Raw genomic sequence first — 57,671 nt, 5'->3', positions numbered from 1 at the left:
GGCTCTGTCATTTCGACTTCTAAGGTCATGATCACGGTGTCGTCACTTTCTGGTTCAATATCAAAGCTTGGGTCGCTTAAGTTATAACGGTCTCTGTATTCATCATGGTCATAGAGCCACGCCATGGTATTGGCCATGACCACCGCAGGGTTTTGCTTTTTAAATGGAAACTGCTCAAAGCTAAATACGGCGGTGTATTCCATCCAACCAATATCACGCCCGAGCCCTTGGTCTTTGGGTGCAAACTTGAGCTGAATATCTTCCATCCAACATTCAAAGTGTTGATGTAAACGCGCATCAATGGTGCTGCTTAAATGCTGATTTAGCCCTTGCAGCATAAAGCCTGCTTGGTATTGATTAATGGGTTCAGTCATAACAGCGCTACTCCACAACGACTACTACCATTCATGGCTCTGATATGCTGCTGACTTTCGGCCAGTAAGCGCTCGGTAATACTGCGCTCGCTTTCAGCAATGCGATCGCCCGCCTCTTTGGTCTGTACGCTTGCAAACTCAGAGACCATGTCGGCTTTCGCTCTGGCAAACACCGCTTTTTCATACAAAATAACGATGCTATTTTTGCCAAGCACCTTGGGTAAACCTGTAAGGCTTTCCGCTTTGTCGATGCCTTCGGCTTGATAGCCCGCTTTCACTAGCTGTAATGCAATATTGATTTGACTGATTGCGGCCGCTAAAGAAAGTGCCACCGCTTCTGCATCCATATCTGCAGGAATGCCACGACGCTTTTCAAAATCACCGGCGTTCAAGTTGGGCCAAAAACCGTCGTTCTCAATTTCAGTGTCTTGGTAGCTATCACTGATTGGATTGCCGTCAAACATTGAATATCCTTAATCGAGGCGCCTCTAGCCACTGAGTCGACGGAATAAACAGGGTGATAAATCACTTGTTCTTCCTCGTCAGTCGAGGCGCGGTGGCATAGGAGTCGTTTTTCTAGCTAGAGATTATCGCCACTCTCTAGCGCTCTCAGTCGTTGGTCGATTTTGTCGATCATCGTTTTAACGCCAATCGCTGGGTGTTCATCTTGAGCTTTGAGCAAGTAGGCTTTGGCTTTCTCCAATCTTTCGCTGTCAGCGACTGAGCCTGCATGTACCTCCCCTTTTTCATTACGAAGAAGGTAAAGCCCTGCGAACTTGAACCACTTAGCGCTGAGTTTTTCAGTGATGGTCCACTTAGGTTTTTCACCATCTGCACTAGGTATTAAATTGGCAAACACATGATTAAAGTACGGTTCAATAGCATGACCGTATGACGCCATTCGCTCAGACCACTTCAGTACTTCATCGGCACAGAACGTGGCAAAGTCGCGCTTGAATCGCTCTGGCGTATCAAACCCGCGTTCGATAGCGATATCACACCACTCAATAGCCGTTTCAAGATCATCAATATCAAAAAGCCAAATCACCATTTGAGCAAATATCGGATTATCGAATTGCTCGTCACCCGCTAAGTACTCTTCAATCGCTTCACGGTATTTCGGTACCAGCACTTCACGTTTATGGCTGACCTTTTCATCTAAGCGGTTGAAGCTCTTTAGCACCTTCAAGTCAGTTTCCAGCTCAGCTAATAACAAGTGAAGACTGTTGGGTTTGGCGACGACATTACTCGATGGCTTATTGCTTTCAGACACCAATCGTTGTCGCGCTCTCGCTAATGGACTTGCCATGCGCTACTCCTAAGCAGGGTCAACAATGGCCACAGCTTCTATAGCCGCGAACTTGTCAAGATTACCAATCGCATAACCCTCAAAACGCCACCACGTAGTTTCGTGTTGAGAACGATCTTCTTCATCACGAGACTTACGGTGCTGAGTGCCTTTTTGCTGAAGGATTTGTAAGTTCTTCAAGTTAGTCACCCATAACCCATCAGCAGGGAAGTACGGCGCGGTGTACGCTTTTTTGCCTGCAATGGTTTTCGCAAGAGACTGAGCCGCTTTGTGCTCGGTTGGCGTATTCGCTGATTCAAGTAAGCGATGTTGCTCAGCCGCCACTAGGTTACGGCCCACGATCACCACCAAATCAGGGTCTTCTTGGTGCGCCTCATGGATCACGTTATTGATTAAGTCGTTCGCTAACGAATCAAGATTCTTATAGGAATCTTCCGCCGCGCCTGTTGGATCAAGTTTCGCAGAAGGTAAGACTTGCGCAGCCGCTTTCTCTTTGGCAATCGTCAGCCAGCCTTTATTCACATCCTGCCCTAACGGGTTATTGTCAGGGTCGGTGGTTTCGGCAATGCTTGTACCGTTAAACCCAATCTTCAGCATATCCAAGCCAAAGTTTTGCGTAATGGCGTTGTTCATTAATTTAATGAACTGACCTTTATCACCCGCATTAGCCCATTGAACGATCAGTTCCCAAGGAATAGCGGCGCCAGAATCGGTTTTCACCAGTTCATAGGTGTTGCCATCAAGACCAACTTGGCCACGGAAACGGCCACCCTTTACACGGCCTGTTAACAATGAACCGGTGCCCACATCGACCACTTGGCCTTTGATTTGTTCGACAGGCGATACGGTAAGCAGTGATAGAAAACCCACTCCAAGCATGATCGCTTGGCGCAGTTTGGTTTCCATTGGAGGCTGAATAGAAAACTTCTTAGAAGAATCACTAACACCTGCCGATTTCGCCACGGCTTCGCTGTAATGTTCTAGGTACTGTTCAGCTAATTTGGTTAAGGACATTAAATGGCCTCCACAGTTTGAGAGCCATTACCTTCTTCACCTGGCTTCTGGCCTGGTATTTCTTGCTCTAGCTTATTGAACTTGGTTGCTAACTCATCTTGTTTAGTAGCAATACCCTGAACCGCAGTTATCAGCTTTGAAAAGTTTTCGCTGTTACCTTCAATGGCTGATCCTTCATCGCCTTCCGGTTCATTAACTTCATTCTCTTCAGGCTTATTTTGATTTTGCTCAAACGTAGAAAAGCGAGTTTCCAGCTTTTCTTGTTTGTCGGAAACGCCTTTGATACCAGCCATTAGCTGATCAAATTGCTCTTTTTCCACGTTTTGTTCCTCTTGTTGAGATTCGTCGATTGAACCAGTTTTGAAATAGCTCATTAACTTGCGAAAACGACTCGGTTCTTTCCCCTCTTCTACATCAGCCACTTCTTCAATTTGGAATGGTTCTGGCTCTGCATAAAAAGAGGTTTTTGAACTTTTGTTGAATTTCAGTTTTTCAGTTCCTAAGCTGCCCGGCTCATCAGTCACTCCCAAACCTGCTAAGTAATATTTACCTGTACCGTCAAAGTCCTTAATATCCAGTTCAATAGAGCAAAAGGCTTTCTGGTCCATTTCATTGGCTTGCATTAACTGTGAATTTGGGCGCAACTTAGCAAACAACCTTAACTTGCCTTGCCACTCTTCAGCTTTAACCGCAACGACATCACCCCAAGCACCAAACCAACGACGATGATCAGGCCAAATACGAGCGGTATATTCATCAGGATTGTAGGTGTCAGCCATATCTTTCAGGATGCTTTCATCAATTTTCCGGCCATCAATTGCATTACCAGCGGTAGCAATTCGAATCCAGTTTGTTTGCAGTTGGGGCATCTTGTTTTCTCAGGTCTGTTAATTAGCTGTTTGCGTCTTAGTGATAATCACAATACGCCTTTGAATCGGCGCTTTCAGCCACTTCAATTCCGACCAATTCGGATACAGGCTATATCCGAACGCATCCGAATTTTGCTATGCAATTTAGGGGGTTGCCTGCGCGTATGATTGGCTCATGGCATATACTTCTGAAACACGACACGCGGCCCGAGCCCTTTATTTAAAGGCTTGGACACCCAAAGAAATCGCTTCCGAATTAGGTTTGAACAGCATCCGTATTCTTTATCACTGGGCTGACAAATACGGATGGCGTGACATGCTGCGCGAGCAAACTATTGATGAGTCGATAGCGCGTAGAATTGAAACCTTGTTAGAGCTGGAAAGCCCAACCAAAGGCCAGCTCGATATGCTTGATAGACTTATCAAGCATCACGTACACCTCAAGAAATTCCGTGCTCAAGAAAAGCAAAACACTGAGCATTCCAACACACAACAGCCACCCTCTTCTTCTAAACCTAAATCAAAATCGAACGGCAAATCTTCTCGCACGACTCAATCAGACGATAAGAAAAAGAAGAAAGGTAAAAACAATATCTCCGAGCTGAGTGAAGAAAACTTTAAGTCCTGGCATGACTCGCTCTTTGAATACCAACTCACGATGCGTGACAACTTGCATCAACGTATTCGAAACATCCTCAAATCCCGTCAGATTGGGGCGACTTACTACTTCAGTGGTGAAGCACTAGAGAACGCCATTTTAACTGGCGATAACCAGATTTTTCTTTCTGCTTCTCGCGCTCAAGCTGAAGTTTTTCGCAGTTACATTATTGCGATTGCGGCTGAGTTTTTAGGAATAGAATTAACCGGCAACCCGATCATTTTATCGAACGGCGCTGAGCTGCGTTTTCTATCAACCAATTCAAAAACCGCGCAGAGTTACCATGGCCATGTTTATGTGGATGAGTATTTCTGGATCCCCAAGTTCGATGAGCTAAACAAACTAGCTTCGGCCATGGCCACGCACAGAAACTGGCGCAAAACCTACTTCTCGACGCCTTCCGCTAAAACTCATCAAGCTTATACTTTTTGGACGGGTGACCAATGGCGTAAAGGTCGTGATACTCGCGCCAACATTGAATTTCCATCCTTTGATGAATACCGAGACAACGGCAGGCTTTGCCCAGATAAGCAGTGGCGCTATGTAGTGACCATTGAAGATGCCGCAGCTGGCGGTTGTGAACTTTTCGATATTGACGAGCTGCGTGATGAATACAGCAAGGACGACTTTGAAAACCTGTTCATGTGTGTATTTGTCGATGGCGCCACTTCCGTCTTCAAATTCTCAGCACTTGAAAAAGCCATGGTGGATATCAGTCGATGGCAAGATTTTAACCCAAGAGACAAAGACCCCTTTTCAGGCCGTGAAGTATGGCTTGGTTACGACCCAAGTCGAACCCGTGACAATGCTTGCCTGGTGGTCGTGGCCCCACCGATTGTTGCTATTGAAAAATTTCGCATTCTTGAAAAGCATTATTGGCGTGGTTTGAACTTCCAATACCAAGCGCAGCAAGTCTCAAAGGTATTCGAACGTTACAACGTCAGTTACTTAGGCATCGATACCACGGGCATTGGTGCCGGTGTTTTTGACTTGATCAAGAAGAAGCACCCACGAGAAACCGTGGCCATTCAATACAGCAATGAAAGTAAGAACCGCTTAGTGATGAAAATGATTGATGTGGTTGAAGCTAACCGCATCCAGTTTGATGCCGAGCACAAAGATATTGCCATGGCGTTCATGGCCATTAAACGCGCCACGACTAACTGCGGAAATAACATGACTTTCAAAGCAGAGCGTAGCGAGTTAACGGGTCACGCTGATGCCTTTTGGGCGATTTCTCACGCTTGCATCAATGAACCTCTCGACCATTCTGAAAAACGCAAATCAACTTGGCAGACAACTTAAATGACTGAGCAGACAACCGACCTACCCACACAAGACACGTTAGCCAAAGAATCAAACCATGAAGAAAGCATCATGTTTAGTTTTGGCTCACCTGAAGTGATGGATAGAGACTTTACCAACTACGATTACAACGAACTTTTCTACAATGACCAGGATGATTACTGGGAGCCGCCACTCGATAGAACGGGATTAAATAAGCTGACCCGAGCCAATGCTTACCATGGCTCCATTTTAATGGCGCGGCGCAATATGATTTCAGGCCGCTTTGTGAAAGGTGGAATGCAAAAGCAGCAAGTACAAGCCGCCGTTCATGATTATTTAGAGTTTGGTGATACCGCCCTGCTTAAGCTGCGTAATTATTTAGGCAAAGTCGTTGGGCTTTGGCCTGTTCCTACTATGTACATTCGCAAACGTAAAAACGGCGATTTTGCTTTTCTTGAACGGGAGAATAAGCAGCGTACTTACAAACAAAAAGACATCATATTCATTAAGCAATATGACCCAGTTCAGCAAGTTTATGGTGGCCCCGATTATTTAGGGTGCGTTCAATCTGCGCTATTGAGTCAAGATTCCACCACGTTCCGCCGCCGTTACTACAAGAACGGCCTGCATATGGGCTTTATCTTCTACGCGACCGACCCAAACTTGAGCAAGGAAGACGAAGATGATTTAAAAACCAAGATGGCCTCAAGCCGTGGTGTGGGAAACTTTCGCTCGATGTTCATTAATATTCCAGGAGGCAATGAGAAAGGCATTCAACTTATCCCTGTTGGGGACATCGCCACCAAAGATGAATACGAGAAGATTAAGAATGTCACGGCGCAAGAAGTGATCACCGGACATCGGTTCCCTGTGGAACTGGCCGCGATCATTCCAAACGGTGGTACTCGTGGCGACCCAATCAAGTTTGATTATGTCTACAGCAAAAACGAAGTGATACCCGCCTGCCAAATGTTTATGGATGCGGTGAATAATGACCCAGAAGTACCAAAGAACCTTCATTTTGAATTCGATTTAGACAATGAGGCCACGTAATACTCTCAATGATACAGTGAAACGTTTTGCAATTTTGTTTTACGCTTTCAATTCTCCCTCAGCCCTTACCCTATAAGGGCTGACCCGCACACCAAATGATCATTAAAAACAACAAGAGATCATTCAAAAACCTGACGTAAAGTACAAACACCATATAAAATCAACAAGTTACAAAAACAAAGAGATCTTTTGTGATCATCAGAATTTCAATTTATTGCAATTTTTTGCACTCTTCGCAATTTTGTTAGCCCTATTTTAAGCCATTTTCAGAGGAGATAATTCTCTGCAAGCCCCGTTATTCCTAAAGGGCTTGCGCCATGTTGAGGCTTTTATGAGGTGGCTTAATTTCGCTGAAATAAAATTGCGAAAAAATGAGATCAAAAACGTCGCAGGTGGGGAGGAGGAGTGCGTTTTCCGTCACGCAATCGTGCTTTCCGTGACGTTGTCATTCATTACTATAAACAAAAAACGCCTGCAAAGAATGCAGGCGTTTTTATAACTCTTAATTAAACAGTATTGCTGTAATACCTATAACTTGAACGCTCCCATCCTCGATTGAAGATTATGCGCTAAGCTACTGATTTCTTGGCAAGCTATAGCGGTTTGTGAAGTACCTTCTGCCATTTCTGAGGATGCCGAATTAATATGTTCAACGCTTCGATTCAACTCTTCCGATACTGAGTTTTGCTCACTACAAGCTGTTGCAATATGAGTACTCATCTGCGCAATGTTCTCTACCGAATGTTCGATCATATCAATTTGTTCTCCAGCCTCATTCACCTGGTCGACACATGTAGCGATACCACTCTGACACTCCCGGCTTGCCTCTCCCATCTTGATAGTTTTCTCTTGTAAATCTTCAACAATATCGACAATCTGAGTTGTAGACTCTTGCGTTCGCTGAGCCAGAGAACGAACTTCATCAGCTACCACAGCAAAGCCTCGCCCTTGCTCTCCAGCTCTGGCTGCTTCTATTGCAGCATTCAGTGCTAATAGGTTCGTCTGTTCCGCAATACCTCGAATAACATCGACAACCACATTGATGCTACTTGAACTATTTTCTAGATCACTCGCTAATTCATCTGTATTTTGTATTGTTTTAGTGACCTTATCGATTTCTTGGATTGTTTTATTTAAAATCTCGGTTCCGTGCTTTGCAACTTCAGTTGCTGAGTTTGCTGAGGTTGCTCCACTTTCTGTATTCTGTGCCACCTCGTTAACTGCAGCCTGCATTTCTGTCATAGCTGAAGCAACAGAACTCAACTCTAATTGTTGATTTTGCATTCCTGAAGCCGTTTGCGCTGATATTGCACTCACCTCTTCCACTGCAGCTGTTAATTGAATTGTTGAATCACTAACTTCTGATACTAAAGAATGCAAGTTGTTCTGCATTAATACTAACTCTTTAAGCAAAGTTCCAAGTTCATCTTTAGTTAACTCTTTTTCATCAATTGTATTATTCAACTGACCTTTAGCTATCTGAGAAGCAAACCACAATGCTCGATTAACCGGTTTACAAATTACTCGAGATAAAAGAACTGATGAAAGAATTATCATACAAATAATGACTAATGAACCAACAGCAGCAGTAAGTTGAGTCGACTGAGATTCACTTTGTACTTCCGCTTTTATCTTACTTATAAGCTCATCATTTAAGCTAAGCGTATCGTCTAAACTATTAAGAGCTTTTGCATATGTCGCAAAACTAGACAAAACAATTTCATTGGCTTTTTCTGCATCACCTTGCGCAAGTAAAGAATTATATTGCTGCGTTTCGGAAATATAACTATTCCATGTGTCTTTAAATACTTTAAAAGAACGCTTTTCTTGTTCACTCAGCGCTAGAGCTTCATACGACAAAATACCTTGTTGAACATTTTTCCTCCACTGCTCAAGCCCCTCTATCCATTCCGCAATTTTGGGATGCTTTGCATTTGGCAGAAGCGAAAATTCATCTTTACGAACTTTTGTAATATCAACTTGAATGCCTTTAAGCAATGCCACCGACGGCAAACTTTTATCGGTTAACATCGCTGTATTTTTATTCAGAGATAATAGACTCGACATCATTACTACAGCAACAACTGAAAAAACCAAAAAAACAGCTAAATAACTCAACCAAATTTTCTTTACTACACTTAAATCTTTAATACTCATTAATGTCTCCACACTCATTAACGCCATGACTAACGGCGTAATACCTACCTTAAAAATCATATAATGAGAACGAAACCGTTACCCTCACCAATCGATCACAAGGTAATCGATTGCTTATTGGATAAACATCAATTTAGTGTCAAAGTGATACTTTTGACCACTTTTTATTAGAAATATGATGGTTTTTTCTTTATTTTTTTGAGTAAAAGCTCTACACATATTACGCAGTATAAAAACGCACCATAATTTAGTACTATGAACCTGTCAGTCAAATAGGTTCATGGTGTCATATGAGAGTAGTTTGCCCAGAGTGCGGTGAGAAAGCCCGCATACAGAAATCAAACCGTATTTCAGCGAGTTATAGCGACTTATATTGTAGTTGTAGTGACCCCGAATGTGGCCACTCTTTTGTGATGAACCTAACCTTTAGCCATACTCTTAGCCCTTCAGCTAAGACAACTTCTCAGTTAGCTTTTGAAATGATAAAAGCTCTAGCACCAGATCAACGTACAGAGCTAAAAGAGCAACTTTCCATCCTATAATTTAAACTCTGAACAATCGACGTTATCAGCCAGTTCGATTAGCTGCTTAATCGAACTGAGACTCTCCGGTTTCAATTCTTCTCTTTGGTCTGCGACCAATAAACTCATCATATAAATACCAATATCAGCACGGCTTTCACCTTCTGTGCTGAGTGCTACAGCATCGATGATAAATTCCATTGCCTGTAAAAATATGTCTTTGTCTTTTAATGACATAGCCCTACCTCAAACCAAAATACTGTGTAAATATACAGTATTTTTATTGTAATTACCTCACAGATATCACTATCTATGACATCGATTTCACTTTATTTAGGTTTTCCTCTTTACCTAATAAGAGCTTAGGAGCATATTTATCACGTGATAAATGACAAAATTGGAGTTACAAAATGGACCGTATTGGAAGAAGTAAAGCCTATGACGAAGGCTTACGTTCAAGTACATGTTGTAATCCTTATAATATGGGAACTGCTGAATTTAATGATTTTGAAAGAGGCTGGGTTCAACGTATAAAACGGGGTGGAGGTTATAGCAACAGGCTTATCGATTTTAGTCAGGCACTAACTGATCAATACTTCCCTCGAAAACGTAAATCTCAAATTAAAGTTGAACCAAAATTCAACGCATACGCGAACGCTAAAGGCAAGTGACCGCTTTCTTTTCAATACCATTACACTAGCGGCCAATCATCTGATTCAATAATGCTTCGATATGCTGCCCATGATTTGCGTTGCCGATTACTAGTACTGAATTCTGACAAATCAGGCTGCTCATATTCATAGTCTTCATCTTCCCCAGTTAAAGGTTCAGGCTGTTTAACCTCGAAATCATCTAACCAACTTAAATCTGGCTTGGGTTCGTACTCCTCTACGAGCTGCGCTGGGCGTTTCTTGCCGTGCTCGTCTACCTCCGCAGGGCGGACTCTTATACTGGTTTCATTATCGATACGAATTGAACTGCCTTTTAGCAGCGCGGTTAGTGCATCTTCATCAATATTTGGCGGTAAACCTCCATTAATTGAGTAAGGTTCTAATAGCCGCTTAAGCTGATCGCTAATCTGTACTTTCTGTGGGTGCGTACAGTTATTGACAGAACTCCGAGAGACAGCGGAGCTGTCAGGAAGAGCAAGATCAAGAGCGGAAGCAAGAGCCCCCGCTTCAACATCGTCGGTATTCTTATCTTCTGATTTACTCACAATCGTCCATGTTTTCAAGCGTGTTTTAACCAATTCACCTGCTGCAACAAAACCTTCAAGTTTGCGAACATCTTCACCATGCGGTGAGGCAAATGGCAGCACTTCATAAGAGTTAGTTATCAATAAATCTTCACGCTTAACGAACGGCCCACCTTGCCCCATGATGTAGCCTTTCCAATGCCCGTTATCCGCAGCTTTCATTGTGTCAGCCACAGTGCTTTCATCTGTTTTCATGCGTGGTTGATAATTGGCAGCAATAGCCTCAACTAACTCTGCATTGGTCATTACATCAGCAGGCTTAAACGGGCCAACTAAATGAAGGTAAGACATCGAGTAAATCGTGATTAAGTCACTACGTTGCTGCTCAAAAACATACGTCATGAATGCTTTCTTATTCTGGCTTGTCAAGCGGCGTAGCTCTCGGTAAGTCGTGACTGGAGCACCACCAAAGAATTGAAATTGACGGATACCCCAACAGCTACTCCATGCGGCAACGTTTTTCGCCATTGCTTGAACGGGCTTGCCTGTTTCTTTCGAAATCTCGTCACCCATTGCATAACCGTCGATATTTTTAGAAATATATTTAGCGATGTAACCCGTAGCAGTGCCTTTCTCTGGGTCGATATAACCAAAGTCACAGCGAGGTCGATAATTGAATGGACCTTGAATCGCTTTCTTCTTTTCCGCTCGTTTTTCATTGCGATCAAAAAATGGGTAAAGCTCTTCTTTGTCTTGCTGAATCGCATAACGAATAAAGATGTCACGCACCTTTGCCACATGCTCTGGTTTAACCCAGATCAATTGGTGCCAGTGTGGTGTGCCATCATGATGTGGCTCAGCCACGCGAACCCCAAACCAACGAATCTCATCGCGGCCTAACTTCGCTCGTATCTTTTGCCACACATTATTTAAATAAGTTTGAGCATCACGAGGGCTTGAACCGTTCCAGTGAGGAATAAAGCCACCTTTCTTGTAGCTGTTATGAAATGTAGAAGGCGTGGTAAGGGTTAAGAACAAACCTTGCAGACCAAGCTCATTGCCGATGTCTTCACAACCACGGCAACGAGCCATTAATTCATGACGGCGAATTGCAGGGTTTGAAATACTTTTAAGTACCATCTCGGCCAATTCTGCCTCTTCACCTGTCTCTTCTTCTTTAATTAAGTGGTTTTGAAGGTAATCCCAATTTTTCTTTTGTTGAAATTGGTGGGCTTGAATGCAGCCCCATGAAGAATAAGCTGAAGCGCGATAAGACACTTGCCCCATCGCAATGGCTAAATGTTCACGCATGATTTTGCGGATTTTCTTTAAACGACGAAGCAGCCATGTTTCGCTGACTATTTTTGAAATATCAGTAATGGCACTTTCTGCGGTTTGTTTCTTATATTTACGGGGAGGGCTAATACCAAACTCACGAACAAGCTCTGCGAGTTCTTCATAAATAATCGGCAAAGCTTCATCAATTTCTTCTTCTGTTTCTTTTCCCTGCTGAACGCCAATCAATTGAGTTTTCTTAATAAGGATCGCGGATAGCTTAAACGCCATGTCTCGCAGTTCTTCTTCTTCCAGTTCAGCAAGAATTTTATTCTTCACTGGCTTACTGTTCTTTTCTATCGCTTCAAAATCAAAACTCACTTGTTCGTTTGGCTTATGAAAGTTGCTTTGCTCAGTGTTGCTCTGCTCTTCATCAGCAAAATCGTCACTAAGCGAAGCCACCTTATGAGTGGTCGGTAATTGTTTGTATTGTTTTAAAACCTCACGAACACGTAAGGCAGCAGGCTTCATTTTTTCACGAATATATGTATTTGCTACATCACGGCCTTCTTTCTTAAAAAGAGAAACATAACGGTTGGCAAAGTACTTGGTTAGATAAGAAGGAAGATCAGAGAAGTGACCAAACAACCATTCACTATCATCAGGGCTTGCTTCATAAAGCTTGCGCTCAACAACAGAAAGGTTTTCTGGTTCGCGATCAAAAACACGTCTGCTAGATAGCACCATATCACTAGCAACAGGCTGCAATTCTTGATCACACCCTAGCCACTCTAAATATGTTTCCTGTGCTTTCTCTTGTTGCAGTTCACTGTATTCAAGACTATGAACATCAATATCTTGGTTCCACGCAACAAGACGCTCACCCGAAGTTAGTAGCTTCTTAGATGAACGTCTTTCTTTTTTGGTGGCGTAATTGGATGTCATTAACCTTCATCCAAAAAATCAGCAGGGTTACGAGTAATTTTCAGTTGAACTTGAAGCTCTTCATTACCAGTAAGTAATGTGCCTAATAGCACTTCATTATCTGGGTGGCCTCCTGCAAGCATCTCTGCAATTAATATCTCAATGTAATCTGGTGCTTCAGCTGCGATTTTCATTCCTTCACTCATAACTCACTAAACTCCTGTGTATCCATAATCATGTGTCCACCAGTGTTGTTGCCCTTGACGAGCACCCCATTCATTACGTGTTTGCAGTTGAACAACTCACAAGCTGTATCAATGGCGTTCTCTGGTAAATCGAACTCACCTAACTGCACATTCATCACTTCTGATGTTTCAGCATCGCGAACCACACCGCCGCCACTGTTTAAAGCTACTGCTACATAATTCAGCATCAGCATGCCTCCAAAGTTGGATAGCCATGTTCTGGTTCACAGTCGCGCCACCACATCTGCATTGATGCGTTTTGGCTAACACTACGAACACAAGCAGACACATAGAAAAGAGCACGAATTGCGCCTAAAGCTTGGAGTTCCATTGATTTGTCATCAGAAGATTGGCTGTAAACCACTACCCAGAAAACCCACCAAGCGGTGATAAAATCTTCTAGGCATAAACCTTGTTCGGTGCCATTTACGTTCACCAACATGGCGCGAATGGAATCAAGCTCAAGCATTTCGCCCTGGCTAGATTCGACTGTTTTGAATACACGAAGAAATTGTTCAATTTTGCGAGTAGTGAAACCTTCGCCATTAAGGCCATGCTCTAAATCTTTGCGAAATACGGTGATGATGCTCATGCTCCCACCTCTTCGATATCAGTTAAATATTGGTTAGCTTCCTCAATAAAAACTTGGGCGCCTTCGACTGTCATTTGCGAATCAGAGATTGTGACCCCAGATTCACGCATTACGTCGTAGCTAGCCTCAATGCAATCGCACGTTTCTTGTAGTCGGTCTCTTAGATACTCAATCAACTGTTGTTCTCTAGAGTTAGTTCCTTGGCTCATATTCACTCTCCCACTACAGACAAACAGTACTGCTCAAATTGATAAAGCTCTTCATCATCAAAATGGCCTAGATCACGCAGTGCCAGCATTTCAAGAAACAGACGGCGGTTGCTCATGTCTAAGTTTGCCCAGTGATGAAGTTGTGATATTTGCTTGATGTGACCACTGCGGTACCAGCTAGGGAATGAATGACCAAAGAAGAAACGAGCGCGTTCACATTCCATAGCTTCTTTAATATCTGCCAACACTTCAGACTGTGGGCGATGCGTTTCAAGTGGTTGCTGTTTCTTTCCAATGGCGTCCAAGTGGCATAACATTTCGTGTTGCAGCTCTGTGCTGCTTGATTTAAAGCGTCCTAAGATCAGCTCGGTAGACTGTTCAAGAAGGTGCATTTCGAGACTACTCATACTCAAATCCTCAAATTTTGGATAAAAAAATCCCTCCCTCAATCGGCTAAGAAATTAAGAGGGATACGGGCAAAATGCCCAATGGCTAGGTTGGCTTAGTAAATCGGGTTGTTAAGACCAGCGTTCAATCACGCTATTGGCCTCTAATTCAATCTTTCGAATCTGTTTCGATAGACGAATTTGCTCGGTGATGCTGTCGCTATTTCTCTCTTGTGCTTGTAACTTGGCTCTGGTTTCACGAAGTGAGGCTAATTGGCGATCACGCAGCTCTTTGCGAGTGCGCTGTAAAAAAGTTAAACCACGTTCTTTTTGCTCTCTGGTTAAAGAGTAAGAAGCCATATCAGGACATGGCTGATGGCATGGGTTTTCTAAAGTTTGAATGGCAACTGACATGAGTAATTCCTCTAACTTAAGCCTGGAATGGGTGCACCGTTGGCGATGAAATCCACGCCCATACTTAAAAATGGGGTTACGCCTGTCGTGCGGTTTTCTACATCGGAAATCAAAAGCACGAGATTGCTGATGCTTGCCTGTGCTTTTTTAATAATGGTGTGCTTGTGAATTCGGGTTAGCCTGCTCGTTCCTGCGTGTTCTAGTGCCAAGCGAGACAAATCACCAGAATGTATTGCGTTCTCTAGTGCTCGTTTAATGAAAGTTTCTTCATTCGCATCATCTGGAATTTGTGCTGTGACAACTCCGAGGCCAAGCAAAAGGCTATTAAGAATGGTGTAGTTGCCGCTTGCTTTCGTGATCACCACTAGCTCGACACAAGTCAGCACATGCGGCTGTTCTGGATTAAGCTTGTTACGTAGCATCGTGGCATTCATATCAGTGGCTTTTGCTAACTTGGTCATATTCTCCGAGTTCGCAAATGCACAACACGCTTCGTTAAATGCCTTTTGTTTAGAGCCACGGAATTCGCACATTGAGTCAATTTCATTCATAACCAATACTCAATTGAAGATAAACGGAACGAAAACGAATCCCCAACCAAGAATATTAAGCCACAACGGGCAATACTCTTTGGTGGGAATCAAGGAGGATAAGCGCATGACCTACCCCATGTTTTCCATTGCTTCACGAGTCGCCAATTCAACTAAGGCGATGATATTGATTAGGGGAGTTTCCTTACCTTTTGCTTTCTTTTTAATAGGTAAGCGACCATCTGCTACCCAATCCATGATGGTACGTTTTGGCATACCAGAGAACTGAGAATATTGATCGTAAGTCATGAAAGGCGTATTTAGGACTACTTGATATGAGAGCATAGTGATATCCTGTTTAGTCATTGAATGTTTTACTTCGGAATGTAGAGTTGCAGCTCAACATTCACCCTTGAGCAAAGATATTAGATCGTTTATGCGTGAATCACAAGACAAAATACACCCTAAAGCATACATTTCTGGCCGAGATGTTACCGAAAGATTGAAGGAAGTCACAGGAACACGTGATTTTCAAACGCTTGCAGAAGTACTTGAAGTATCTAAATCCACTATGTCAACGTGGCACCAACGGAATTTAACACCTTACGAGGTGATAATTCGCGTTCATTTGCACACTGGAGCATCCTTGGAATACTTGATATTAGGCGAGGGTTCTCCATTCCCTGATAAAACAACGCAAAAGCATACTTCCAAGAAAAATGAGCCCAAAAATCTATTTGATGTGGATCTATTCTCACTGTCGAATGGAAAATTAGTGGGAAATGAAACGCTGGCTTTTGATAAAAGCTATTTAGACAAGCTTGGCGTTTTAAATGTGATGGGCATCGAACAAGATGGAACTACATTCATTATCGACAAAGAAATTCACCAAGCAGTTAACGGCACTTATCTTGTAGATATGGATGGGTTGTTGTCTCTAAACGACATTCAACGTTTACCGGGTAAGAAACTGGCGATCAGCTTCAACGGTTCGACTCTTACAGTCGAAGAAGATGAAGTAAGGGTAGTGGGTAGAGTTGCGCTAGTGATGAAAAAAAATAATTAATACTAATTGGCTAGGTGTTATATGGAAAATGGATTCATTTGTACTTATCTGTCCCAACGAAACAGACTAAGCATTCAAAATTTACACAAAACCCAAGTTACTGTAGATAAGAATGACGAACCAACCCACATTCAAGGTTGGTGCTTACGTAATGGTTCACCTCGAACTTTAAGAGCCGACCATATTCTTGCAGTACACGATTCAATCCAAGAAGCAGAAACCTATTTTAAAGAAGCTGAAGCTAAGCTCACCGACGCTGGATTTGAATTTGAGACCGGACGTTCTAAAAATGCTAACCGCTATTCGAGCCCAGAAACATTAGACATCTGTTTTACTGGTTTCAAAAAATCCGATAAAGAAGAATTAATAGCACTCGCTAAAATTCATGACATGCAGGTTCGGGGGGAAGTAACAAAACACTTAGATATTTTATGTTACGGTTACAACGCAGGCCCCAAGAAGCTAGAAAAAGCGATGTCACAAGGTGTCATGATTCTAAACAAACTCCAACTCGAAGCAATGATTGAAACAGGCGAGATTCCTGAAGATATTGAACATGAATAAATGTACAAACAATATAAATAAAATTGCTTTTTCTGATAAAGAATGGGCTCTGATTCATCTTAAACAGATTAACCTTTTTATTGGCCCAAACAATTCAGGGAAGAGTCGAAAATTACGAGAAATATTTTCAAACGACGCGAATAATTGGATTATTGAAACCTACGCACTACCTATTCTTGATATTATCAAAAAAGCAAAAAAAAGAGCCGAGCATACACTTACGAAATTCGAAAATGAAGAACCATATTTAGATACCCGTAACATAAAAAAAGCCATTGACTTTTTAATTAAAGAAAACAAGCCAATAAATATATATAAATTAAGTTACCGTATTCTCACCCTAGCTAATTATAATTCTATAGAAGATTCCGACATTAAAATATTAGATAGTCATTTAATAACAGAATTAAACGACTCTTCTAACGAAAAGGCTATCGAGGAATATGATTCCCTAAATAGTATCCTATGGCAATTTTCCTATATACCGACTTTACGTAGCCTTCGAAATTTAGAAAGTCATTTAGACTCCCATGAAGATTTATTTTCAATACGAACAATAAAAGATTATTTTAATAAAAGCAGTAATCTAGGCCAGATTTTTACTGGTTTTACATTATATCAAGATTTAACAAAACACCTACTTGGCACACATGAACAGCGAAAAAAAATCAGACGATATGAAGAGTATTTATCATCAAACTTTTTCTTTGGTCAAGATATCTCATTAGTCCCTATGGTTGGTAAAGATGTTGTATATTTCAAGGAAGGGAATCAAGATGAGCGCCCCATCTATGATCTTGGTGACGGTATTCAATCTATCATCATTTTAACTTTTCCAATTTTCATGGCTGAAAAACCTACTATATTCTTTATTGAAGAACCCGAACATTACTTACATGCAGGTTTACAGAGGACACTGATAGAGACCTTTGCCCAGCATGAAGAACATATTTTCTTTATGACCACGCATTCAAATCACCTATTAGATCTAGCGCAAGAACGTGATGATATGTCGATCCAACAAGTTCGCAAAGAAAATGATGAGACAGTAGTCACTCCAACTCAAGAATATAGTCAGTTACTTGATAGCTTAGGAGTACGAGCTTCATCCGTATTACTAGCAAATTGCTCCATCTGGGTTGAAGGTGTTACTGATAAGCTCTACTTACGAACATACATGAAAAAGTACATCCAAGAACTTCGAGATTCAGGAAATACTCAAGAAGCTAATAAACTAAATAGCTACCATGAAAATCTACATTATGTATTTACAGAATACCAAGGCAGCAACATTACCCACTGGGCATTTGGCGATGAGGTAACTGACGAACAAACTCCTGCTAAGAAGCTTAATAAAAACATCCTATTAATTGCGGATGCTGATATTGATGGCAAGGGAAATAGAACCGAAGAGTTAAAAGATGCTTTAGGTGATAGCTTTTTACTACTTGGTTGGAAAGAAATCGAAAACTACATTCCACAAAATATATTAATCGAAACTGCAAAAAAGCGATGGGAAACATTCACTCAACGTGACGGATGTTCTATTGATCGTTTTAGTAAAATCGCGGACAAAATATTTGAAAAGGAAAAGGAAGGCATTGGCCGCATACTTGAACCTTATGTAACTAAACCACAAGGATTAGATCGTAAGTTTTACGGTGATAAATCAGGAACCATCAAGGACAAAGTTAAGTTTTGCCATACTGCAATTAAAGTGATGGACGAACAACACTGGGAGCTCACTCCTGAATTAAAAACCTTGTGCAAGCAAATATGGGGTCACATTGAGGAGCACAACTAATGGAAGAATTAATATCTATAATGTAATAATTAGCCCCGAAAGGGGCTTTTACTTAAGTTCATTCGACAACTTCAACGTCGTTTACAACATTCATCTTTCTAAACGAAAGGTACTTTGTAAAACCAGTACTAATAATTGCTTTGTTGTTTTCTGAAAATCCGAGGTGGCCGACAATAATGACATCAGAACCATCAAGCTCGGCCACTTCCTTTAACTTAAAATTTGTTAATATTTGGTCTTTCAATGATGCCGTTAAGCTGATGCTTGGCTCTTTCCTATAATCCCCATAATTGAGCCAAAGTGTCCCTTTCTTATCAATGTTAAGGTTATTTATTTCACCCCAAAATATATACTCTTTTCCAAGGTGCTCTCTAGTAACATCCGAAATAGGCACTAAAAAATCAGCCAACACGCCATCAATAATGGCCCGCCCACCATCAGTCACTATCTTAATCGTCTGCCCTTTATCTGCATAGTTTGGATTACGACATAGATTAGTGAGCAACGCCCTCAGTGACTTATTTAATGGAAAACCACTACCATTCCCTAGCCCTTTAGACTGCTTAGAGCTCCCCCACGTTGACTCTTCGTCACCATGCTTTCCATTATCGGTTGATATATAAAGTGAACTATTATTAGCTTTATCCAAATCAACTTTGATATCAGATGTGGTATCACCATCACCTTCTTTGTCTTCATCAGTTTCATCCGGGTTAAGCATGACTGTTGAAGCATCGCACCCCTCGGCATGCCTTGCACCAAAACATGCCATGCGATCCACTTTTGCTGTTTTGTAACCTTTTACAAACCACGCCTTTCGAGTACATACAGAGCAATCAATTAAGCCTCGATATTTATCTGGGTCAGCTTCATAATCTTCAGTAGTACAACGGCTTCCATCTTCTCGAAAAGTACAAACAATCATAAGCACTCCAACTTATTGATATCTTATCTAAAAGTTACCAGTTGCATATTCTCTGTAGCAATTTGCAATTGTATATACTGTGACAACGATCTTTATTCAACTTGTTTATTATTCACTAGTTTGTACATTGCAAATTTATTAGCATAAAATTACTGTATATAAAAACAGTCATGGTGTTTGTATGTCGATTCGAAACTTAAAAGACGGTTCCGCCAAACCTTGGCTTTGTGACTGTTACCCTAACGGGCGTAGCGGAAAGCGTATTCGAAAAAACTTTGCGACTAAAGGTGAAGCAACAGCATTCGAAAACTATAAAATGTCTAATGGTAGTATCGAAAAACCATGGCTAGATAAGCCTTCAGACTATCGCCGATTATCTGAACTGATGGACATTTGGTTTACGATGTATGGTATTAACCTTTCTAATGGCTCTGTCATTTATCAGAAATTTAATCACATGGTTCAGGCCATGAACAACCCTGTAGCTGCTACCTTCACTGCTCGAATTTATGCTGACTTTAGGCGCCAAAGAATGGCAGGCGACATCATCTTTGTTGATGATAAATGGAATAGAAAAACGGTCAGCGTTTCTACACTGAATTCAGAACTCGCTCGATTTAAAGCTGTGTTTGAGAAACTAAAAGAACTTGGTGAATGGTCAAAGCCAAATCCATTAGAAACGATTAAGCCTTTCAAGTTACAAGAAAGAACGATGGCGTATCTCACTCACGAGCAAATCGCTCTACTTCTTGATCTTGTTGCCAAACACAAACGAACAGACATGCTTAAGATTGTAAAGCTTTGCCTTTCAACTGGTGCGAGATGGAATGAAGCCGCTAAATTAACTGGCTCACAATTCAGCGAATATAAGGTGATATTTACCAACACTAAAAATAAGAAAAATCGCGCTGTACCTATCTCTAAAGAGCTTTATAACGAAATATACAAACCAACATCAGGCCGACTGTTTGAAGAGTGCTATACCCCTTTCTGCTACATTTTGAAGCAAAAGATGGGAATAGATTTGCCTAATGGCCAAGCTTCTCACGTTCTTCGCCATACTTTCGCTAGCCACTTCATGATGAACAGCGGGAATATACTTGTATTGAGGGATATTTTAGGCCATGCAGATATTAAAATGACGATGAGATATTCGCACTTTGCTCCTGATCATCTTGCTGAAGCTATAACAAAGAATCCAATATCAAACCTCGCCACAATGAATAACAATGCAATCTAACTGCATATAACAAAGTCATCATAAATCCTGTGTAGACACTTTTGAGACAAATGCTGTTTTTGAGCAAAAAATTAAGCTTTGCTGCGCCTACGTATGTGCACGTTGAACGTACGCCACCAAGGATGTCAGAAATCGTATCATGAACAGAACCACGGAACGGAAGTAAAACAGTTTTGCCTTCTGCTGCGCGGTATTTTGCAACGCCGCCAGAGTGTTTCGCCATCGCACTTTCTGAAGACATGCCGTAGAACTTCATAAAACGTTTGCCGTCTTTTTCAACAACTTCACCACCAGACTCCTCATGCCCAGCTAACATGCCACCAAGCATTACAAAGTCAGCACCACCGCCAAACGCTTTCGACACATCACCAGCACATGAACAGCCACCATCTCCGATAATCATACCGCCTAGACCATGTGCAGCATCCGCACATTCAATAATGGCAGAAAGTTGAGGGTAGCCAACGCCCGTTTTTACACGAGTCGTACAAACCGAGCCAGGGCCAATACCCACTTTTACAATGTCAGCGCCTGCAAGAATAAGCTCTTCACACATATCGCCAGTCACAACGTTTCCAGCAGAAATAGTTTTGGTTGGAAACTCAACACGCACTTTCTCAACGTACTCAACCAAATGCTCTGAATAACCATTAGCAATGTCGATACAGATGAAAGCCAGTTCATCGCTAAATGCCATTATTTCTTGAAGTTTTTTAAAATCAGCATCCGAGGTTCCAGATGAAACAAACACGTTATTGAGCGTCTGAGCATTTGAATTTTTAACAAACTCGCCCCACTGTTCTACGCTGTAGTGCTTGTGAATTGCGCTCATCACCCCATGTTCTGCGAGAGCAGCTGCCATTTCAAAAGTGGCAACAGAATCCATATTTGCAGCGATTACCGGAACTCCTGACCATTGACGACCACTATGCTTGAATGTAAAATCGCGGGTTAAATTTACTTGAGAACGGCTTTTTAGAGTTGAACGCTTAGGGCGAAACAGTACATCTTTAAAACCTAACTTAAGTTCTTGTTCGATACGCATGGTGTAATTCCTTGATTCATTAACTTATGTGTCATTCGCATTATGCGTGGTTTTGACTTTGGCAGAAGTCGTTACCATTTTTCGGACACAAAAAAACCGGAGCGTTGGCAGACGCTCCGGTTTTCAGCATTATAGGCCCTGATTTCCATTCGGCAAGTCTGATAAATGCATTTTTTTTGTGATATCATCTTAGAAATTCCAAACCTAAATACCCTTCTTACCCGGCACTTCTAGCTGTTATTAATAAAATCAATTAGTTACAACAACCTTAAAACTTACCGATTGCGCAAACCTTTGCGTGCCATCTCTATCTCTTGCTGTTTTCGCCATCAATGTTGCCGTTTATATCAAATAATGTGATCTATACTGAGTATAAATCCACGCAAAAAGTCCAAAAAATTCAACGCTAAATTCCTTAAAAGTGATCTCACCCCACTATCGGTGGAGCATTTCTTGCTATGAATTTATAAAAGGAATACTTGCTGTCAATGGCAAATCACAGGAGTTGAGAATGAAAAGACCACTAATATTGATATTTACCACGATGGTTTGTCTGCCCACTATGGCAAATGCAGCAGGAAACCGTGGTTCACTTTATACCAATGTGGGAGCGACATTAGTTTCTAACGATTCTAATCAAGAGACCGCCTACTTTATTCAAGCCGGGTATAACTATCAGATGACGAAACTATTATCTGCGGATGTGAGTTATAAAAGAGTGGAGACATTTAACTCCAGCGTGAGTGCTAATTCTGACGATTTTGTTCAAACTTACGATGCCTATGGTCTTGGGGTGCGCGTTGATCAACAAGTGGGACTTCTTGGTATTTACGGTAAAGCGGGAGGAAGTTATATCTCATCTGAAACTACTGTCTGGGATACGGTTGCAGGCGCGAAGAAAACAGAAACTGATGACAGCTTTAAACCTTATGCCAGTGCAGGAGTCAGTTTAATGTCTCCGATGGGTCTAGTACTTGATGCAGGGGTAACTTATCAATTACTTCCAAATGACGAACACGCGACCTCTTTTAACGCAGGCGCTAGATTCGCATTCTAGTTCTCTGTGGTTTAATTGCTCAGTCTCCCCGATCTCGCATCTCAATTACTGATGTGAGATCGAATACAAACGCTAGCCTTGGATGAGTGGACCATTGATAACACGACGAAGCGTTTGAAAAAGGTCACTAGCGACTAAGCCAATCTCACCATTCTCTTTGGCACAAAGATCAGCAGCACAACTATGGATAAATACACCAATTTGAGCTGCATCCGTTAGTGTAAGATTTTGCCCCAACATCGCCCCAATCACGCCAGACAATACATCCCCCATACCTGCGCTTGCCATTCCAGGATTTCCCGCGTGACAAACCCACGTTGCTTTGCCATCGCACACAATACTTCCCGCTCCTTTTAATACGACAACACCACCATATTTTTGCTGAAGATCTTGAGCCGCTTGATAACGGTTTATCTCAATGTCAGCAACCGTACAGTTTAACAACCGCGCGGCTTCTCCTGGGTGTGGCGTTATAATGCGATTTGGGTCTTGATTAGGTTCAACGGCCAGTAAATTAAGCGCATCCGCATCCAGAACTTTTTCAACTGAAGATTGCTTTATGTATTCAAACCACCTTTGGGCTTGCTCATCCTGCCCCAAACCTGGCCCTAAAACATAGGTGCTTGCCCAGTGGAGCTTGTCTGAAATGACTTTGCAGTCGCTTTCCCAACTCAGAGCCATAATTTCAGGTCGAGAAGATAAGATCGGTAAAATATTATCAGGATGCGTTAATACACTTACTAGACCCGCGCCGCTACGAATACATCCTTCAGAAGCAAGGCGGATTGCCCCTCCCATCCCAACATTTCCGCCAATCAACAATACTTTGCCGTTTAGCCCTTTATGAGCGGTGCGTCTTCTTGGCATGAGTAAGGTAGGAATTTCATCCGCGCAAGAATAGACCGCACTGGCGACATTCATTTGATTAAAACTTTCATCGACACCTAAGCCGGAGAAGTGCAACAAGCCCGTATGATCTCTTGCCGATCCCGTTACCAATCCTTGCTTAATACCTATGAAGGTTATGGTATGAGATGCAACAATCGCCAAGCCGTTCTGCTTTTGCCTTCGATTGGCTTCTTCAAGGGAGTGCGGTTGAACGTGACCAGTATCAGCATCTAGTCCTGATGGAATATCGATGGAAACAATGGGTAAGTGAGTGTGGTTAATTCTAGAAATGAGTTCAGCATAGTTAGGGCGAAGTGGTGGTTTAAACCCTGTACCGAGTAGTGCATCCACAATAAGATCACAGTCTGGTGGGATTCGGTCTTTAGCATGACAAACGGCACCATCTATTGTTAGCCAAAGCTCCAACGCTTGCTGAGCATCTTCTGTCAGCTTGTCGGATAAATCCCCAGCTTGCCAAACATGAACCTCTATTCCTGCTTGCTTTGCCAAACGCGCCACAACATATCCGTCGCCGCCATTGTTGCCTTTACCGCAACAAATGAGCCATTTTTTAGAGTGTGGGTAGTGAGAGAGAATCAATTGAAAAGCAGCCTCTCCCGCTTTTTCCATCAATTCGAACATTGTGATGTTGTTCTTTTTGGCCGCTAGAACTTCTCCTTCACGCACCTGCTTTGCCGTGTATAAAGGCTGGGAATGTAATGAGGTCTTCATTGAGCTATCCCTCCAACTCACTTAGTTAATCTCTTCGTTATTTAAGCTCTTGTTTAGGTAAAGCCAAGAACTTCGCTTGGCTTTAATCACTACTTTTTCACTTGTGATGCAATGGCCTCTGCTGTTGCATCTTGAATGGATAAAAACAGAGAGTTTATTTTTCCTGTCGGCGTTCGCATCGGGTTTAATGTCACGTTTTGATACATGAAGTTGGCCTGCTGCGTAATCGGTCTAACATTTCGACAGTGGAAAAGGTAAGGCCTCTGCTGCCAAGTAATAAAACTGCGACAACCTAGGTCATAAACAGGTTTTGTTTTTAATCGAAACCAGTCTTGCGGAATTTCAGGGAAAAGTTCGAATATCGACTTTCCAATAGCGTCATGTGCTTGTTTACCACTGTGGTGAGTCATGAACCCATTCCACACCTGAACATTATAGTCACGATCCAAGACAATTAAGCCCATATCAACATTTTGGACCATATCCACCATCCAGTGGAATTGTTCAAACTCAGCAGGAAGATTAAGCATTAAAAGTCCTCCATTAAGTAGGCTAATTTGTTATCTAATAAAGGCAATGATTCGTCCACGAACATAAACAGTAAATCACATCGAATCGATGTATCATCAATGTTATAGCTCACTTCAAAGGTCATCGTTTTATTAAATGAACCTGAAGTAGAAGCAATAACAGAATCAATTGAGATATGTTGGCCTAGAAGTACTGGAGAACTCTGGAAGAAGCGAACTTCAGACTGCTCGCCTAAACCATTTAGGAATGAGCCCACTAAAATATTAGAGACATCCATGAGTAGTTCTAATTCTTCTAGCTCTTCGCTATCTGCAGGGATCTTCATTAATTTTTTAAGATCTGCCACACTGGAGTCACTCAGTAAGACTAGCGCTTCACCCGCGATCCCTTCTCCACTGAACCCTTGGCAAATGCCAGAAACCTGATCGTTGTCCGCCAAATCCCTTAATGCCATGTGTAATTCACTCACTTCGAGGATATTTACATTTGGCAGTGGCAAGTGGACAAAAACATCAAAATGCCGTGCTAATGCATCTGCCGCACGACCAATTGAGACGTTCGCCACTTCCATATAAATATCACGTCGACGGAGAATGGGAAGATCAACACTGGTTGGTGTAATGATGCGAGGCTGCGCGACTGGCTCAACGAGTTCTTTCAGAACATCATTAAGAACAGCTTTATCAATTGGCTTTTGAATAAATGCTTTCGCACCCAAAGCTAACACTTTTGCTTTGGCTTTCGGCTGAATATCACCAGAAACCACGACCACTGGCGTCGTATTTCCGAGACGCTGTAACTCTTCTAATGTTCCAAAGCCATCCAATTCCGGCATGGTTAAATCTAAGAACATCAATTTGAAATCATTGAGTTCGAGTTGTTTTAGAGCGTCGAGACCATGAACCGCGAAGGTAATATCCGCATTTAATGATGCAGGGAGGGAGCGTGCCATCTGCTTGCGCGCAAGTGCTGAATCGTCACAGATAAGAACGGGAAATGACATTCAATCACCTTCTTCTATTAGTTCGTACAATAAATACAGTGTAACAGAACAATATAAAGTCAGGTATGTCGAATTAACCAATATAGGTTGATTCGCGTAATAAAAATAAACGTATTAACCTCTTTAATTATCTTGAATAAACAACACACTAGTACTTACCTATCGAAGATTAGTAAGAAGGCCAAAGAGTTAAAAGTAGAATACGCAATATAACTGCAAGTACGATAAAAGCCACGCCTAAACGATACCATTTATATTCGCCGATACTGAGAGGAATGCGCTTATAAAACATCGTCACCACCCCTTTCCAATCATGGCTGCGTTTGCCATATTGCATAACGCTGGTTAGTACAAACATAATACCTACAATCAACAATCCTTTTTCCGCCACAAACAGTCCAAACTCCATAGCAAATCCTTTTATTCCAATCATTGAACGTGTTAAGTCTACCCAGAGGCGTGAATAAGATCTGTAGAACTATAGTCGTAGAGTGACAGCGCTTTACCAAAAGTGATTGTATAGAAGAAAATTGATGTATAGAGGAGAGTGACAAAATAGTAGAAGTATGTAGAAACAAAAAGCCCTCTTTGCAGAAGGCTTATCGCGAGTATTTAAGCTGTGACGTTTTTGAATTTTGCAGTGATGTTATCTCGATATGTGAACCACAAATAAGTCACAATGATTGAGAAATGCAGATAAGAAAGAGCAAATACAATGGGTGACGTAATTAGATCTTCAGACATACCCCAAGCGACTCCAATGACGGTAATCGCCAGCTTAGATAGCATTCCACACATTAACAACAGAAGAGCAAGCTCAGGAAAGCGAGTGCTACGGAATGCAAACCAGTAACAGCTTCCAACAGCCAAAGACGCAATCGATAACCCTAACATGAAAGAATGTAAGTGGTCTGCAGAAGCCACCCCAGCGGAAAGCGATGTCATTAAGATTAGTAATAATTTCATGTTTATTTGCCTTACTTTTTAAGAGAAAAGCATCCTTTCATTTTTGCAAACTCATTTTGCATGACATTTTGCGTATTTTCCAACGAATTGCAAGGCTAAAAACCGCACAACAAATGCTTAAAAATCGAACAATAAAGCTCTGATTACAAATATTTAACAAACAAGATAGTAGCAAATACCATTACAACAGGCTTTTACTGATTAAATGATTGGAACAGACGGTTTTTAAACAAAAATTTAACATGTAGATTTTTCTTTAAATTACGACTGGTCAGGCATTTTGTACACCTAACTTAGCTAAAAAAAGCCAGTACAAAAATGCACCGGCTTGCTGATTAAGGTAATAACTTCCTACTAAGGATATTTCCCTCACAGATGTTCTAGATTGAATTCATTGCAGAAACGAATGTAACCAAAACTAGATCCGAGCGGTTTTGGTATACACGTCCAACTCTTGCATACTAACAAAAGTGATAAGCTCATTGTCTAAATAAAAATTGACGCCTCCAACGCTCTTTTCACCTCGGAAAATCTGTTTAGTGCCATCTTGATATGAAATATCCATTTGAAGCGTATTTTCATCTACTTTCTTCATCACAGCATCTTCAACCCACTGATTATTAACTTGAATTGGTGCTTCAGTTAATGATTTATCAAGCTGACTATTAACTTTAATTATCGCTTCTAATTTCGAGTCAACCACTGCTGGTGACTTCCCGGAAATAGGATTTTTTCCTGTCCAGAACTCAATTGAATTGAAAATAAACATATCGGCTACTGATGCGATCCCATATACAGGAGACAACAAAAGAAACACGCCTTCACGAGCGTATCTATTATCCACAAGCTGCAAGTTAAATTTTGAGACCAAGCCTGTTGTTGCCATTTGTCCCATACAACCTGTCAACGTTGATGCACTCAGCAGCATCACAGACACCAATTTCATTTTTTGCACTTTCATTTCTCTTACCAACAATAATGTTTTAACTTCAGATATTGAAGCGGGCCGGAGTTTAATGAATATAAATAGAATTGAATAGTGAAATAATCATTTATCTACAACAAGTTAACACGGACATTTTTACAACATCAGAAAAACCCAACTTTCATCATCAAAGAAAAAACATTGAGTATGAAGCCACTGCCATATCAACCTTCAATCCTCATCCCAACCAAGCAGTTAACAACTAATTATCAATTACTTTTCATTTGAAATTATTTTACATTCGCTCACAAAAAGAGATTCCAATCACACTTTTATTGGTTATAATCCGCGCTCTTTGCGACATCTATTGATAAATGCAAACTTATTTTGAGAAAAACACATTAACTAACTCTTCTTTCTATGAAAGAACCAAACTGAGAATAAAAATGAGCAAGATTGATAAAGCAATGCGTATCCTGCTAGCAGGTTTTTGTATCAACCTGTGTCTTGGCATCTTGTATGCGTGGAGCGTATTTAACAAAGCACTCGTAACCGACTTTGGATGGAGTGCGGCGGACGCATCTTCTCCTTATGCCATCGCGACCATCACTTTCTCAGTTTGTCTTTTAGTTGCAGGTATCCTTCAAGATCGCATGGGACCACGTAAGATCCTTATTCTAGGCACAACATTAACAGGCCTAGGGATGATCGCTTCTGGTTTCGCATCATCCGTTTTTGCGCTAAATATTACGTTTGGTGTGATTACCGGTGCGGGTATCGGTTTTGGTTATGCTTGTCTTGCTCCATCTGCAATGAAATGGTTCCATATCTCTAAGAAAGGCATGGTAAATGGTTTGATTGCGGCTGGTTTTGGTTTAGCGGCAGTTTACCTAGCCCCGCTAACATCAATGCTAATCTCTGAAGTGGGCATCAATACTAGCTTTATGATCCTTGGTGTTGGCGTGTTAGCGATTGCCGTTCCATTAGCGTGTACGATCAACAACCCACCAGAAGGCTACCAAGCTGAGCAACCAAAAGTAAAAGCAGGAAAAGCATCAATTGCGGTTAAAACGTCTGCTGATATGACTTGGAAAGCGATGCTAAAAACGCCTCAGTTCTACTCTCTTTGGGTAATGTACGCTTTTGCTGCCTCTGCGGGTTTAATGATCATTGGTAACATCACTAACATCGCAAGTGTTCAGGCTAACTTGCCTAATGCCGTTTACCTTGCATCAATCCTTGCGATTTTTAACTCTGGCGGTCGTGTTGCCGCGGGTATTCTTTCGGACAAAATTGGTTGCGTTCGTACTTTGATGCTTGCTTTCATCTTACAAGGCATCAACATGGTGCTGTTTGCTTCATTTGATACAGAGCTAACGTTGATTATTGGTACTGCGCTTGCTGCTGTTGGGTACGGAACATTACTTGCAGTATTCCCATCAATCACTGCTGAATACTACGGTCTGAAAAACTACGGTACAAACTACGGTGTTTTATACACGTCATGGGGTTTAGGCGGTGCAATCGGTGCTGCGATTGTAGGTTATTCAATGACTCAAAGTGATGGTTACACATTAGCGTATACCATTTCAGCAGGCATGATGGCAACCTGTGTGATTTTAGCTTTCGTGACTAAGCCGATGTCTGAAGAGAAAATTGAAGCACTTCAACAAGCTGCTTAATCTGGTTTTAAGATCGAGTTTCAAGGCCTAGCTATCAAGATCTGGCTTGCAAGATTTAGCTTTCCAGACCTGGATTTAAGATCATCGATTCGATAGAAAGGCGTATCACTAAGGGTGGTACGCCTTTTTTTTCCCATCTTAGCTCTTTATTCGTCCCCAACCCCAAGCAGATCGTCTTACTCATTGATCGTACTAAATTTGTCGCTAACTTATATATCTGCTTTAATTAGCGCATCACTTGCTAATTTCATAAGACAATGCCACTTCGTCACATTATTCTACTTTGCTTTATTACCGTGTTTTCCGGCTGTGCTGTGTATGCAGGTCTAAACTACGATCAACTATTTGGTCCTCAACAAGTCAGAGATCGTCAAGCACCTCTTCAATCTCCTCAGGCGCACTTCTTTTTAGACGAAGTAAAGCCCATCCTAGATAAGCGATGCGTTGTTTGTCATGCCTGCTACGATGCCCCTTGCCAACTCAAAATGTCCTCCGTTGAAGGGATTGATCGTGGCGCGTCTAAAGAAAAGATTTATCAAGGCACACGCTTAACGGCTTCAAAGCCGACACGTTTATTTGAAGATGCTCAATTGACGCAAGAGTGGCGTGACAGTGGCTTTCACCCAGTACTAAATGAGAGAGTTCAAAACCCTACAGCCAACCTCGATGCCGGACTAGTGGCTCGTTTACTCAGCCAAAAAGAGAACCACCCTTTACCACAGCAAGTTCAACTCGAAGGCTTTGATTTTTCAACCGACAGAGATCAACAGTGTCCAACCATTGAAGAGTATGCTCAATACGAACAGGATTACCCAACTTGGGGGATGCCTTATGGTATGCCAAACCTCGAAGCATCCGATTATAAAACTCTGATGGCGTGGTTAGAGAACGGAGCTATCATGAATGAGCATATTCCGTTGTCTATGGATGAACAGTCCAAAATTGCCCAATACGAAGTTCTCCTCAACAACAGCTCACGTAAAAGCCAGTTAACTGCTCGTTACTTATATGAACACCTCTTTTTATTCCATCTCTATTTCTCTGAGTTACCCAGTCATCCACGTTTCTTTACTTTAGTACGTTCAGAAACACCACCCGGAGAGCCTGTAAAAAGAATTGCGACTCGTCGCCCTTATGATGATCCTAACGTCGATCGTGTCTACTACCGCTTGATCCCGGAACAAGGGACAATCGTTGATAAAACACACATGCCATATGCACTGAACAGTGATCGAATCGGGAAATGGAAAGAGTGGTTTATTGATGCTGACTATGACGTAGAGCAATTACCGAGTTATCACGTCGAAGTCGCAGCGAACCCAATGACAAGTTTCCATAGTTTGCCAGTAATCGCGAGATTTAACTTTTTGGTCGACAACGCGCAAAACACCATCATGGCTTTCATTAAAGGTCCGGTATGTCGTGGGCAGCTCGCTCTCAATGTAATTAACGATCGATTTTGGGTATTTTTTGTCGATCCGCAAAAAGCGAATTTACCTGAAATCAACGATTTTTATTACTCCCAAGAGCAAAACCTAAAACTGCCTGGTGAATTAGAAAGTAACACGCTTCCACTCACGAATTGGGTGAAATACGCTCGTCAACAAGCCCGTTATCTTGATGGAAAGTCAGAATTTACTAATCAGTGGTTTAAAGGTGCTGACTACCTCAACACCTCTATTCTATGGAATGGTGAACAACGTAACCCTAATGCCGCACTGACAGTATTCCGCCACTTTGATAGCGCCTCTGTTGTCCAAGGCCTTGTTGGCGACAAACCCAAAACAGCATGGGTTCTTGACTATGCCCTACTCGAAAGAATTCACTACTTATTAGTCGCGGGGTTTGATGTTTATGGTAATTTCGGCCACCAGCTGATCACTCGTATGTACATGGATTTCTTACGTCTTGAAGGAGAGAGTAACTTCTTAACCCTGCTGCCTAAAGATGTACGCCATCAAGAACAATTCAGTTGGTATCAGAACCAGAGCGCTCAATTGAGTGATTTTTTGCAGCGTAATATCAGACCATTTGAGCAGGAAAGTAGCGAAATTTACAAAACTGACGATCCAAAATCAGAACTTTACGATAAAATCGTAAACCACTTAAAACCAGTTCTGAATGATCGCTATGATATTGTCGATACAGGGTTTACCTCTAGTAATGAAGCCCAACTTCAATCGATCGACAAAATCAAAGGCGCTGGGCTTCTCCCCTTGCCACAGATCACGATGTTGATGATTACATCCGATGGTGGAGATGATCAATTATTCACTCTGTTACGCAATAATGCTCATCAAAATATTTCTAGCTTATTCGATGAAAAAAGTAACCGCGATCCTAAGCATGACTCTCTTACATTGGTTCGTGGGGTTATTGGGAGTTATCCTGCGGCTTTCTGGTCATTAGAAGAGTCTCAAATCCCTGAGTTAGTAAAAAGACTAAAAAATCTCAAATCTGAGCAAGACTACATTAAGTTATTGGATCGTTTTGCAATTCGAAGAAGCTCAGATAAATTTTGGCCCTTCAGCGACAGAGTCCATGCTTGGTATAAGCAGAATCAACCTACTGAATATGGATTGTTGGACTACAATAGGTTTGAGAATCGGTAGTACTGTCGCTATAGGAGGCTCCTATGAGTATCAGAGATAATATCGAAGCTCTTGAACAGCAAATTTACGTTGCATGTTCAGAAGGCGATTATGATGCGTTAAATATGTTAGAGAATCAGTTAGAGCTGTTACGCGGAAAAGCTGAGCACCCTTTTGATGATGACCCAAATGCATTAGATCTAGGAAGCCGCTTTGAAAACAATTAGTAACAGAACGGATAGCTAACAAACCATCGCATCAATACTAAAAATCCTCTGTTGATACAGAGGATTTTTGTTTTTACCGTCTAGAACTTTTATCTAGCCGATTGTTGTATTTAACGCTTCAATTGATTGCTCAACCAAATTCGCCAGTGTTTCATGATCTTTCCGGTATGCCACCAAAGGCTCACCTGCACTTTCAATCAACATACACGCATGAAATAACCGTTTTAAACCTAAGCTGCCTGCGGACCCTTTTAATTTATGCGCGAGCGACTTCACTTCAAGATAATCATCCGCGTTGTCCGCAACTTGTAGGCTCACTAGTACGTCTCGGCTACTGGTTACAAACAGCCCTACGATTTCACGCATTTTATCTCGGCCTAGAATAGACATGTCCCCTTCAATGACCGTAACATCTATCACTCTTATCTCATTTGGTGTAATTTTTTCATCTGAAGAACTGACACTCTCATGCATAGTGCAATCATCCCTATTTAACGAATCAACACCCTCTTCATCTAGTTGAGGTAATACTAACGATTTCCCATCGAGAGTACTTTGAATGAGGGCTGCCAATGCATCCTTATCAAGTGGTTTAGGTAAGTAGCCATCAAACCCACTTGATAAATAGCTCTCAACTTCTTCATTGAAAACATGGGCAGATACCGCCACCATTGGCGTTGGATGAGCCTGTAATGTGATCTCTTTATTTTTCTCTATCGCCTTCAAACTGCCCAGAAGATCAACGCCATTGCAATCGGGTAAGTTAATATCCAACAACGCGATATCAAAATGCTGCGATTCAAAGATTTGCTCAGCTTCGGCTCCGGTTTCCGCAGTCACTACTTCATGCCCTAAATTCGATAAGAACCCTTCGGCAACCAGGCAGTTCACAGGGTTATCTTCTACCAGTAAGACTTTCGCTTTAATCACCGTATTCAAACTCGTCACTGATGGGATATCCACCTTTTCTCCGGGTTGAAGCTCTAAACTAAACCAGAAGCGACTCCCCTCTCCAACGTTTGACTCTAAATGCAACTCCGCATCCATCGCCTCAATAATTCGTTTACTGATGGCTAGGCCTAATCCTGTTCCCCCAGTCGAATTAATCCCACCACTAGCCTGAGTAAATGGGTCGAATAAGTTTCTTTGTTCTTCTGGGCCAATACCAATACCAGAATCGCTCACTTCAAACATCACTCGCTTGTCGTTATCAACATCCATACTCACATAGATATCAACTTCACCGCGTTCCGTAAATTTAATCGCATTACCCACAAGGTTATTGAGAACTTGGCTGATGCGAGTTACGTCTCCTCTCCAATATTTTGCAACATCACTTTCAATATGCTGATAGAAAGCAAGATGCTTCTCTTGCGCTCGGCTTTGCATTAGCTGAAAGGCATCATCAACCATATGGTGTAAGTTGAATGAGGATTCACGAATTTCAAGGTGACCCGCCTCAATTTTTGAGTAGTCCAATATATCATTCAAAATAGCGAGTAAGTTTTTACCGCTACGGTTAATAATATCGACGTACTGCCCCTGCAATGGATCTAAGCCACTGTCTTTAAGTAAGTGGGCCGTCCCGAGTACCCCATTCATTGGTGTTCGGATTTCATGACTCATTGTCGCGAGGAATGCAGATTTGGCGCGACTGGCTTGTTCCGCTAAAGAGCGAGCTTTCGCATGGTTCAAAACTTCTACATTGAGTCGTTGGTTCGTTTTCTGCAGTTGATGAGTTCTGTCAGTAACAAGCTCTTCAAGGTGTTCCTTGTGTTCCTCTAAATCTCGCTTCGCTTGTGCCTCTCCTTCTGCTACTACCTGCAAGGCTTGAGCGGTATTTCTAGCAGTAACGATGGCTTGTCCCATATGCGCAAGTTCATCATTTCCTTTGACATGGATCGTGACATCTAAATGCCCCTGAGCAATAGAAAGTAGAGCAGATGAGTATTCTGTTAGACGTTTCACTACCGAGATGTACACCACCTTCCAGACGATGATCACGGCAATGATTAAACCAATGATCGAGATTAAACTCAGAGAAAGCTGCGCGTAATTGAGGGTTTTTGTTAATTCTTCTACCGCTTTTGTGGTGGTCAGGTTCGATTCATCAACTAAGCTGTTTACAGTGTTGTTCAACTCACTGAAAAGGCTCAATGTATTTTGCATTAAGAACTGAGACTGCTGCTCGTTCTCATACTTTTCCATCAAGATATCAAATACCACCTGGCGCTTACCCAAATCGACTAATAGTGCAGTCATCTGCTTGGATCGCGTCGGATCTTCCACTGCACGAACGCGCCGCATCATAATTTTTAGGTTATCTTGGAATTCACTCTGAATAATCTGGATACGTTCAATATTCGTAACGGTACGTGCTTCTTCTATCTGATTGAGCATTTTAAAAGCTAACAAATGCAGTTCATGTAAGCGTTCTGATAAATCGAGGTCAACTTCAACTAATGCATCAAGTGCTTGGTATACCTTCTCAGTCTGTTTATTCTCTAATAAGTCATAGATATGAGTGACATTCGCCACCGCAATAGTACTGGTATTCAATACCTGCGTTCGAGTCAACTGTTCTAACTCGGCACTGAGCTTACGCATCTCTTCCACTCGGATATGCAATTCACCACTCAACCACAGCTTCTTCTCTACGGTAATACCGAGTTCTGCTAACGTATTGATGACGCTTTCAACGTTATTTTCGAGTCGAGTCAATAAACCAGAATCAAAAGAATCCGACCCAAGGGCTTTAATATGTGTAAGAAGGGATTCAAGTTGCTCAAACAGCATTTTCCCAGACGCTTTACGCTCCTGTTCATTTTTGGCATTTGACAGAGTTTGAACCGATGAGATGATCCTAGAACTCAGCTCAGAAACTTGCCTCGCTTCTATCATTGCCGGAATGGCAGAGTCCACGACATTTCTTTCCGTTTTCGCCACAAACGAAAAACCTGAAGCGCCAATGAGTGCAGAAAGTAATACCAGCAAAGCCATGATCAAAAATGAGAACAATAACTTACGGCCGATACTCGCGGTTGCTAACAACATAAAATGATAACCTTTGAGAACATGCTTCTTAACCGAACGATAATACGTTATATTTTGCAGTGTTTATCCAATCAATGCCAATGAACTATTATTCCATGCCTAGACCTAAGTCACTTTCAGCAACATTAGTACGTCTCGCAGCCACCATCAGTCTGGTAAGCATGCCAATTTCGACTGTTTTTGCTGAACCGTCAAAGACGCAAAAAGTTAACACTCCAGCACCAAAAATATGCGCGATTTACCCGCACTTAAAAGATTCATATTGGTTATCTGTTAACTACGGAATGGTTTCTGAAGCACGAAAACAGCATGTGGAATTACGAGTTCTAGAAGCAGGTGGTTACCCAAACAAGATTAAGCAACAGCAGCAACTTTCGCTGTGCACTCGCTGGGGTGCAGACGCCATCATTCTTGGAACCGTGTCACCTGATGCTTTTTCTAATAATTTAAGTGAATTTGTGGGCTCAACACCGGTTTTTGCCACGGTGAATAAATTGGTACTCAATGACAAGCAGAGTGATTTACTAAAAGGCGTCGTGGGCGTTGACTGGTACTGGATGGGCTTTGAAGCAGGCCAGTACTTAGCCAATGCGCATCCTAAAGGGAGTGGTGTTACCGATATTGCCTTCCTACCTGGGCCAAAAACAAGCGGCGGAACAAAACCCGCAACTGTCGGCTTTTATGATGCAATCAAAGGAAGCGATATAAATATCGTGGTGAGCTATTGGGCTGACAACGACAAAGAATTGCAGCGAAACCTTGTTCAAAAAGTCATTGATACCCCAAATGTTCAATACATAGTGGGAAGTGCAGTTGCCATTGAAGCCGCAGTCAGTGAATTACGAGCTGCTGAAAAAACGGATGACATTAAATTAGTCTCCACTTACTTAAGTCATGGCGTTTACCGCGGCTTACTCCGAAATCGTGTAGAGTTTGCACCGACCGATCAAATGGTCCAACAAGGCCGCTTATCAATGAGACAAGTTATTCACTACCTAAACGATGAAAAGTACGCTTTTGATAGTGCTCCGAGCATTGAACCTCTCACACCAAAAACGTTACAGCGCAAAGTAATTGAAAATTCTTTATCTCCATCAGAATACAGGCCTACTTTTAGCATAAAAGAGATTGAATAATTCAAGTGACCTATGTTTTAGTATCAACCGTTTATAATTCTAACAAGACTCAGCACAGACTGTTGATATTACTATATTAGGGAATACTTACATGCAAAAAACGACTCGTACTATGCCTGCGCATAAACATGTCGCTCTTGTGGCTCATGATCACTACAAACCTGAATTATTAAAATGGGTTGTTGAAAACAAAGAAAAGCTTCAAAGTCATTTCTTATACGCGACTGGCACGACGGGTACCATGCTAAGCAAAGAAACCGGTTTAGCCATTAAGAGTATGATGAGCGGGCCAATGGGGGGCGATCAACAATTAGGCGCTCTTATCGCAGAAGGAAAAATCGACATGATGATTTTCTTCTGGGATCCACTCAATGCCGTACCTCATGATCCGGATGTAAAAGCTTTACTACGTATTGCCAGCGTGTGGAATATCCCTGTTGCCACAAACCGCGCAACGGCAAAATTCTTATTTGAGTCTAAACTGCTCGAAGAGGAAGTGGTCATCGAGATCCCGGACTACGAAAACTACTTAGCAGATAGAACTTAATTAATCTGATTCGTCAGATGGTTAAGTCGTCGTAAAAACGCCTTCTTTTTGATCTTCAATCTTTATTCTAATCGTAAAAAGAAAATCATGCAGAAGGCGATATCTTGAACTTAATCTGTGAATTTCGAGCTTTGATTCTGTCTTTAGCTTTTAGCTTTTAGCTTTTAGCTTTTAAAAATACTGACTCTTCACTTCAAAATTCAGCCCGTTTCGTTATTTCTTTCTTATCACTGGCCAATCACCAGAATTCAACTCTTGAACAAAGCCTGAACCATCACCGCTATGGGTGATCCATACTTTATGCCTAGCACGAGTCATTGCGACATAGAATAACCTTCGCTCTTCGGCATATGGAAAGAGATCATCAGATTGAGACAACGCCCCATCAAGATGTAACTGTTTTTTCTTCGCAGGGAGTTGCCCTTCATCAACACATAGGATAATGACGAAATCCGCCTCTTTTCCCTTACTGCCATGGCAGGTCATAAATTGAATTTCAAGCTCTGTAAACTGCTTCTTCCAATCCATGAGTAGTGTCGGGCTGTGGTAATGATTTCGCCCAAGCAGTAAAACACTCGGTCTGTTCTTCGCAGACTTAGCGATACCCTCTAAGATTTTTTCAACACTAGCACTTGGAGCTGTCACCACGGCTTTCTGCTTTTGCTGCTTAAAACTATTGAGATCTTTTGGTATCTGACGTGGGTTAGCTTGTATAAAACGGTTGGCTACCTCACCGATCTTGCTATTAAACCTATAGGTCATATCAAGGTTGTGTACGGTTGAGTTTGGAAAACGTTTCTCAAAATCTGTCGTTAAATCAACATCTGCCCCTGCAAATTGATAAATTGACTGCCAATCATCCCCCACCGCATATAGAGAAGTGCTGTAAGCTTGTTTATCTTGCTCGCACAAGGCTTGAATGAGAGCCAGTCTATCTGGTGAAATATCTTGGTATTCATCAATCATGATAAACTTCCACGCTCCTTGAAAACGTCCTTTTTCAACGTATTTCGTAGCACGGCTGATCATCAATGGGAAATCGATCTGATTCTGTTCTTTTAACATCTGTTGCCACGCTTGAACGCAAGGCCAGCAAAGCGCGAGCTCGCTATTGAGCCTTGAATATTCAGGGTGCGCAACCAAGTCCTGCTGAATGTCTTTCTTTGACAGCCCTGATGCGCAGAGCTTTTCTAACTGAGTTTCTAACCAGTTAATTAGTTTAGGATCTTCAACGTGACTGCCTAATTCATCATCCCCGGTCAAATACGCAATAGGCCATTTAGACAGATGCTTTTGCCAGCGTTTAAAGCTCGTTGGAGTCATCCAATGTTTTTTAAGCCAATCAATACACCACGCTTGCTTAAGCTTGCTATCCAATGCAATCGGAGAGATCACGACATTGTTACCTTCAACATGTTTAAGGATGCTTAATCCTAGTTGATGGAAGGTATTGACTTGAACTTGCTCTGCTGACATGCCAATTTTTGAATCCAGACGCTGTTTCATTTCAGCAGCGGCATCTCGCCCAAACGCCAGCATTAAGATTTGATCCGCTTGTGCTTGATGACTCTGCATTAAGTACGCAACGCGAGCCGTTAATACACTCGTTTTACCAGACCCAGCCCCCGCCAAAACAAGGTTATGGTCATCATTGAGAAGCACGGCATGTTGCTGAGAGGCGTTAAGAGGTGAAGATTCACATTGGGAGAATAAAACTTCCCAATTCTTTTTCTCGTTCTCAATCCAACCCTTATTACGGCCAGATAATGTTGATGATGGATCTTTAAGCCAAAATTGCAGGCGTGATACACGTTTCGGTAAACGCAAAGCCGCTTCATCTATACTCATGCTCATTTGAGAAAAATCATGATTCACTTGAGTAACCCAAGCATTCACTTGAGAATGTTGGAGAAATGCAGGCTGTTTTTCTAATTGATCTAGCGTCGCTTCCCACTGTGGTAGATATTCAGCCAGCTGAGAACATTGATGATTGTGCCACTGCTGATAAGTGGCTACCGCATGGCGGGCAAAGTTGCGGCACAGCGCCCAAGGAAGCCCTTGAACAACCCAACTTTTTGTTTGACCATTTTCTTCATGCGCAAAAAATTGTAACGATCCCCAAATCAAACCTCGATGTAACCCTACTCTACCATCCCAAACGGTGAAGGGTATTCGCTCTTCACTACCAGAAGACGAAAGGAGTAAACGATTATCATCAAGTTCGACCTGATAATATTCGTTTTGAATAAAAAACTGTGCAGTCTTATTTGCGCTTAGCTGCATGAATAAATGCTCATTAAAATTTCATTCAGCGATTTTATACTAATCAGGCATTGTATTGAAAAATTTATGTCAATATTTGATAAGGTGAATTTATAATCGATCAGGAATATTTATTAACTTATATTCTAATTACATCAGAACCTTGCGTGTCTATTCTGCTAGTATAATGTTTTTGGTTTTTATCTGAGTTATTGTGAAGTTACCAGTCAAATTACGCCTATATTGGGCAAATAAAACAATCAATTACAGCATTCTGATTCTTATCACTCTCATGGGGGTGGTTTTACCTGCTTGGTATTATGAGCAGCATACCTTGATCACCCCTCTGATCTTAGGTGTGATTGCCGCAGCACTGGCTGAAAGTGAAGACAATTTCTCTGGTCGAGTAAAAGCCATAACCCTTACCTTTATCTGTTTTGCGATAGCGGCATTCTCAATAGAGATACTCTTTAATACACCTTGGTTATTTGCTATCGGGCTTTTCCTCTCGACGTTCGGCTTTATTATGCTCGGAGCTATTGGCCCTCGTTATGCCAGTATTGCCTTTGGCTCTTTATTGATCGCGATTTATACCATGCTTGGCGCGCATGAAAGCACCAACTTGTGGTTCCAGCCCTTATTACTATTAAGCGGCACGGCATGGTACTTTTTCATGTCGATGATCTGGCATATTTTCTGGCCTATGCAGCCCGTTCAACAAAATTTAGCCAATGTATTTCTTGAAGTGGCTAACTACCTAGAATCCAAGGCTAAATTGTTTCACCCTGTGACCGATTTAACGCCGCAGCCTTTACGCATCAATGAAGCCAGACTCAATGCGAGCACGGTAACCGCCCTAAACAACTGTAAAGCCACTCTATTGGCTCGATCTAAACGTGGGCATATAGACAGCGCCAGTGACCGTTTTTTGAATGTTTACTTCCTAGCGCAAGATATCCATGAGCGAGTGAGTTCAAGCCACTATCGCTATCAAGAACTGGCACAACACTTTGGACGATCGGATGTGCTTTTTCGATTTAAATACCTACTAGAGACACAAGCACAATCTTGTCGAAAGGTGGCGGAATCGATTCGTTTGGGTAATGAATACCAGCATGCCTCGGATTCAACATTGGCGCTAGATGAGCTTCAAAGCTCCCTAAACAACCTAAAAGAGCAGCAACGCCCTGAATGTCGAGCGCTTCTTGCCCAACTTGGCTATCTATTTACTAACCTTTCTACTGTAGAAAAACAACTTTCCAACGTAAGTAACCCCGACGTCACTATCATTGATGACGGCACGCTTGATGACACCGACCCACGCACCATAAAAACAATGTGGCAAAAAGTTAAAGCGAACCTCAATAAAGACTCACTGCTATTTCGACATGCCATCCGCATGGCCCTCGCGCTTACTGCAGGTTACGGCATCATTCAAGGGTTTGATATTGAACGCGGCTATTGGATCCTACTTACCACGCTGTTTGTTTGCCAGCCAAACTACAGTGCGACCAAGCAAAAACTTATTGCTCGTGTAATTGGAACATTGGCAGGTTTGCTTGTTGGTGTCCCACTGTTAACCCTCTTCCCATCTCAAGAGAGTCAGCTATTTTTCATTGTTATCTCAGGCATTATGTTTTTTGCCTTCAGAATGAACAATTACAGCTTTGCCACCGGGTTCATTACGGTTCTCGTACTATTTTGCTTTAACCAACTCGGTGAAGGCTATGCCGTGGTATTGCCTCGTTTAGCCGATACTTTAGTGGGCTGTGCTCTGGCTGTTTTAGCATTGATGTTAATTTTGCCAGACTGGGAATCAAAGCGACTTCATAAAGTGATGGCGGATTCTATACAATCGAACCAACACTATCTTGCTCAGATCATTGGCCAGTATAGAATAGGTAAGAAAGACACTCTAAATTACAGGATCTCCCGCCGCTCAGCGCACAACCATGATGCTAACCTAACTTCTGCAATCAGCAATATGCTGGCAGAACCGGGAAAATATCGTGCAGCGGTCAATGAAAGCTTCCGATTCTTAACATTAAACCACGCCTTGCTGAGCTATATTTCAGCGTTAGGCGCTCATAGAACACAACTGGATGACCAAGCCACGCATCAATTGATCTTAGATGCACACCGTGTGATCCATCAACATCTAGAAGCAATACATCACCAACTTTATGAGCATAAAACAGAGTGCGATATTGATAGCTTCGGCCAAGGAGACCTTCTTGCACGCTTAAGTGAATGGAGAGAAGAAGATGACAGTTCAGTTAGAATGGTGCTTCAACAACTTCATTTGATATATCGAATGCTTCCAGAATTGCACTCATTGGCCAGTAAGTTTGCCGTGCGCACTTTATGATTTCGGCACTTGATGATCTTTAACGCTTTATGATCTTTAACAGAAGCATTAAGCAAACAAAACCAATCACCTATCATGCAGCGGCCAATCTATAGTGCCGCTGTTTGCTTGCCCCTAAGTCCCCCTGATAAAAAATGTCATCGCAGATTAAAATATCGACGTTTATTTCACACGCCACTCATTATCATCATCTTAAGCTCAAAAAACACATGCCATTCGCCGAGATATTAGTCACATTACTTGACGAACAATTGAAGCGAACTTGACACTGCCCGGACAAAAAAACAGCGTTCAAAACTTAAAGTAAATCTATACAAGAGAGACTAAATTGATGTAATTGAAGTAAAGCTCTTCCTTCTCTCAAAATGTGTATTTTTCGGTCATACCGCCAGTAGAGGTAACGTTATGAGTTCACGACAATTTGAATTACTAAGAAACCAGCTTCAGCTACTTTCACCCCAACAACTGAAATCGTTGCAAGGTGAAATATCAAATACTCTAGGTGATCAAAATAAAGATTTGCTGACCGATGAAGAAAAAAACTTAATTTTCAACCTCTTCTCTTATGATGAGGCACCCAGTGTTCAATGAGCATAAGTTGCAGGATCTCACTAAGAGGTTTAAGCTGTAGATAGTACGAAGGAGTTTAGCTATGTCTATTTCCGGTATACAGTCAGGCTACCAAATGATCCAGCAGTCATCTGCAATGGCAGAAGACGCTGCGCGTGATATAAATCAGATTAATAAAACCCCTTCTCATGTGGAATCAGAGTTCCAACCAAAAACTGAAACTCCTCCAAAGCAAGACCTCGAATTACAGCAAGACCCTATCGTCACCCAAGATGACAGCCTTAGTTTCAACAAAATTGAATTTATGAAAGAGCCAGAACCATCAGCGCCAATATCCTATGTTGATTCCACGCAGCAATTAACTCAAGCGGCAGGTTATAATCGAATTGGGGCTAATATTGTGGAACGCAGCAATGAGATGATTGGTAGTTTGTTGGATATCCATATTTAGTCACTTCTCCTGCGATGTTTACCAAATATATACGTGTAAAAATCCGTGATAAACGGTTACCTCTTTTAACCAGCCCTTGTTTCTCAATTTGTTGTCGGTAGAATCGACCCAAATCAATTATGTTGTACTCTTATGCCAAAACTTAATCTGCATCGCCGTGACTACGTTTCAATTTTAGGTGGCGATATCTCCGCAGACGAATTAGAGCAAACGCTCCAGCCAAATTTTTCTCCAATCAAAAACAAACTGACTCCTAGCCCTTATTTGACAGACAAGAACATCGAACGTCGCTGGAAAGCCCTCAATCAGGATGACTTAAAAGCCCAGCTTCTCGATCCCTATACTCTTGCAAATGCGCAAGCCTATGAAAAAAATATCGAGCACTTCATCGGGACGGTAAAAATCCCAGTAGGCATTGCGGGGCCACTTAGAGTCAATGGGCTATTTGCCAAAGGGGACTTTCTAGTCCCTCTTGCCACAACAGAGGCGGCGTTGGTCGCATCTTATAACCGTGGCGCGAAACTACTGAGCGCATGTGGTGGTGCAAGCGCAATGCTATTGAATGAAGGGGTGACTCGTACTCCGGCTTTCGCTTTTTATGGTATAGCTCAAGCAGGACAGTTCGTTGCTTGGGCGGTCACTCAGTACGACGAATTCAAAAAAATTGCGGAATCCACAACGTCACATGGCAAGCTCACCGATATTAATATCAATATTGAAGGCAATCACGTTTATATCGTTTTTGAATTCTTAACCGGTGATGCTTCAGGGCAAAATATGGTGACTATTGCCACCAATGCGGTTTTCGAATTCATTATGCAGCACAGTCCCATTCAGCCCGAGTATGCGTTCCTTGATGGCAACTTATCCGGTGACAAGAAAGCCAACACCCAGACACTTCGGAGTGTGCGAGGAAAGAAAGTAACGGCAGAAGCTCATATACCTGCAGAGTTAATTCAAAAGTACCTACATACGACGCCCGAAAAAATGATGCAATTTGGTCAAATGACAACAGTGGGTGGTGCACTAAGCGGAACGATAGGCATTAATGCCCACTACGCCAATGCGCTGGCTGCACTGTATATTGCATGTGGCCAAGATGCGGCATGTGTCGCTGAATCCGCAATAGGTATGACAAGGATGGAGGTCGATCGCGAAGGCGGTTTATACGCCAGTGTTACGCTTCCGAATTTAATGATTGGTACGGTTGGAGGTGGTACATCCCTTCCAAGCCAGAAAGCTTGCTTAGACGTCATGGGGTTATTTGGTAATGGTAAGTCCCAGGCGCTCGCAGAAGTCTGCGCGGCGTTATGTCTTGCGGGTGAACTCTCTATTGTTGGAGCATTCTGTGCAGGCCACTTCTCAAGAGCTCATCACAAACTCGCACGCTAATACTAAACTTCCCTCTCAAAACGCTACCTATTCAAACATTTTTGTTATTCAAAAAGCCTTACTTATCCAGTAAGGCTTTTTTCGTCTATGCTTTATTTTGAGTGAACGAGTGAAAAACATGATCTCCATCATATAAAACAATCAAAAAGTAACAGATATGAAAAATAAATGTGTATATTCAACTCACCAAATGAGCGAACGAACACAAAAGGCAGCGATATGACCAAGATAACGAAACAAAGCGAATGTAATGATACAAAATCATCCATCTTAGATCTGATTGTTGTCGGCGGTGGTATTAATGGTGCAGGCATAGCTGCAGATGCTTCGGGCCGTGAACTTACCGTTGGTCTATATGAAGCGAAAGATTTTGCTAGCGCGACCTCATCGGCGAGTTCAAAACTGATCCATGGTGGGCTGCGCTATTTAGAACATTATGAGTTTCGTTTAGTGGGTGAAGCGCTAGCCGAGCGTGAAATTCTACTTAAGAAAGTGCCACATATTGCTAAACCAATGCGTTTTCGTTTACCACATCGCCCATATCTACGCCCTGCTTGGATGTTAAGAGCTGGACTGTTTCTATACGATAACTTAGGAAAACGAACCTCATTAGCCGCGAGCCAAAAAATCAAGCTAAACGCTGGAGTTGTCACTAAACCCGACATGAAAATAGGATTTGAATATTCAGACTGCTGGGTTGATGATGCTCGTTTGGTTATTCTCAATGCCATTCAAGCTCAACAGAATGGCGCGGAGGTAAAGAATTACTGTAGCGTTGAAAAAGCTGAGCGTGATGGTGATACCTGGATGGTCACTCTATTTGATCATGTCAGTCAACAACGATTCATTCGTCGCTGTCATACCCTAGTGAATGCGACAGGCCCTTGGGTGAAATCATTTATTACGGACAAAATGGATGAACAATCTCCTTATGGTATCCGATTAATCAAGGGGTCTCACCTTATCGTGCCAAAAATTCATGATGAGGAGCAAGCCTATATTCTGCAAAATGAAGATAAGCGTATTGTGTTTGTTATCCCTTATTTAGACAAATTCTCGATGATTGGTACCACCGACGTTGAATACGATGGAAAACCACGAGATGTCGCGATCAGCGCCGAAGAGACGAAGTATTTGCTTGATGTCGCAAATAAGCACTTTATGACTCAAACTCAAGAGACAGATATTATTTCAACATTCAGCGGTGTGCGACCGTTATGCGATGATGAATCAGACTCCCCACAAGCCATCACACGTGATTACACTATCGCTCTTCAGCAAGAACTTGAACAGGCTCCTTTGCTTTCAATCTTCGGCGGCAAGCTGACCACATATAGAAAACTAGCTGAATCTGCATTAAGCCAATTATCTGAATTCCTCCCACATATGGGACAAGCTTGGACAAAAGATAGCCCATTACCTGGTGGTGAAAGTTTTCATTTTAATACCCAGTTTAGCCATCTCTCTAAGAAACTCCCATTTTTGAATCCCGTAATGATAAAGCGTTGGCTAACCACATACGGGAGTCGAACTGAGAACTTACTTCGCAACGTAGCATCGCAAGATGATCTTGGTCAGCAGTTTTCAGATGAGTGCTATCAAGTCGAAATCGACTACCTTATTGATCATGAGTTTGCTGTCACCGTGGAAGATATACTCTGGCGTAGAACCAAATTAGGGTTACTTTTAACTACCCAAGAAATCGATAACCTAACACTGTATGTAAACAAGCTAAAATCGCCTCAAGAGATGAATATCGAAACTTATTTTAACAAACCGATCAGCGATACTCCCTTAAACGCTCAAGCAAAAGCAGTCAATGGGTAGTTAAGTATGTAAAGAAAAAATTCAAGGCAACGCGACTTCGATATTGCACACAATAACGGTGTGATCACACACTTTTATTGTGTTGCATATAAAAAGCTAACAAATTGAATTATTAACGATTATATTTTATCTAATTTCGGCATTGGAACGGCACTTCTAGGGTAATCGTTAATAATTTATGAGCTCAAAAAACAACAACAGCCAAGATATTCAAAAGCTCATGAAACCAGGGATGAAGGTTTCAGTCACTCTTGAATTTGGCCCCACAGATAAACTGATCATTCATACTCACTACATTGGCTGCAAAGACGAGCAATATCTCATCATTGAACTCCCTATCAAAATCTTAGAAGATCTATCCATGCGTCAACTGGCTAATGTAGATACCGTAATCCGCGGCATTTCGGATACCGAACTCGGGCACATTATTGCTTTCAAAACGTCGGTGATAAATACCATTACCAAGCCTTTCCCGTTGCTTTTTTTAAGAGCACCTAAACAGTTCGCTACAAAGGCCGTTAGAGAACATCAACGCTATAAGCTTTCGCTTCCTGTGACAGTGAGTTATCAATCGAATGTCTTTGAAGGAACAATTCTCGACTTCTCAGTTTCAGGCTGCGGCCTTCTATTAGAGACCAGAAATGAATTAGTTTGCGACACAGAGATAAACGTTGAATCACAATTGAAGCGTTTTCTCCCTAGCGATATCAAATATTGTATTGTGAGTGTGAAAAGGCACCAAAAAGGTCAGTTGGTTGGTATTAAGTTTGATAATCCAATAATCATGGGAGACGATCTAAAACAGGAGATACTAGAGCAAGCTTTTATCGCGGGTAGTATTTGATCGTCACATGAACGCAGGGCTTACCTTTAAGCCCTACAAATACGGATACAACTAAAAAACGAATGGGCAATGAGTGAGAAATGAATACATCACCATGGAGCTATTCACTCTTCTGAATTAAGAAAATGCCTTTTAAAATGAACGAACGCAGCATGTAGCACATGTTCCTTAATTGGCTTAACAATCACATAATTAGCCCCAGCGGCGATGAATGCATCATTAGTAGAAGCAAGGCTATCTGCAGTACAAGCGTATATTGGCGTGGATATGTGTAAATCGTTTCGAATCGCCATGGTGGTTTCGATTCCGCCTAAATTCGGCAACTGGTTATCCATCAGAATCAGATCAAAAGACTCTGCCTCAATAATTTTCAGTGCACTCAACCCATCTTTCGTCCACTGCACATCCATCCCATATTTTTTACAAAATGCCTGTGCAATAAATGCGTTGGTACCATTATCCTCTACTAGCAGCACCTTCAGTGTTCTGTCAAAAAGCTCATGTGGAAGAAGTTCTTGTTCTGTTGATTGAAAATCAGAACCGACAGAACCACTCTTCACAGGGACAGTGACTACAAATTCTGTACCGACTCCCTTTTCACTCCCAACTTGAATATCCCCCCCTAGCATATCAACCAGGTTCTTTACTATGGTCAGACCTAAACCACTACCACCGTATTCGCGTGTTGTTGTTGATTCCTCTTGTACAAAAGGATCGAACATTGCGTCCAAACGCTTCGGATCAATACCAATTCCAGAGTCCTTAATGTTAATAATCAGCATGTCATTATTTGCAGACTCGAATTGTTCTAAATCGAAGCCAATTTTAATGGTTCCAGAGTGGGTAAATTTCACTGCGTTGCTTAAAAGATTAAACAAGATCTGATTCAAACGAACTTGATCTGTGTAAATCAACGTATTCGTTGCCAAATTATTATTAATAACTAACTGAACATCATTTTCGGCACAGGCAGGCTGATAGATAGTTTCAAGCGTATTCACGAGTTCAGAAAACTTGAACTCATTAAGCTGAATATTAAACTTACCTTGTTCTAATTTTGAAAAATCCAGAATGTCATTGAGAACAGCCAATAGATGCTCACCACTATTGCATAAGACATCAATCTGCTTAAGGTTTTCAGCATCATGAATAGAGCGCTTTAATAGCTGGGATACACCCAAAATACCATTCAATGGCGTTCTGATTTCATGACTCATTTTCGCTAAGAAATCAGCCCTCATTTTTGCCGACTCTTCCGCCTCTTTTCTCGCTAAATCACTCTGTTTTTCAGCTTCAATGAAGGTTGTAACGTCTTGGCCTTGGACAATAATGCTAGAGATATCCCCTTCAATCCTTATCGGGGATAAATTCCAGCGGTAAACTTTATCTCCAATCGGAACGTTAACTCCGGTAAGCGTTGCGCCTTGAGCTGACATTCTAATATGAGGAATTAACTGGGACTTAAATACATCAAAATGAGGTAAAATCTTGTACTGTCCTAACTCGTTTGCTTTCGATAACTCTTTGCGAGCTGCTGGATTCATCTGCAAAACATCACCAGCGCCAGACCAAACAATAGTAGGAGAGAGTGCAAAGTTGAATAGATCTTGAAAAGACTTCTCCTGCTCAGCCAACCGCTCAAATGTGCTTTCGAGGGTGTGACCAATATGATCGAATTCATAGATCGTAGACCCTTCAAACCCTCTTTTGGCGTCTTTTATCCCGGCAAGTTTAGTGTAAGTCATTAATTTTGCCAGTTCGTTAGAGACTTTTTTCTGCACCCATTTCCGTGTGAATGCAAAAACAGCGCAAATAGCGAGCATGGTGAAAATCAGGCCATACTGATGATTTCTTTTCAACGCCATTACACCTTTACTGTACTCGACAGTAAATACCGTCAGAGGTGTCTCTTCATCATTAACCTTCAATGCCGTTGCACTCACCAAAGTCTCTCCAAGCTCGCTATCAACTTGTTTTCTAAAACTAATAATGTCATCGGCAGTATAAGGCTCAGAACCTAGCAAGGTTGTCGCGATTGGTAGATCTTCTAAAGCAAGTACCACATTATCGCTATTACTGCGTCGTTGAAGAGATTCGATCAACATGACGTTGTTATCGAGGATCATCCCAACATAAAGTTGGCCTAATACTTCTCCCGAATTATCATTGATTATCGGAGAACGCCTCACTAATAAGTGTTTAAGCCCTATTGAACTATGAAGTTCAAGTATGTGCCAATTACTATTAAACGCAACTTGCTCTGCAACATCATTAAGCAATTCAAGAGATAAACCGTAGAATTCGGCGTTGCCATCATCCCAGATAATACCCTTTGGTTTTGCAATAAAGCGTACATCAGGAACATGTTTAGGCTCACGTTGATCCAGCCCTAGGAAATAATAATCGAGAAGTTCTTCGTCTCCAGCCACAAAAAAATCCACCAACGTGTCACTTTTCGCATTACTGTCTTGGTGGATTTGCAAAACAGCCAATCGGTAATCAAACAGACTTTGAATCAAACTCGATGTCTGCTGAAGTGTTCGGTTGACTTCTTGTTTAATTATACGATTACTGAATTGAAAACTTTGTACAAGCACGCCCAACGTCAATATGCAGATCACCAAAATGACAATTTGTGAAATTAAGGTAACAAGTGAGCGTTTTTTCGTTGGGCCAAGCTTTATTTTCATGACTTATCTGAATACCTAAAAGCACGTTCTTTTAATTTTTGGATATGTTCAGGCTCATCCTCGGTAGAGACTACTTCAAAGTCTCCAGAATAAACGGTAGGCACCTTCTTACCTTCTAAATCAAGTTTGATCGCTTCTGCCATTGCAACGCCTGTATCATCGTTCATTCGCATAACAGTCACATCGAGCTCACCACGCTCCAAAGCTTCAAGTTCGGCGGAGCCTCCTCCCCATCCGTTAATTTTGATATCCGTACGGTTCAGGTCTTCTAAAGCTTGCACCGCTCCCAGTGCAACGTCCGTCGAACAGGCGTAAATAAAATCGAGATCAGGCGTTTTTTCAATGCTCAACTTGGCAACATCATACCCGCTGGCTTTCGTCGTTTTTGTGTAGAATGATGAGCGCAATTCGTAATCTGAATGGTGACTCATCTCTTGAATAAAAGTATCACCCCTAGCATCACTGATGTAGCCTTCAGAAAAGTACAGTACCGAATAGTTACCTCCAGCCTTAACGTGTTGTTTGAAATAATCCGCTAACGCTAAGCTTCCTGTTGAGTGGTCAAAGCCCACGTAGAAGAAAGGCTGGCGATTCTTCCATGCGCGAACAGGCGTTGTGATGTTTTGCAATATTAGCTTTGTTTTTTCGGAATTAATCACATGCTCAATAAATTTACGATGACGTGTTGTATCCAATGTAAAGATCAAATAATCCGTTTCATTTTGAATGGCTTTTTTTAAGGAAAGGCTTTGCTGCTTTACATCAATATTAGGGCGAGTAAATACTTGGTTAATTTGATATTGGATACCAAGTTCATCTAACCTTGCTTCAAATGCTCTGATGTTGCGCACCCAATAATCAGATACCTGTTGACCTGGATACACAACCGAAATTGTGACGGGTTCTTTTTGTTTAACCGAAATCTTTTGTGAGTCGTTACGAACGATATCACTGAATATCTGGTTCAATTCATTCTGTTTCGGGAAAGTTTCCAGAAACTCTTTATATTCCCAATACCCTGTGAGAACTTGCGCTGGATGCGCCATTAATGGCATGGAAAAACTAGCCAATGCGGAAAGCAATAGTAAACGTTTCATTTTTATCTCAGCCTAGATGGACTACATTGGCCCATAATTATTAACCTAATCAATGACCATACTCTTACGCATGGTATGAAAATCATTATGAGTTAACCTTATTAAAAATGATAGTTCTATGCCAGATAAAGATGGCGGGAATAGCGTGTAAAAGAGAAGTTAAACCGATAAAAATAACGCGGGGGCTTTATCTATTGATCCCAAGGATGAGTAATGTCAATTGATGTGCAGTGTTTCTAGATCCCAAAGTTTCTGAATTAATTGTTCCTTCTTTATTTTTGGCAACTTTTTCAGCTTAATTTCGTATTTTAAAGCCAAACTTTTCGTTTCGACAGAGTGACTCCAAACGAGCTCCAGTGGCCCTTTTCCGCGAAGAAACTTAGCCCCTTTTCCCGTTTGGTGCTGTTTGAACCGACGATCTACATCGACCGTTATTCCACAATATAGTGCATCACTTCGTGTCCGAATTAGATAAATATACCAAGACGGACACGTTTCGCTTACCGTTGTCATGAAAATCAGAGAACAGATTCAACTAACGCTTTGAGCTCAGCCAACTCGTTCTTCAATTCTGCTACTTCTTTCTCTAGTGACTCGATTCTTTGAGATGATGAGTTTTCAGAAGAGTGGCTCATTGTTGAGCTGACCGGCATTGCCGCCGCGATCGAATCCACGTCAACAGCACCACTTAAAAGATGCTGATAGCGAGATTCTCTCTTACCCGCTTCGCGTGGCAATTTCACAACCAAAGAACCTTCGGCACGATTCGCTAGCTTTTCAAGTACCGCTTCCACCTCTTTTACATCTGTGAATGACGCCAATCGATTAGTACGAGTGCGCAATTCGCCAGGAGTTTGAGGCCCACGAAGTAACATGCAGCAGATAATGGCGCGTTCTTGTTCACTAAACTGTAAATCGCCAAATTCAGTGTTACAAAAACGATGCTGATACTTACTCACACGGCTATTAAAGCTACTCTCATCACTCACTAAACGACGAGAGATAAGGCTCTCTACGACATCAAGAATATCTGAGTCACTCAAGGCCATGACAGGATCTCGGTTACTCTTCTGATTACATGCTGTGGTTAGACTATTAAGTGTTAGGGGGTAATATTCAGGAGTGGTTACTTCTTTTTCAATCAAGCAGCCAATAATTCTTGCTTCAACAGGTGACAGTTCAATGCTCATACTCAATTCCTTGTTTTTATTATTAGCTTTGTTGCACTAGTAAATCTAACGACTCAACCATTTAAAGCGCTGAATTTACGTTGTGAGTGTTAAATTCTGGCTCAAATTTTTAGCTTTGCATCTCTTGTGATGGGCAGTGTAACTATCGATATTCAAACATTGATATTCAAACATCGATATTCAAAAACATCAGTATCCAAACATCCGTTTTCACTAATGCTCCGGAATCAGTGGGATGCGTTTCATGTTGCCTTTTTCATCAACCAATATGATTTTTGCTCGGTTTAGCTCAATCTCAGTTATCTCTAATTTTGTTCGCTCAGAAATGTAGGCCTCACGTAGTTTTTCTTGCTCCACTTCACCTTCAAGTTCTACGTCATGCGACTCGTAATCATCTTGCTCGACTGGCTGTTCCATGTTTTTTTTCATTACACTGTCATACTTAATAACGCATAATATAGCGAACGCACAAGCGAACACAATCGATTAAAGAGAGAGTGCTGATTAATTCACCAACATCGCCAGAGGATTGATCTTAAGGCTGTTCTGTATTCATTTGTTGTGCTTTAATCAAACCAGACATATTTTAGACTAGGAAAAAACTATGAGTAGTGTATTTGAAATCGTAAACCAAGCACGTCGTAAAAATAAGCTAAAACGTGAACTTGTTGATAACGAAAAAAAAGTTCGTGATAACCGTAAACGTGTTGATCTACTTGATAACCTTCTTGACTACATTAAGCCAGAAATGAGCCACGATGAGATTCTGGCTATTGTTAAAAACATGAAAGCCGATTACGAAGATCGCGTTGATGACCACATCATCAAAAGTGCTGAGATCTCTAAATCTCGCCGTGACATCAGCCGTCGCATTCGTGAACTGACTGAAGAAGATAAGCAAACTCAAGGTAAAAAATAACCTTAGCTTATCGATAAGATTCTGGTAGACCTAGCTTGCACACAACCTAGTGTGTTGTTTCATTTCGCAGCTAGAAGTATCTAGGTGACAACAAAAAAGCCGAAGCAATATAATATTGCTTCGGCTTTTCATTAACCTTTATCTATAAACCTTTGTCTATAAACCTTTTTTATATTGCTGGCTGCTCGTTTGCGCTAATGCCTGTTTTATCGCAACTAATGCCGGAGACTCGACCTTATCGCCACGAGTGTCCAAATGGTTCATCGATTCCTGTAGCATTTCTTGGAATAGCACAACCAAGGCTGCGTTATCGATCTCCGCTTTATCTAAACTCACTTTGGTCTGTGTTTTGATATTTCGTAGATCAATCAGAACATCAGAATAGAGCCCTGCACAATCTCTAAGTACGTCTGTATTTAAGAAGTTCTGTTCGCTGTACAAACTGTTGTGATCGCCTTTTTTCTTATCAATCACATAAGGCTTATCTTTCAAGTTAATGATCGAGGTTGTTTTCTCACACCCCTTCAAACAACGATTATCCACACGCTTTTTCTTACAACCTACACTTTGTAAAAATAGGCACTGACGACTAGTTAGCATGGCAATTGGGTGGTAAATACTATGAAACAGGCGGAAATTATCTGGACGAACGATCTTACGCATCTGCAGTTTGCTTAACTCATTAGAGATAAAAGCACCGCTGCCTTTGTACTCTTGTTGAATACACTTGAGCGCGTATGAGTTTGTGATATTCAGTTGAGGACCTGCAACCCACTGAATGCCTCTCTCATAAGCCAGTTGTGCTACGCCTGTATTATTGGTGACGATCAACGCTGGCTTAACTGTATCTAAAAACGTTCTCGCCGCTTCAAAGTCATCTCCAATTTGAATAGCAGAAAACCAAGGGATCAAAGCTGGATTTTCAGTAAACAGTGTACTCAATTTAGCCAACTGTGTGCTCAGCGCCATTGGTAACTGATAGAAGACATCTAAAGGTGTCGTTGAAGTGTTCATTTCGCACAACGCAACATCTTCTGCCGATGAGATAAGTACAGATAATTTTGGAGCCGAAGTCAAAGGCGTTGATGGTGGTAGCTTTGGTAATTCAACGGCTTTCACGTAATCGGGGTCGCCTTTTACTACCGTTAATGACTTTGAATCATCAATCACTAAATCTTTGGTCTTCTCTTCCACCAGCGCCATGATATCCGTTTTTTCATCAAACAGATCTTTTTTCACTTTATCGATACTGGCTTCGGTAGTACAGCCGTAAATCTTAGTGAAGTGTGTAGACGAATTGTCTCTTGGGTTATCGATATACATATCTTGGGAGATGTTATCTTTCAGATATGAGTTCGAAAAGTCACGATTAAATACCGTGTATAGACCTTTGGTATCGGTTAAAGGTTGGCCACCAGCACAATAAGTGTCTATCTGTTTACGCCAATTGTCGACCACAGTATAAACGTAATGCGCTTTCTTGATTCGACCTTCAACTTTTAATGAGTAAACACCCGCATCAACCAACTCATTCAAATCACCATAAGCAGAGTTGTCTTTCATGTTCAGTGGGTAATTTTTACCTACTTTCGTTGTTTCGTATTGATCACGGCAAGGCTGGCTACAGCGTCCTCGGTTACCCGATGCGCCATTTTTTACAGAACTGATGTAACAAAGGCCCGAAAAGCCAATACAGTAAGAACCATGCACAAACACTTCCATTAGAACATCGTGATCAAGACCAAATTGAGCTAAATGTTTAATCTCACTAATATTTAACTCTCGTGAAAGGTTTACACGGCTTGCACCTAACTTATTTAGTAATAAGATTTGGCCTTCATTATGAGTATTCAATTGTGTCGAAGCGTGCATGTCTAAGCTAGGGAAATAGTGCTTAAGAATATAACCTAACCCAAGATCTTGAATGATAACGCCATCAATATGAGTATTAACCAATTTATTCAGCAAACGAACAACCGTTGGCACTTCACTTTCAAGAATAATGATATTCAGCGTTAGGAAGATTTTACAGTTGTGCTGATGAGCCAAATCAACCAAACCGTTTAAGGTATCTAGGTCGAGGTTTGTTGCTCGATTACGGGCATTAAACTTATCTAAACCACAATAAACGGCATCCGCGCCAGCAGCAATCGCCGCTTTTATCGAATCTATATCGCCACCAGGGGCCAACAACTCAAATTGATCTTTATTCACAGAAAATGTACTCGCCTTACTGTATAGCGTAATAATAAGGCGAGTATTTTACGGGTTTCGGTTACAAATTACCGCATGAGTCACACTTTTTTTTGAAATTAGCGATAGATCAGCACCTTAATTTCCCAAAGTACTCATCGCGTACCCACAATCAGTCGATTACTTAAAACAAGTTTCAGCCCAGCGAGCCAAACCTGCCGTAACCGAACCAAAGTAATTCCCACTCACAATCGGCACATTTGGCAGTTGAGATTCCACCGCTTGACGCAATACAGGAGAACGAGCAGAGCCTCCCGTCATGAAGATCACATCCGGTTTTTTCGCACTTTGCGCGACCGCTTCTTTCACTAAATCAACCATCTTCGCTTTTGGAGTCTCAATCGCGTCTATCATTTGATCTAAGCTAATATCCACTTCAACCAACTCAGACACTAAATCCATCTTGACGCGAAATTCGTTGCAATCTGCAAGTTCTATTTTCGCTTCTTCCGCTTTTCTTACTACGCTGTAGCCTAATGTCTCTTGGTACATTCTAAGTAAGCGATCTAATTTTTCCGGAGACTGCGCCTCTTTTTTCAGTAGCTTAAGTGCTTTAAGGTTCTCGCGTGAATAAAAGTCGCGTTGCGCTTCGACATTGTTGATCGCAATCGGGTTCCAAAATTGAGTCAGAGGCATATCGATACCAGACAGTGACTTACTCGTGGAGCCAAAAGAGGTCATCAGCTGTTTGAACGCTAGGTAAATATCAAGATCATTTCCCCCAACTCGTTGCCCACTATGAGCTAATAAGCTGGCAGTACGATCACTCATGCCTCGCCACGTTGGTCCCATATCAATCAACGAACAGTCGGTTGTACCACCGCCAATGTCCACAACTAATACTGTTTTATCTTCTGTTAGTGTGCTCTCGTATTCCAGCCCTGCAGCGACAGGCTCAAATTGAAACTCAATATTATTAAACCCTGCGCGCTTGGCTGCTTGTAATAATATTTTTTCCGCTTGTTGGTTCGCGAGTTCGCCACCACGACCGTGAAAGTTAATTGGGCGACCGATCACCGTGTCGCGGATCTCTTGCTCACTTTGAGCTTCCGCTTTTTGTTTAATATTGGCCATCATGGCGCATACAAGATCTTCAAAGAAACTGACCTGAATATCATGCAACCCGCTTGCGCCTAAGAAGGATTTCGGCGATTTCACATAGTAAACATCTCTCGGATCTTCCAAATAAAGATCTAACGCCGCTTGACCAAAGGCTAAGTCACCTTTAATTAGGTCGATACTCTCTTCTCGATTGAAGGCAATCGCTCGGCGCAGTACTTGCTCACCAATCGCATCAGAAGGCGAAATTTTAAAATGACGAAATAGATACTCAGATACAGATTCACGCGTAGGGGCACAAATAGTGGAAGGGATGTAAAAGTTGTCCCCTTCAAGAGAAAGTAATCTTGGTTGGCCATCAGACATCGAAGCAACAGAGCAGTTCGCTGTACCATAATCAAAACCTATAAACATTTTTACCTCTAGCCAATCCAAAAAGGTCGGCAATGCTACCTCAATTATCCTTTAATTTCGAGCGACAAAACCCTCGTTTCAGTAGTAAAAACCATATATTCATATATAGCTATTATTTCTTACAATCAAATAAAAAACTGTTAGATTTACGGTACAAGTTTTAGAGAGTAAAGGTGAATGAAAACACCTTGTATTGCTGCGTGCAAAAACAGTGATGGGATCTGCTCAGGCTGCCATCGAACCATGGCTGAAATTATCGGTTGGAAAGAGTATTCAGACACTGAGCGTGAAGCCATTATGAAGCAGATAACTAGCGTCTCACACACTCATCAATGTCCATCATGTGGTGAAGGTGCACACTGTGATATCAGCGCAGGAAAAAGCACCTGCTGGTGCTTTGAAGTAGAAGAAAGGAACACAAGTAAAGTGTCGGATAACCAAAGTTGTGTGTGTCGAAAATGTTTAACGGCTCTACCGACAATTTAGCTCTGAGTTAAAGGAAACTAACTCAAATGCCTCACATTCGAGCTTACATTAGAAACCATAATAAACACTCAAATTAAGACTCATAGCACCATCATCTCCGTCAGGTGCTATTGAACTCTCTTTTACATATTGCCCTTCAATATCAAAAATTAGCGGTGTGTTATTTCTAAAACGCATCCCAGCACCAATACTCGGAGCCCATTCTGTACCGTGGTTTTCCGTTCCAATCGCGTTATAACCCAAAGTCCCGAACAAATTAAAATGATAATCCAATGGGATAAACCACTTACTCACCACACCTGCATGCCACTTAATTCGGTCATCTTTATCCGATACCACGATATATTCCCGCCCTTCTATTGCGAAAAAAGATAATGGACGATAACCAAAAACGACCCCAGCAAGCGTACTATCAAATTTATCATCATCTCGATATTGCGAATCGCTGAAGTTTGCCATGCTGAAACCGGCACCTAGGTACAACTGACTATACTCTTTCTCTTCTTCTTGCTGTGCATAACTCAGTGAGCTTATAACACTCAGCGCAAGAAAGATGGAGGAAACTGGATGCTTCATTATCACTTCCTTTTCTATTTGTCCCATAAAAAGGTTAGCTCATACGCAACCAGTCACTCTATAGCCATTAATATATGTGATTTAGATCTACTATTTGATCTTCAACGTATTTAGCTTTCAATACGTTCTATATCTATATTTAGCTATTAATACGTTTGGTTATCAAGATGTTCAGTTATCAATATCTTTAGCAATCAATGCAGTTTGTTCAAATTTGATTCCACCCCAACCTGTCTTGATAAAGTTTCGGATATTTTGATGGTCCTTATCATCAGGGT

Annotated in this window: 57 protein-coding genes (2 of these 57 only partly in view); 22 read left to right on the top strand and 35 right to left on the bottom strand. The window is 41.7% G+C overall.

Features of this window, described 5'->3' with window-relative positions; translation table 11 throughout:
* The 5 genes from F0249_RS03395 to F0249_RS03375 all read right to left on the bottom strand — a co-directional run.
* On the bottom strand, nt 1-374 hold the 5' portion of the coding sequence (locus F0249_RS03395) for a phage tail protein (protein ID WP_171755875.1). 151 nt of this gene lie to the left of the window's left edge; 374 of the gene's 525 nt are visible here — the first part of the coding sequence; its start codon is at nt 372-374; its stop codon lies off the left edge, out of view.
* Nucleotides 371-838: a head completion/stabilization protein gene (locus F0249_RS03390; protein WP_171755874.1), complete on the bottom strand. Its 468-nt coding sequence runs from the start codon at nt 836-838 to the stop codon at nt 371-373. The genes F0249_RS03395 and F0249_RS03390 overlap by 4 nt, the downstream gene beginning before the upstream one ends.
* Nucleotides 839-954: 116 nt before the next feature.
* On the bottom strand, nt 955-1,683 hold the full coding sequence (gene gpM, locus F0249_RS03385) for a phage terminase small subunit (RefSeq protein WP_171755873.1): 729 nt from the start codon (nt 1,681-1,683) through the stop codon (nt 955-957).
* Between the two features lie 9 nt (nt 1,684-1,692).
* Complete coding sequence (locus F0249_RS03380) at nt 1,693-2,697, bottom strand: phage major capsid protein, P2 family (protein ID WP_171755872.1); 1,005 nt, start codon at nt 2,695-2,697, stop codon at nt 1,693-1,695.
* Nucleotides 2,697-3,566: a GPO family capsid scaffolding protein gene (locus F0249_RS03375; protein ID WP_171755871.1), complete on the bottom strand. Its 870-nt coding sequence runs from the start codon at nt 3,564-3,566 to the stop codon at nt 2,697-2,699. The genes F0249_RS03380 and F0249_RS03375 overlap by 1 nt, the downstream gene beginning before the upstream one ends.
* Before the next feature lie 175 nt (nt 3,567-3,741).
* Between F0249_RS03375 and F0249_RS03370 the strand changes: the two genes are divergently transcribed.
* Both F0249_RS03370 and F0249_RS03365 read left to right on the top strand, forming a co-directional pair.
* Nucleotides 3,742-5,529, top strand: coding sequence for a terminase family protein (locus F0249_RS03370; RefSeq protein WP_171755870.1), 1,788 nt, complete (start codon nt 3,742-3,744; stop codon nt 5,527-5,529).
* Nucleotides 5,530-6,564: a phage portal protein gene (locus F0249_RS03365; RefSeq protein WP_171755869.1), complete on the top strand. Its 1,035-nt coding sequence runs from the start codon at nt 5,530-5,532 to the stop codon at nt 6,562-6,564.
* A 528-nt stretch (nt 6,565-7,092) separates the two neighbouring features.
* Here F0249_RS03365 and F0249_RS03360 read toward each other — a convergent pair.
* Nucleotides 7,093-8,721, bottom strand: a complete 1,629-nt coding sequence (locus tag F0249_RS03360; protein WP_171755868.1) for a methyl-accepting chemotaxis protein — start codon at nt 8,719-8,721, stop codon at nt 7,093-7,095.
* Between the two features lie 290 nt (nt 8,722-9,011).
* Here F0249_RS03360 and F0249_RS03355 point away from each other — a divergent pair, with 290 nt between their 5' ends.
* The gene (locus tag F0249_RS03355; protein ID WP_171755867.1) at nt 9,012-9,263 is read left to right on the top strand and encodes an ogr/Delta-like zinc finger family protein; all 252 of its coding nucleotides are present in this window, start codon (nt 9,012-9,014) and stop codon (nt 9,261-9,263) included.
* On the opposite strand, the gene F0249_RS03350 is transcribed toward F0249_RS03355, so the two are convergent.
* A complete protein-coding gene (locus F0249_RS03350) occupies nt 9,258-9,479 on the bottom strand; it encodes a hypothetical protein (protein WP_171755866.1) in 222 nt (73 codons plus the stop codon). The genes F0249_RS03355 and F0249_RS03350 overlap by 6 nt on opposite strands.
* Nucleotides 9,480-9,652: 173 nt before the next feature.
* On the opposite strand from F0249_RS03350, the gene F0249_RS03345 reads away from it, so the two are divergent.
* Entirely contained in the window at nt 9,653-9,913 is a 261-nt protein-coding gene (locus tag F0249_RS03345) for a hypothetical protein (protein ID WP_171755865.1), read from the top strand.
* A 20-nt stretch (nt 9,914-9,933) separates the two neighbouring features.
* Here the strand turns inward: F0249_RS03345 and F0249_RS03340 are convergent, their stop codons facing one another.
* The 9 genes from F0249_RS03340 to F0249_RS03300 form a co-directional block, all read right to left on the bottom strand.
* Nucleotides 9,934-12,657: a replication endonuclease gene (locus F0249_RS03340; RefSeq protein WP_171755864.1), complete on the bottom strand. Its 2,724-nt coding sequence runs from the start codon at nt 12,655-12,657 to the stop codon at nt 9,934-9,936.
* Entirely contained in the window at nt 12,657-12,842 is a 186-nt protein-coding gene (locus F0249_RS03335) for a hypothetical protein (RefSeq protein WP_171755863.1), read from the bottom strand. Before F0249_RS03335 ends, F0249_RS03340 begins: the two co-directional genes overlap by 1 nt.
* Nucleotides 12,839-13,069 (bottom strand): hypothetical protein, encoded by a 231-nt coding sequence (locus F0249_RS03330; protein ID WP_171755862.1) that lies wholly within the window; start codon nt 13,067-13,069, stop codon nt 12,839-12,841. The genes F0249_RS03335 and F0249_RS03330 overlap by 4 nt, the downstream gene beginning before the upstream one ends.
* Nucleotides 13,069-13,473 carry a hypothetical protein gene (locus tag F0249_RS03325; RefSeq protein ID WP_171755861.1) on the bottom strand — a complete coding sequence of 135 codons (405 nt, stop codon included), beginning with the start codon at nt 13,471-13,473 and terminating at the stop codon, nt 13,069-13,071. The genes F0249_RS03330 and F0249_RS03325 overlap by 1 nt, the downstream gene beginning before the upstream one ends.
* Nucleotides 13,470-13,682 carry a hypothetical protein gene (locus F0249_RS03320; protein ID WP_171755860.1) on the bottom strand — a complete coding sequence of 71 codons (213 nt, stop codon included), beginning with the start codon at nt 13,680-13,682 and terminating at the stop codon, nt 13,470-13,472. The genes F0249_RS03325 and F0249_RS03320 overlap by 4 nt, the downstream gene beginning before the upstream one ends.
* Before the next feature lie 2 nt (nt 13,683-13,684).
* On the bottom strand, nt 13,685-14,089 hold the full coding sequence (locus F0249_RS03315; RefSeq protein ID WP_171755859.1) for a hypothetical protein: 405 nt from the start codon (nt 14,087-14,089) through the stop codon (nt 13,685-13,687).
* Nucleotides 14,090-14,200: 111 nt separating this feature from the next.
* Entirely contained in the window at nt 14,201-14,482 is a 282-nt protein-coding gene (locus F0249_RS03310) for a hypothetical protein (protein ID WP_171755858.1), read from the bottom strand.
* Between the two features lie 11 nt (nt 14,483-14,493).
* Complete coding sequence (locus F0249_RS03305) at nt 14,494-15,033, bottom strand: phage regulatory CII family protein (RefSeq protein ID WP_171755857.1); 540 nt, start codon at nt 15,031-15,033, stop codon at nt 14,494-14,496.
* 111 nt (nt 15,034-15,144) lie between these two features.
* Nucleotides 15,145-15,357 carry a hypothetical protein gene (locus tag F0249_RS03300; RefSeq protein WP_171755856.1) on the bottom strand — a complete coding sequence of 71 codons (213 nt, stop codon included), beginning with the start codon at nt 15,355-15,357 and terminating at the stop codon, nt 15,145-15,147.
* Nucleotides 15,358-15,448: 91 nt separating this feature from the next.
* Here F0249_RS03300 and F0249_RS03295 point away from each other — a divergent pair, with 91 nt between their 5' ends.
* From F0249_RS03295 to F0249_RS03285, 3 genes are read left to right on the top strand one after another with little or no spacing between them, the layout of a single operon-like run.
* Nucleotides 15,449-16,078, top strand: coding sequence for a phage repressor protein CI (locus F0249_RS03295; protein WP_171755855.1), 630 nt, complete (start codon nt 15,449-15,451; stop codon nt 16,076-16,078).
* A gap of 21 nt (nt 16,079-16,099) precedes the next feature.
* Nucleotides 16,100-16,642: a hypothetical protein gene (locus F0249_RS03290; protein ID WP_171755854.1), complete on the top strand. Its 543-nt coding sequence runs from the start codon at nt 16,100-16,102 to the stop codon at nt 16,640-16,642.
* Nucleotides 16,635-18,446, top strand: a complete 1,812-nt coding sequence (locus tag F0249_RS03285) for an ATP-binding protein (RefSeq protein ID WP_171755853.1) — start codon at nt 16,635-16,637, stop codon at nt 18,444-18,446. The genes F0249_RS03290 and F0249_RS03285 overlap by 8 nt, the downstream gene beginning before the upstream one ends.
* Before the next feature lie 58 nt (nt 18,447-18,504).
* Here F0249_RS03285 and F0249_RS03280 read toward each other — a convergent pair whose 3' ends face one another.
* Nucleotides 18,505-19,371, bottom strand: coding sequence for a hypothetical protein (locus F0249_RS03280; RefSeq protein WP_171755852.1), 867 nt, complete (start codon nt 19,369-19,371; stop codon nt 18,505-18,507).
* Between the two features lie 181 nt (nt 19,372-19,552).
* Here F0249_RS03280 and F0249_RS03275 point away from each other — a divergent pair, with 181 nt between their 5' ends.
* Nucleotides 19,553-20,611 carry a tyrosine-type recombinase/integrase gene (locus tag F0249_RS03275; RefSeq protein WP_171755851.1) on the top strand — a complete coding sequence of 353 codons (1,059 nt, stop codon included), beginning with the start codon at nt 19,553-19,555 and terminating at the stop codon, nt 20,609-20,611.
* Here F0249_RS03275 and F0249_RS03270 read toward each other — a convergent pair.
* Nucleotides 20,556-21,656 carry a GMP reductase gene (locus tag F0249_RS03270; RefSeq protein WP_171755850.1) on the bottom strand — a complete coding sequence of 367 codons (1,101 nt, stop codon included), beginning with the start codon at nt 21,654-21,656 and terminating at the stop codon, nt 20,556-20,558. The two genes, F0249_RS03275 and F0249_RS03270, sit on opposite strands and share 56 nt — an antisense overlap.
* Before the next feature lie 511 nt (nt 21,657-22,167).
* Here F0249_RS03270 and F0249_RS03265 point away from each other — a divergent pair.
* Nucleotides 22,168-22,713 (top strand): outer membrane beta-barrel protein, encoded by a 546-nt coding sequence (locus F0249_RS03265; RefSeq protein WP_017053588.1) that lies wholly within the window; start codon nt 22,168-22,170, stop codon nt 22,711-22,713.
* Between the two features lie 72 nt (nt 22,714-22,785).
* Here F0249_RS03265 and F0249_RS03260 read toward each other — a convergent pair whose 3' ends face one another.
* From F0249_RS03260 to F0249_RS03235, 6 genes are all read right to left on the bottom strand, one after another.
* Complete coding sequence (locus tag F0249_RS03260; protein WP_171755849.1) at nt 22,786-24,333, bottom strand: NAD(P)H-hydrate dehydratase; 1,548 nt, start codon at nt 24,331-24,333, stop codon at nt 22,786-22,788.
* An 89-nt stretch (nt 24,334-24,422) separates the two neighbouring features.
* Nucleotides 24,423-24,863 carry a PAS domain-containing protein gene (locus F0249_RS03255; RefSeq protein WP_017053586.1) on the bottom strand — a complete coding sequence of 147 codons (441 nt, stop codon included), beginning with the start codon at nt 24,861-24,863 and terminating at the stop codon, nt 24,423-24,425.
* Nucleotides 24,863-25,867: a response regulator gene (locus F0249_RS03250; protein WP_017053585.1), complete on the bottom strand. Its 1,005-nt coding sequence runs from the start codon at nt 25,865-25,867 to the stop codon at nt 24,863-24,865. The genes F0249_RS03255 and F0249_RS03250 overlap by 1 nt, the downstream gene beginning before the upstream one ends.
* Nucleotides 25,868-26,036: 169 nt before the next feature.
* Nucleotides 26,037-26,276 carry a hypothetical protein gene (locus F0249_RS03245; RefSeq protein WP_017053584.1) on the bottom strand — a complete coding sequence of 80 codons (240 nt, stop codon included), beginning with the start codon at nt 26,274-26,276 and terminating at the stop codon, nt 26,037-26,039.
* Between the two features lie 203 nt (nt 26,277-26,479).
* On the bottom strand, nt 26,480-26,833 hold the full coding sequence (locus tag F0249_RS03240) for a hypothetical protein (protein WP_017053583.1): 354 nt from the start codon (nt 26,831-26,833) through the stop codon (nt 26,480-26,482).
* A gap of 418 nt (nt 26,834-27,251) precedes the next feature.
* On the bottom strand, nt 27,252-27,794 hold the full coding sequence (locus F0249_RS03235; protein WP_171755848.1) for a DUF3332 domain-containing protein: 543 nt from the start codon (nt 27,792-27,794) through the stop codon (nt 27,252-27,254).
* 410 nt (nt 27,795-28,204) lie between these two features.
* Between F0249_RS03235 and F0249_RS03230 the strand changes: the two genes are divergently transcribed.
* From F0249_RS03230 to F0249_RS03220, 3 genes are all read left to right on the top strand, one after another.
* The gene (locus tag F0249_RS03230; RefSeq protein WP_171755847.1) at nt 28,205-29,440 is read left to right on the top strand and encodes an OFA family MFS transporter; all 1,236 of its coding nucleotides are present in this window, start codon (nt 28,205-28,207) and stop codon (nt 29,438-29,440) included.
* 257 nt (nt 29,441-29,697) lie between these two features.
* On the top strand, nt 29,698-32,052 hold the full coding sequence (locus tag F0249_RS03225) for a fatty acid cis/trans isomerase (protein ID WP_171755846.1): 2,355 nt from the start codon (nt 29,698-29,700) through the stop codon (nt 32,050-32,052).
* A gap of 23 nt (nt 32,053-32,075) precedes the next feature.
* A complete protein-coding gene (locus F0249_RS03220) occupies nt 32,076-32,258 on the top strand; it encodes a hypothetical protein (protein ID WP_017053579.1) in 183 nt (60 codons plus the stop codon).
* A gap of 93 nt (nt 32,259-32,351) precedes the next feature.
* On the opposite strand, the gene torS is transcribed toward F0249_RS03220, so the two are convergent.
* The gene (gene torS, locus F0249_RS03215) at nt 32,352-35,312 is read right to left on the bottom strand and encodes a TMAO reductase system sensor histidine kinase/response regulator TorS (protein ID WP_171755845.1); all 2,961 of its coding nucleotides are present in this window, start codon (nt 35,310-35,312) and stop codon (nt 32,352-32,354) included.
* 95 nt (nt 35,313-35,407) lie between these two features.
* Between torS and torT the strand changes: the two genes are divergently transcribed.
* Nucleotides 35,408-36,448 carry a TMAO reductase system periplasmic protein TorT gene (gene torT, locus F0249_RS03210; protein WP_171755844.1) on the top strand — a complete coding sequence of 347 codons (1,041 nt, stop codon included), beginning with the start codon at nt 35,408-35,410 and terminating at the stop codon, nt 36,446-36,448.
* 91 nt (nt 36,449-36,539) lie between these two features.
* Entirely contained in the window at nt 36,540-36,995 is a 456-nt protein-coding gene (locus tag F0249_RS03205; RefSeq protein WP_017053576.1) for a methylglyoxal synthase, read from the top strand.
* Between the two features lie 213 nt (nt 36,996-37,208).
* Here F0249_RS03205 and helD read toward each other — a convergent pair whose 3' ends face one another.
* Complete coding sequence (gene helD, locus F0249_RS03200; RefSeq protein WP_171755843.1) at nt 37,209-39,278, bottom strand: DNA helicase IV; 2,070 nt, start codon at nt 39,276-39,278, stop codon at nt 37,209-37,211.
* Between the two features lie 193 nt (nt 39,279-39,471).
* On the opposite strand from helD, the gene yccS reads away from it, so the two are divergent.
* The 6 genes from yccS to F0249_RS03170 all read left to right on the top strand — a co-directional run bounded on the left by yccS (nt 39,472) and on the right by F0249_RS03170 (nt 46,709).
* Entirely contained in the window at nt 39,472-41,625 is a 2,154-nt protein-coding gene (gene yccS, locus F0249_RS03195) for a YccS family putative transporter (RefSeq protein WP_171755842.1), read from the top strand.
* 405 nt (nt 41,626-42,030) lie between these two features.
* A complete protein-coding gene (locus F0249_RS03190) occupies nt 42,031-42,216 on the top strand; it encodes a hypothetical protein (protein WP_113799755.1) in 186 nt (61 codons plus the stop codon).
* Nucleotides 42,217-42,277: 61 nt separating this feature from the next.
* Nucleotides 42,278-42,646, top strand: a complete 369-nt coding sequence (locus F0249_RS03185) for a hypothetical protein (protein WP_171755841.1) — start codon at nt 42,278-42,280, stop codon at nt 42,644-42,646.
* Between the two features lie 132 nt (nt 42,647-42,778).
* Nucleotides 42,779-44,038: a hydroxymethylglutaryl-CoA reductase gene (locus F0249_RS03180; protein ID WP_171755840.1), complete on the top strand. Its 1,260-nt coding sequence runs from the start codon at nt 42,779-42,781 to the stop codon at nt 44,036-44,038.
* Nucleotides 44,039-44,257: 219 nt separating this feature from the next.
* Nucleotides 44,258-45,865: a glycerol-3-phosphate dehydrogenase gene (gene glpD, locus F0249_RS03175; protein ID WP_253825272.1), complete on the top strand. Its 1,608-nt coding sequence runs from the start codon at nt 44,258-44,260 to the stop codon at nt 45,863-45,865.
* 178 nt (nt 45,866-46,043) lie between these two features.
* On the top strand, nt 46,044-46,709 hold the full coding sequence (locus F0249_RS03170; RefSeq protein ID WP_171755838.1) for a flagellar brake protein: 666 nt from the start codon (nt 46,044-46,046) through the stop codon (nt 46,707-46,709).
* A gap of 104 nt (nt 46,710-46,813) precedes the next feature.
* Here F0249_RS03170 and luxQ read toward each other — a convergent pair whose 3' ends face one another.
* The 5 genes from luxQ to F0249_RS03145 all read right to left on the bottom strand — a co-directional run bounded on the left by luxQ (nt 46,814) and on the right by F0249_RS03145 (nt 52,115).
* The gene (luxQ, locus tag F0249_RS03165; protein ID WP_171755837.1) at nt 46,814-49,399 is read right to left on the bottom strand and encodes a quorum-sensing autoinducer 2 sensor kinase/phosphatase LuxQ; all 2,586 of its coding nucleotides are present in this window, start codon (nt 49,397-49,399) and stop codon (nt 46,814-46,816) included.
* Complete coding sequence (locus tag F0249_RS03160) at nt 49,396-50,496, bottom strand: autoinducer 2-binding periplasmic protein LuxP (RefSeq protein ID WP_017053567.1); 1,101 nt, start codon at nt 50,494-50,496, stop codon at nt 49,396-49,398. Before F0249_RS03160 ends, luxQ begins: the two co-directional genes overlap by 4 nt.
* A gap of 216 nt (nt 50,497-50,712) precedes the next feature.
* On the bottom strand, nt 50,713-51,009 hold the full coding sequence (locus tag F0249_RS03155; RefSeq protein WP_113799767.1) for a GIY-YIG nuclease family protein: 297 nt from the start codon (nt 51,007-51,009) through the stop codon (nt 50,713-50,715).
* A gap of 5 nt (nt 51,010-51,014) precedes the next feature.
* Complete coding sequence (locus tag F0249_RS03150) at nt 51,015-51,686, bottom strand: YceH family protein (protein ID WP_113799769.1); 672 nt, start codon at nt 51,684-51,686, stop codon at nt 51,015-51,017.
* Nucleotides 51,687-51,899: 213 nt separating this feature from the next.
* Nucleotides 51,900-52,115 (bottom strand): hypothetical protein, encoded by a 216-nt coding sequence (locus F0249_RS03145; RefSeq protein ID WP_171755675.1) that lies wholly within the window; start codon nt 52,113-52,115, stop codon nt 51,900-51,902.
* 175 nt (nt 52,116-52,290) lie between these two features.
* Between F0249_RS03145 and F0249_RS03140 the strand changes: the two genes are divergently transcribed.
* Nucleotides 52,291-52,605, top strand: coding sequence for a DUF496 family protein (locus F0249_RS03140; protein ID WP_017053563.1), 315 nt, complete (start codon nt 52,291-52,293; stop codon nt 52,603-52,605).
* Between the two features lie 156 nt (nt 52,606-52,761).
* Here F0249_RS03140 and F0249_RS03135 read toward each other — a convergent pair whose 3' ends face one another.
* Nucleotides 52,762-54,819 carry a U32 family peptidase gene (locus F0249_RS03135; RefSeq protein ID WP_171755836.1) on the bottom strand — a complete coding sequence of 686 codons (2,058 nt, stop codon included), beginning with the start codon at nt 54,817-54,819 and terminating at the stop codon, nt 52,762-52,764.
* Nucleotides 54,820-54,978: 159 nt separating this feature from the next.
* A complete protein-coding gene (yegD, locus tag F0249_RS03130; RefSeq protein WP_171755835.1) occupies nt 54,979-56,331 on the bottom strand; it encodes a molecular chaperone in 1,353 nt (450 codons plus the stop codon).
* Nucleotides 56,332-56,508: 177 nt separating this feature from the next.
* Here yegD and F0249_RS03125 point away from each other — a divergent pair, with 177 nt between their 5' ends.
* Complete coding sequence (locus F0249_RS03125; protein ID WP_136995266.1) at nt 56,509-56,817, top strand: cysteine-rich CWC family protein; 309 nt, start codon at nt 56,509-56,511, stop codon at nt 56,815-56,817.
* 48 nt (nt 56,818-56,865) lie between these two features.
* Here the strand turns inward: F0249_RS03125 and F0249_RS03120 are convergent, their stop codons facing one another.
* Nucleotides 56,866-57,393: an outer membrane beta-barrel protein gene (locus F0249_RS03120; RefSeq protein ID WP_171755834.1), complete on the bottom strand. Its 528-nt coding sequence runs from the start codon at nt 57,391-57,393 to the stop codon at nt 56,866-56,868.
* A gap of 171 nt (nt 57,394-57,564) precedes the next feature.
* A protein-coding gene (locus F0249_RS03115) for a HopJ type III effector protein (RefSeq protein WP_113799784.1) crosses the window boundary here: on the bottom strand, nt 57,565-57,671 show its 3' portion. It continues 250 nt past the right edge of the window; 107 of the gene's 357 nt are visible here — the last part of the coding sequence; the start codon falls outside the window, past its right edge — the gene reads right to left on this strand; its stop codon occupies nt 57,565-57,567.

It is taken from the genome of Vibrio sp. 03-59-1 (genome assembly GCF_013114135.1).
GTDB classification, from domain to species: Bacteria; Pseudomonadota; Gammaproteobacteria; order Enterobacterales; family Vibrionaceae; genus Vibrio; species Vibrio cortegadensis.
This window is presented reverse-complemented; position numbering and strand designations above follow the sequence as displayed.

Excerpts from the sequence above, each read along its gene's own strand:
- F0249_RS03390 (WP_171755874.1), bottom strand. The coding sequence starts at position 838 with ATGTTTGACGGCAATCCAATCAGTGATAGCTACCAAGACACTGAAATT.
- gpM (WP_171755873.1), bottom strand. The coding sequence starts at position 1,683 with ATGGCAAGTCCATTAGCGAGAGCGCGACAACGATTGGTGTCTGAAAGC.
- F0249_RS03380 (WP_171755872.1), bottom strand. The coding sequence starts at position 2,697 with ATGTCCTTAACCAAATTAGCTGAACAGTACCTAGAACATTACAGCGAA.
- F0249_RS03375 (WP_171755871.1), bottom strand. The coding sequence starts at position 3,566 with ATGCCCCAACTGCAAACAAACTGGATTCGAATTGCTACCGCTGGTAAT.
- F0249_RS03370 (WP_171755870.1), top strand. The coding sequence starts at position 3,742 with ATGGCATATACTTCTGAAACACGACACGCGGCCCGAGCCCTTTATTTA.
- F0249_RS03365 (WP_171755869.1), top strand. The coding sequence starts at position 5,530 with ATGACTGAGCAGACAACCGACCTACCCACACAAGACACGTTAGCCAAA.
- F0249_RS03360 (WP_171755868.1), bottom strand. The coding sequence starts at position 8,721 with ATGAGTATTAAAGATTTAAGTGTAGTAAAGAAAATTTGGTTGAGTTAT.
- F0249_RS03355 (WP_171755867.1), top strand. The coding sequence starts at position 9,012 with ATGAGAGTAGTTTGCCCAGAGTGCGGTGAGAAAGCCCGCATACAGAAA.
- F0249_RS03350 (WP_171755866.1), bottom strand. The coding sequence starts at position 9,479 with ATGTCATTAAAAGACAAAGACATATTTTTACAGGCAATGGAATTTATC.
- F0249_RS03345 (WP_171755865.1), top strand. The coding sequence starts at position 9,653 with ATGGACCGTATTGGAAGAAGTAAAGCCTATGACGAAGGCTTACGTTCA.
- F0249_RS03340 (WP_171755864.1), bottom strand. The coding sequence starts at position 12,657 with ATGACATCCAATTACGCCACCAAAAAAGAAAGACGTTCATCTAAGAAG.
- F0249_RS03335 (WP_171755863.1), bottom strand. The coding sequence starts at position 12,842 with ATGAGTGAAGGAATGAAAATCGCAGCTGAAGCACCAGATTACATTGAG.
- F0249_RS03330 (WP_171755862.1), bottom strand. The coding sequence starts at position 13,069 with ATGCTGAATTATGTAGCAGTAGCTTTAAACAGTGGCGGCGGTGTGGTT.
- F0249_RS03325 (WP_171755861.1), bottom strand. The coding sequence starts at position 13,473 with ATGAGCATCATCACCGTATTTCGCAAAGATTTAGAGCATGGCCTTAAT.
- F0249_RS03320 (WP_171755860.1), bottom strand. The coding sequence starts at position 13,682 with ATGAGCCAAGGAACTAACTCTAGAGAACAACAGTTGATTGAGTATCTA.
- F0249_RS03315 (WP_171755859.1), bottom strand. The coding sequence starts at position 14,089 with ATGAGTAGTCTCGAAATGCACCTTCTTGAACAGTCTACCGAGCTGATC.
- F0249_RS03310 (WP_171755858.1), bottom strand. The coding sequence starts at position 14,482 with ATGTCAGTTGCCATTCAAACTTTAGAAAACCCATGCCATCAGCCATGT.
- F0249_RS03305 (WP_171755857.1), bottom strand. The coding sequence starts at position 15,033 with ATGAATGAAATTGACTCAATGTGCGAATTCCGTGGCTCTAAACAAAAG.
- F0249_RS03300 (WP_171755856.1), bottom strand. The coding sequence starts at position 15,357 with ATGCTCTCATATCAAGTAGTCCTAAATACGCCTTTCATGACTTACGAT.
- F0249_RS03295 (WP_171755855.1), top strand. The coding sequence starts at position 15,449 with ATGCGTGAATCACAAGACAAAATACACCCTAAAGCATACATTTCTGGC.
- F0249_RS03290 (WP_171755854.1), top strand. The coding sequence starts at position 16,100 with ATGGAAAATGGATTCATTTGTACTTATCTGTCCCAACGAAACAGACTA.
- F0249_RS03285 (WP_171755853.1), top strand. The coding sequence starts at position 16,635 with ATGAATAAATGTACAAACAATATAAATAAAATTGCTTTTTCTGATAAA.
- F0249_RS03280 (WP_171755852.1), bottom strand. The coding sequence starts at position 19,371 with ATGATTGTTTGTACTTTTCGAGAAGATGGAAGCCGTTGTACTACTGAA.
- F0249_RS03275 (WP_171755851.1), top strand. The coding sequence starts at position 19,553 with ATGTCGATTCGAAACTTAAAAGACGGTTCCGCCAAACCTTGGCTTTGT.
- F0249_RS03270 (WP_171755850.1), bottom strand. The coding sequence starts at position 21,656 with ATGCGTATCGAACAAGAACTTAAGTTAGGTTTTAAAGATGTACTGTTT.
- F0249_RS03265 (WP_017053588.1), top strand. The coding sequence starts at position 22,168 with ATGAAAAGACCACTAATATTGATATTTACCACGATGGTTTGTCTGCCC.
- F0249_RS03260 (WP_171755849.1), bottom strand. The coding sequence starts at position 24,333 with ATGAAGACCTCATTACATTCCCAGCCTTTATACACGGCAAAGCAGGTG.
- F0249_RS03255 (WP_017053586.1), bottom strand. The coding sequence starts at position 24,863 with ATGCTTAATCTTCCTGCTGAGTTTGAACAATTCCACTGGATGGTGGAT.
- F0249_RS03250 (WP_017053585.1), bottom strand. The coding sequence starts at position 25,867 with ATGTCATTTCCCGTTCTTATCTGTGACGATTCAGCACTTGCGCGCAAG.
- F0249_RS03245 (WP_017053584.1), bottom strand. The coding sequence starts at position 26,276 with ATGGAGTTTGGACTGTTTGTGGCGGAAAAAGGATTGTTGATTGTAGGT.
- F0249_RS03240 (WP_017053583.1), bottom strand. The coding sequence starts at position 26,833 with ATGAAATTATTACTAATCTTAATGACATCGCTTTCCGCTGGGGTGGCT.
- F0249_RS03235 (WP_171755848.1), bottom strand. The coding sequence starts at position 27,794 with ATGAAAGTGCAAAAAATGAAATTGGTGTCTGTGATGCTGCTGAGTGCA.
- F0249_RS03230 (WP_171755847.1), top strand. The coding sequence starts at position 28,205 with ATGAGCAAGATTGATAAAGCAATGCGTATCCTGCTAGCAGGTTTTTGT.
- F0249_RS03225 (WP_171755846.1), top strand. The coding sequence starts at position 29,698 with ATGCCACTTCGTCACATTATTCTACTTTGCTTTATTACCGTGTTTTCC.
- F0249_RS03220 (WP_017053579.1), top strand. The coding sequence starts at position 32,076 with ATGAGTATCAGAGATAATATCGAAGCTCTTGAACAGCAAATTTACGTT.
- torS (WP_171755845.1), bottom strand. The coding sequence starts at position 35,312 with ATGTTGTTAGCAACCGCGAGTATCGGCCGTAAGTTATTGTTCTCATTT.
- torT (WP_171755844.1), top strand. The coding sequence starts at position 35,408 with ATGCCTAGACCTAAGTCACTTTCAGCAACATTAGTACGTCTCGCAGCC.
- F0249_RS03205 (WP_017053576.1), top strand. The coding sequence starts at position 36,540 with ATGCAAAAAACGACTCGTACTATGCCTGCGCATAAACATGTCGCTCTT.
- helD (WP_171755843.1), bottom strand. The coding sequence starts at position 39,278 with ATGCAGCTAAGCGCAAATAAGACTGCACAGTTTTTTATTCAAAACGAA.
- F0249_RS03190 (WP_113799755.1), top strand. The coding sequence starts at position 42,031 with ATGAGTTCACGACAATTTGAATTACTAAGAAACCAGCTTCAGCTACTT.
- F0249_RS03185 (WP_171755841.1), top strand. The coding sequence starts at position 42,278 with ATGTCTATTTCCGGTATACAGTCAGGCTACCAAATGATCCAGCAGTCA.
- F0249_RS03180 (WP_171755840.1), top strand. The coding sequence starts at position 42,779 with ATGCCAAAACTTAATCTGCATCGCCGTGACTACGTTTCAATTTTAGGT.
- glpD (WP_253825272.1), top strand. The coding sequence starts at position 44,258 with ATGACCAAGATAACGAAACAAAGCGAATGTAATGATACAAAATCATCC.
- F0249_RS03170 (WP_171755838.1), top strand. The coding sequence starts at position 46,044 with ATGAGCTCAAAAAACAACAACAGCCAAGATATTCAAAAGCTCATGAAA.
- luxQ (WP_171755837.1), bottom strand. The coding sequence starts at position 49,399 with ATGAAAATAAAGCTTGGCCCAACGAAAAAACGCTCACTTGTTACCTTA.
- F0249_RS03160 (WP_017053567.1), bottom strand. The coding sequence starts at position 50,496 with ATGAAACGTTTACTATTGCTTTCCGCATTGGCTAGTTTTTCCATGCCA.
- F0249_RS03155 (WP_113799767.1), bottom strand. The coding sequence starts at position 51,009 with ATGACAACGGTAAGCGAAACGTGTCCGTCTTGGTATATTTATCTAATT.
- F0249_RS03150 (WP_113799769.1), bottom strand. The coding sequence starts at position 51,686 with ATGAGCATTGAACTGTCACCTGTTGAAGCAAGAATTATTGGCTGCTTG.
- F0249_RS03145 (WP_171755675.1), bottom strand. The coding sequence starts at position 52,115 with ATGAAAAAAAACATGGAACAGCCAGTCGAGCAAGATGATTACGAGTCG.
- F0249_RS03140 (WP_017053563.1), top strand. The coding sequence starts at position 52,291 with ATGAGTAGTGTATTTGAAATCGTAAACCAAGCACGTCGTAAAAATAAG.
- yegD (WP_171755835.1), bottom strand. The coding sequence starts at position 56,331 with ATGTTTATAGGTTTTGATTATGGTACAGCGAACTGCTCTGTTGCTTCG.
- F0249_RS03125 (WP_136995266.1), top strand. The coding sequence starts at position 56,509 with ATGAAAACACCTTGTATTGCTGCGTGCAAAAACAGTGATGGGATCTGC.
- F0249_RS03120 (WP_171755834.1), bottom strand. The coding sequence starts at position 57,393 with ATGAAGCATCCAGTTTCCTCCATCTTTCTTGCGCTGAGTGTTATAAGC.